This window comes from Collimonas sp. PA-H2, assembly GCF_002564105.1.
GTDB lineage: Bacteria > Pseudomonadota > Gammaproteobacteria > Burkholderiales > Burkholderiaceae_D > Collimonas.
The window spans coordinates 2,463,706-2,518,956 of record NZ_PDBX01000001.1 but is presented as its reverse complement, the minus strand read 5'-3'; the positions used below and the strand labels follow the sequence as shown (position 1 = coordinate 2,518,956).

Genomic DNA, 55,251 nt, shown 5'->3' with positions numbered 1-55,251 from the left:
GACACAATCACGGCCTTACCCGTCTGCCGGCGCCAACCTGCCGCAGACACCCGTATTACCGACCTTAACCCTAGAGAACAACGGAAAACCATAGCCCGCCCTACCCGGACGCGCGAATGCTATCCGTACGGAGCCAAAAGCATGAGCACCTTCATTTTCAATGAATTGAATTTCGACAACCACGAACAAGTGGTCTTCGTTTCCGAAGAAAAATCCGGCCTCAGAGGCATCATCGCAGTCCACAACACCAACCTCGGCCCGGCCATGGGCGGTTGCCGCATGTGGGACTACGCCAGCGAAGCAGTGGCCGTCAACGACGTCCTGCGCCTGTCGCGCGGCATGACATACAAGAACGCGGTCGCCGGCCTGCCTATCGGCGGCGGCAAGAGCGTCATCATCGGCAATCCCAAGACTGCCAAGACACCAGCATTGTTCGAAGCCATGGGCGAAGCCCTGGAACGCCTGGGCGGCCGCTACGTCACGGCGGAAGACGTCGGCACCAGCCCGGCCGACATGGCGCATATCGCCACCAAGACAAAATATGTTGCAGGCCTGGGCGCCAGCGGCGATCCGTCGCCGTTCACCGCGCTGGGCTGCTTCGTCGGCGCGCAGGCGGCCGTCAAGCACTACCTGGGCCGCGATTCGCTGCAGGGCCTGACCGTTGCCGTGCAAGGCCTGGGCAACGTCGGCTACGACTATGCGCGCCGCTTGCATGAAGCCGGCGCCAAGCTGATCGTCACCGACATCGACCAGGCTGCGCTGGAACGCGCGCGCGCCGAATTCGGCGCCGAAGTGGTGGCCACCGACGCCATCTATGATGTGCAGGCCGACATCTACGCGCCGTGCGCACTGGGCGCCACGCTCAACCCGGCTACCCTGGCGCGCCTGAAGGCCAAGATCGTCGCCGGCGCCGCCAACAACCAGCTGGCTACCGCTGAAGTCGGCGAACTGCTGCGCCGCAAGGAAATCCTGTACGTGCCGGACTTCGTGATCAACGCCGGCGGCATCATCAAGGTCTGCTACGAGTACTACGAAAAGCCGGAAGCCGATGTCGAAGCGCATGTGCGCGAAATCGGCGTGACGCTGTCGGAAATCTTCAAGCGCGCCGATTCGGAAGGCTTGCCGACCAGCGTCGTGGCCGACAAGCTGGCTGAAGCACGCTTCAAGAAGTAAAAAAAGCGGGGCGGAAAATGCATAGCATCTTCCGCCCCGTTTTCTATCCCCGATGCGCGCGGTGTATTTTGACGCGTGCCGACGAAAACTGAAAGCCGCTCTCTGTCGTCGCTACTTCCAGTATTGCCTGTTCTCAAAAAGCGTAACGCGCACTCAGCTCGACGCTGCGCGGCGCACCCGGCAAGATGCCGATGTCATTGTTCGACGAAATGTAATACCGCTTGTCGAACAGATTCTTCAGATTCAAGGCCAGGTTCCAGCCCTTTTGCGACGGATGGTAGTACGCCCCCAGGTCGGTGGTGACGAAGCCTGGGATCCGCACCGCATTATCGATGCTGGCATAATTCGCGCCGCGATATGTCACGCCACCGCCCACCTGCACTCCAGGGATCCACTGGTCCAGCGATTTCAAGGTCCACAGGCTGGCGGTATGACGCGGCGCCTGCGCCAGGGTCTTGCCTTGCAGCGCTGTCGGCGCCGCCGCTGAAGCCAGCGGCGAGGTCACGTTGCCGACTGCCTTGGTGACTTTCGCATTCATGTAGGAATAGCCGGCGATGACTTGCCAGCCCGGCGTCACTTCACCGGTAAAGGTCAGCTCCACGCCCTTCGATTGCTGCTCGCCTACCGGGATCAGGTTGCTGGTGTTGACCGGATCGGTGACCTTGATGTCGGTGCGGGTCAGCTGGTAGATCGCCGCGGTAAACGAGGCACGGCCATCCAGCAGATCGGTTTTGCTGCCGATTTCCAGGTTGCGCGTCTTTTCCGGCGCCAGCTGGGCGTTGTTGAGCGCCAGCGGCGCACTTTCGCTGGAAGGCTGGAACGACTTGCTGAACGAGGCGTAATAGCTCTGCCAGTTGTTCGGCTGCCAGACCACGCCGAAGCGCGGCGACACTGCATTGTCGGTGCGCTGCAGGTCGCGGTTGCTCGGCAGCTGGTCGTCGTATTTCTGGCCGAAGCGGTCGAAGCGCAAGCCGACCAGGGTCTTGATGCTAGAAGTCCAGATGGACAGGCTCTGGGCGTAGACCGCCGCCGTGTCCTGGGTCGCCACGCCGCGGCTTTGCGGCGCGGTCTGCACGGTGAACGGCAGGTCTTTCAATACCGGCGCAAACAGCGAGGTAGTGTAGATATACGGCGCGGCGGTCGAATTATTGATCAGCTGGTACTTGTTCTGTTCGCCCACTTCCAGGCCGACCAGCACTTTATGGCTGGTGTCGCCGGCACGCAGTTCGTGCGTCAGTTCGGTCTGGTTGAACCAGCCATGTTCATCGCGCTGGATATTGCCGCGCCCGAGCGTGACCGTCGGCACGGCCAGCAGATCGTTGACCGAATTGATGCGGGTGTGGTTGCGGTCCAGCTTGTACTGGTAGTAGCGCAGAGTGTTGGTGAGCGCCGTATCCTGGTCGATGCGCAGCTTGTACTGCGCGGTGGAAGCGCGCATGTCGGACACCGTGTAGTCGTTGGCGGCGGCGTTGCGCGCGCCGTAGTACAGGGATGGCGAGACATTCGCCGGCGCGCCGCGGAAGCCGGGCACGCCGAAATCGATGGCGCGGTCCTGGTGCTGGTAGTCGAATTGCAGCAGCAGGCTTTGGCTGCCGTCTTTCCACAGCAGGCTGGGCGAGAGGTCGCGGTTTTTCAGGTAACCTTGGTCGCGGTAGCCGCCGGAATCTTCCAGCGCGCCATCCAGCCGCGCCGCCACCGTATCGGAGACCGGCTGGTTGATATTGAAATCGGTGCGGCGCAGGTAATGGCTGCCCATGGTGACGCCGATTTCGCCGGACTGCGTAAAGCTCGGCTTCTTGGTGATGCGGTTGATCAGGCCGCCCGACGAGCCGCGGCCGTACAGCACGGCAGCCGGGCCCTTGATGATTTCGATGCGGTCGATGTTGTACAGGTCGCGGAAATACTGGGCGTCGTCGCGTACGCCGTCGAGAAAGACATCGGTCAGGGCGCTGAAGCCGCGGATCACGAAGGCATCGCGTTGGCCATCGCCGGTGGCGAGGCCGACGCCGGGAATGTTTTTCATGACGTCTTGCAGGCTGCGCGCGCCCTGGTCGCGCATCAGTTCCTGCGGCACGACGTTGATGGTCTGCGGCACGTCGCGCAGCGGCGCGTCGATTTTCAGGCCGGTGCTGGTGTTGGCAGGCGAGTAGCCGTCGCCATGGGCGCGTTCGGCGCTCACCGTGACGTCGGGCAGCTGCTGCTGTGCTAAGGCGAGTTGGGATTTGACGCCGGCGACGACTGCGCAGGCGGAAGCAATGGCGCGCAAGCGCGTGGTGGTTTTCATGGTGTAGCCAGTGGTGAAGTCTGCTTGACTGGCTGGCTTGAGACGGACTCGGCTGGCTAACTGCAGGAATTAATGAGAATCATTATTATCCATCGGCATATGCTTTTGTAGCGAGGAAATCATGCACTTGATTTATTCCTGTTCCGTTTTTACAACAGCTGCACTGCATGCCGCTGCTGGCGGCACAAGCGGCGCACGATTCGATATGTATCGAATTCGACCGCAAGACTCAGAGTGCATGGAAGCTCATGTATCTGTAAACTGTCGTCATAAGCTAAGTACAGCTATCCGACAGGAGCACCAACATGAATCTATTCCTACACCGCGTCGCCTCGCCCATCGGCGTCATCCTGCTGGTCACCGACAGCCAGGACCGCGTGCGCGCGCTCGACTTCGACGACTATGAGCCGCGCATGCGCAGCTTGCTGAGTACCCACTACGGCCATTACACCCTGAGCGACGCCACCGCGCCATCCAGCGCCGAGCCGGCGCTGCAGCGCTATTTCAGCGGGCAGCTGGATGCGCTGAAAGACATCACCGTCGCCACCAACGGCACCGAATTCCAGCAGCGCGTGTGGGCGGCGCTACGCCAGATCCCGCCGGCGCGCATGACCACCTACGGCAAGCTGGCGCTGCAGATGGGCGAGCACAACGGCGCCCGCGCGGTAGGCAGCGCCAACGCCACCAATCCGGTCGCCATCATCGTGCCCTGCCATCGGGTGGTGGGCGCCGACGGCAAGCTGACCGGCTTTGCCGGCGGCCTGGAGCGCAAGGCCTGGCTGCTGGGCCACGAGCGGGCCGAAGTCGGCGATCCGGAGAGCATGCGCCTGCCGGGTTTCTGAGGCCCGGCAACTGGCCCTGGCGCATCTTGTTTCAGTGCGTCTTGTCCAGCACCACCACCGTAATCTCCTTGCTGGAAATATAGTAAGGCATGTGATTGTGATCGGCGAACAGCAGCCGCAGCGTGTGCTTGCCGGCCGGCAGATCCAGCAGGGTCTCGGTTTCGCCGTTGCCGAAATGCTTGTAGTGCTGATGCTGGTACTCGTTCGGCTTGTCGAACGGGATCGGCGCCTTGATGTCAGCCGGCATCGGCATGTCGATCAGGATGTGATGATGGCCGGTGCCGTGGATATCGCCGGCCGCCACCGGCGACACGCCCATGCCGGTAACCGCGAAGGCAACGCGGAACGGCGAACGCACCTGGTCGCCATCCTTGATGTTGACGAAATAAGCCAGTTTTTCACCGACCGGAAACGGCCGCGTGCGCTCCGACGCATTGATGGTGCTGATGATGGAATCGGTATCGACGCGGGTATCGGCAGCTTTTGCGGTCGCCGGAACCGCTGGCGCAGCCGAGGCATGGGCGCAGGCCAGCGCTGCGCCGGTCAGCAGCGAGAGCGCCAGGAAGGAGCGATAGACGGCGGATTTTTTTACCAGGATTTTGTGGGATGTCTTGCGTTGGGCAGTCATTGAGTTATCCATAGGGCCGGTGTGGGAAATGATGCATGGGGTGCTTGGGTGAAAATCGGATGAACAAGCGGCAGCTGCCGCTCACGCTAGCAGGCTGTCCGGGTCGGGCGCCTTGCTCGGCATCAGCCAGCGCGGAAATCCGAGCACGGTCTTGAGCAGGCAACGGCGGTAGCCCATCTGACCGCTGATCAGGCCGGCGAAATCCTGGTTGATGCGCTGGTTCAGCACCAGATGGGAAAACGTCAGTTTCGGAAAGCGGTAGACCAGCTGCGCCATCCAGTTTGCGGCGCGCAGTTCGGGCAGCAGTTCGCGCCGCAGCAATCTGCTATAGGCCATGGAATCGGCGCGCAAGCCATCCGCGGCGATCGCCCGGGCGGCGAGCGTGGCGCTCTTCAGCGCAAAATAAATCCCTTCGCCGAACAAGGCTTCCGCCAGCCCGGCGGCATCGCCCAGCAGCCACACGCGGCCGCGCTGGAACTGCCGGCGGCGATTGGCCAGGGGAATGATATAACCTTGATATTCGATTTTTCGCGGCCGCTGCAGGCTGGCGTATGCCGCGCTAAAGCGATCCAGGTGCTGGCGCAAGGCGGCGCCGCCGAAAGGTGAGTACACACCTATATTGAAATGGTCGCGCTTCGGGAAGATCCAGCCGTAACCGTGCGGCATGCCGTCGAAGTCGAACAGCGCGCGCTGGCCGAAGCGCTCCAGCACACCTTCCTCGGGCCAGACCAAGGCCTCCAGCGCCGGCACATAAGACACCAGGTCCTTGCCGAACAAACGGTTGCGCACCGCGCTGGCGGCGCCGTCGGCAGCCAGCAGCAAGCGGCTGTGCAGCACTCCGCGGCTGGTCGTCACACTGATTCTGTCCGTGGATTCGACAGCATCGACAAACGCCGTTTCGGGGCAGAAACGCACCCCTTTGGCGCAAGCACGATCCAGCAGCATCTTGTCGAATTCGCTGCGCACCACGGTGCAGGCCGCCATCGGCTGCATTTCCTTGAGCACGGCGTCGCGGTTGCCGTAGGTAAGAATGGCGCCCGCTATCGGCTGGTGCATGGCGGCGCCGAGCTCGAAGCCGAGCAAGTCCATGGCTTTGCGCGACAGGCCGCCGCCACAGACTTTGGCGCGCGGGAAGGCTTGCTTGTCGATGATGGTCACTCGCAAACCCTGCTGCGCCAGCAGATAAGCCAAGTGTGAGCCGGCCGGGCCGGCGCCGACGATCAGGACATCGCTGACAGCGCTGTCGTCAATTGCCATGGCGCGCCGCCGATGCCGGTGAAAGGTAGCCCGCGCGACAGCGGCGGCAAGCCAGAAAGCAACTTCGATCCGGATTTCCCCACGACTTCATCAGCAGCACCTCGCAAAGGTCTGGCCGCGGCACATGCATTGCCCGGCGGAACCATGAGCATAGCTGAAAATCGGCGGACAGGTTGGCATCGGCACAGCTCTTGCGTGTGACGATTGACGCTTTTCTTTTGCAGCTTTATTTGCCGCTCAGCTACGTTTCTAAATAGAAATATGCTAGTGTATTCAGCTGTCCAACTGGCAAGCACAAAAGATTCCAGATGGCAATAATTTGAAATGCATTTCGACTGGCACAGGGAGGCCGCAATCATGAAAAACGTGAAAAAACCGGAAGACACAGTCACTTTACAAAAACGCCGCACACTGCTCACCGGCGGCCTGGTAGCGGGATTGGCCGCCGCCGCGCTGGCGCCGTCGGAACTGCTGGCGAAAGAAGCCAAGGCCGTTGGCCTGAAGTTGGACCGCGCCAAATGGGGCAGCCGCAATCACCAGCAGCTGCAAGCCCTGATCGCGCGCAACGGCAACAGCAGCGCCGACTACAATCCCAAGCGCCGTCCTTACGCGGTATTCGACTGGGACAACACCAGCATCATGAACGACACTGAAGAGGCGTTGTTGATGTACCAGATCAACACTCTCTCCTACAAGCTGACGCCGCAGGAAATGGCCGCGATCATCCGCCAGAACGTACCGGCCGGCCCGTTTGCCGCCGACTTCAAGAACGCCGCCGGCCAGAGCGTCGAACTGGAAGCGATCTGCAGCGATATCGACAGCGACTATCAATACCTGTACGACAACTGCGACAAATTCAAGGGCGACAAGAAGCTGGAAGAAATCCGCGAAACCGTGCAGTTCCAGGACTTCCGCGCCAAGCTGTACTACTTGTACGAAGCGGTCAACGAAACCTATGGCGTCAATGTCGGTTATCCATGGGTGATCTACTTCTTCACCAACATGTCGGTGGCGGAAGTGCAGAAGCTGGCGGAAGCATCCAACGACCACAATCTCGGCCTCGGCCTGGTCAAGACCAAGTACACCAGCCCGGCGGCGCAGCCGGGCAAGGCCGGTATCGTCAGCACCACGCATTTCCACGGGATCCGCCTGTGCACCGAGATCGCCACCTTGATGGATGCCTTGCAGCAGAGCGGCATCGACGTCTACGTCAGCTCGGCCTCGCTGGAAGATGTGGTGGCGGTGTTCGCCACCACGCCGAAGTACGGCTACAACGTCAAGCGCGAACACGTGCTGGGCCTGCGCCTGGAGAGCGCCAACGGCGTCTTCGTCAACCAGTACAAGGCCGGCTGGCCGCTCAACTGGGGTCCGGGCAAGACTGAAGTGATCAAGAAGGAACTGGTAGCCAGCAAAGGCTACGGTCCGGTCTTCGTGGCCGGCGACAGCGATGGCGATTACGACATGCTGCGCGATTTCGCCGACACCCAGCTGGGCATGATCGTCAACCGCATGAAGAAGGGCAAGATCGGCGATCTCTCGAAACTGGCCGCCGAACAGATCCCGGCAGCTGCGCCGCGCTTCCTGCTGCAAGGCCGCAACGAGCAGACCGGCAACTGGATGCCGTCGGAAGCCAGCATCAAGTACGGCAAGAGCAGCGAAGCGCTGCTGGGCTGATCCCGCCTCGCCTCAGGTTTCTGACTTGAGGCAGCCGGTTCCAATATCGGAACCGGCTCACGTTCCTCAGATTCAATTCCATTTGAATTCCCCGGCCGCCCAGTGCGGCCGGTGCTCCATGTTTTCCATCACCTTGAAATAGTCAGATAGGCAATAATGAAGAAATTACTGAAAACCGCGCTCCTGCTGAGCTCCATCGCCATGTATTGCATCGTGCCGCGCGCGATCGCCAAGGACGATGACGGCCCACGCAAGATCACCATCGGCCTGATCGCCACCACCACCATCGAAGATACGCAAAAGCGCTGGCAGCCGGTGATCGACGACTTCGCCAAATACACCAAGATGGAAGTGCGCACGGTGGTTTCCACCAACTACAGCGACATCCTGGCCGGCCTGAAAACGAACACCATCCAGGTGGCCTGGCTGAGCAGCAAGAGCGCGCTGGAAGCGGTGGAAGACAACCAGTCGACAGTGTTCGCGCAGATGGTCAAGAAAGACGGTTCGCACGGCTACAACTCAGTGCTGATCACACCGGCTAAAAGCCCGATCAAATCGTTCGAGGATATCCTGAGCAACAAGGGCGTGTACAGCTTCTACGATGGCGACAAGAGTTCGACTTCGGGTTACCTGGTGCCGGCCTATTACGCCTTCGCCAAGAACAAGGTGGAGCCGGAACGGCTGTTCAAGACCATCGTGGTCGGCAATCACAAGAAGAACCTGCAAGCAGTGATCAACGGCCAGGTCGATGTCGCCACCAACAATACCGAAGAGCTGGACCGTCTGCAAAAGGAAACGCCGGAGCAGTTCAGCAAACTGCGCGTAATCTGGTCGTCGCCGCTGATCCCTAACGATCCGCTGCTGTACCGCAAGGACTTGCCGGCCGCCAGCAAAGCCCGCATTGAAGAGTTTTTCGTCACCTACGGCAAGCCGAAGAATCCGGCCAGCCAGCCTGACGTGCTGCAGAAAATCCTCGACCTGTCGGGCTTCCAGCATTCCACCGATGCCCAGCTGAAGCCGATCGCCGACCTCACCATGTTCGGCCTGCTGCGCAACAATATGTACGACACCAAACTGAGCACCGCGCAAAAGCAAAAAGCCTTTGAAGACATCACCGCCCGCTTCGGCAAGCTGAGCATGGCGCTGGAGATGGCGCGCTTGCGTTAATCAATCCACCTCTGCAACACCTGCGCGAGCCGCTGTCTCAGGCTCGCGCCTTCTGATCTTGCACACGCTCCTGCAGCTGCTGCGGGAAATACAGGCTGAAGCGGATCACCCCGGCGGCCGTACAAGTCACCTCGGCGCTGCCGCCGTGCACCAGCATGATGGCGCGTACAATCGCCAACCCCAGGCCGTTCGATTCCGTGAACTCGCTGCGCGACTTGTCGCCGCGGTAGAAGCGATCAAACAAGCGGTCCAGCTGTTCTTGCGGGATCGGATCTCCCCGGTTTTCCACTTCAATGCAGATGCCTTGCGCCTGCGGCTTGCCGCTTAGACGTATGGTGCTGCCCGGCAGCGCATAGCGTACCGCATTCACTACCAGGTTGCTGACGGCGCGGCGCCACATCACCGGGCTGGCATCCAGCTCGCCGCTGGCCTCGACCACCAGCTTGATATCGCGTTCTTCCGCCACGCCTTCGAAATACTCGGCGATCTTGTGCAGCTCATCGGCCAGCGCCAGCGGCGTTTTCTCGACGGCGAGGCCGGCGTGGTCGGCATGCGCCAGGAACAGAATGTTTTCCACGATGCGGCTCAAGCGCTGCAGTTCTTCCAGGTTGGATTCCAGCACCTGCTGGTATTCGCCGGCGTTGCGCACTTTGTTCAGCGTCACCTGGGTCTGCCCCATCAGGGCGCCGATCGGCGTGCGGATCTCGTGCGCGAGGTCGGCGGAAAACTGCGACAGGTGCTCATAGCCGTCGGACAGCCGGTCCAGCATGGCGTTGAAGGAGGCGGCCAGCAGCCGCAACTCTTGCGGCGCATCCTCTTCGCGCAAGCGTATCGAAATATTGGTGGGACTGACTTCGGCGGCGCGCTCGGCCATCGAGTTCAAGGGACGGAAGCCCCGTTTCAGCACCAGGAAGCCAAGCAGCGCCGCCAGCAGCACCGATACCGCGGCCGCGCCGATCACCTGCCAGTAGTATGCGGAAAGAATATGCGATTCCTGCGTCATCACGTGGGCGCCGACAATCACTACCTTAGTACCGTCGCTGCCTACCTCGGCCTCGGTCGAGATCCAGCGCACGCGTACGCCGTCGGCGCGCTCACCCGCCTGCAGTGCTGCCAGCGTCAGCGGCTGATTAAGGCCGACCGGCTTCATCGCCGGCGGCGTCATGTTATCGGGATTGACGCGCACGAACGGCGCCTGGCCCGGATAGCCGAACATCAGCACATCCTGTTCGCTGCCCAGCATGGTTTCAAACAGCGCCGGCCGGTCTTCCATCTGCTTGACGTTGTAGAGATCGTGCAGCAGCGTGCGGAAATGTTCCACCCTGCCGATCAGTGAATAGTCGGCGCGGGTTTCCAGCGCCTGCCGCGTCGACGAATACAGATACATGCCGAGGCTGGTGACGATGGCGCAGGCGACCAGCGCAAACAGGAAAGTGACGCGCGCGGTCAGCGAAAGGTGGCGCCAGGGCGTCATGGATTTTCCGAGAACATGTAGCCGATGCTGCGCACCGTATGGATCAGCTTGCGTTCGAAAGGATTGTCGATCTTGGCGCGCAGGCGCTTGATGGCGACGTCGACCACATTGGTGTCGCTGTCGAAATTCATGTCCCACACCTCGGAAGCGATGACGGTGCGCGACAAGGCTTCATCCTGGCGCTTGACCAGCAGGTGCAGCAGCAGGAATTCCTTGTTGGTGAGAACGATGTCTATGCCCTGGCGCGTGACTTTGCGGCGCAGCAGGTCGAGCTGCAGGTCGGCCACCTGGAAGAAATCCAGCTCATGCGCTTCGCGCACCACGCCGCGCCGCAGCAGGGTGCGGATGCGCAGCAGCAGTTCGGTAAACGAAAACGGCTTGACCAGGTAATCGTCGGCGCCCAGTTCCAGCCCGTGTATACGGTCGTTCACGTGGTCGCGCGCGGTCAGGAAGATGACCGGCAGATCACGGCGGGCGCGGATCGCAGCCATGATCTTCCAGCCGTCGGTGCCAGGCAGCATGACGTCCAGCACCACCAGGTCATAGGAATTCTCCAGCGCCATGTGCAAGCCATCGCTGCCGTTGCGCACCAGGTCGACCGCATAGCCTGATTCGCGCAGGCCTTTCTTGAGGTAGGCGCCGGTCTTCGGGTCGTCTTCGATGACGAGGATAGCCATGCTGAGTCCTTGATTTAGATGGCCCCATTCTATCAATTCGCTTGTCGAGAAGAATGACAATATTGTCATTCACATGTCACCGATAAGACACTCCGGCGCGCCTAGACTGGGCTTCCCAGCAACCACCGAGACTGATCCCATGACAACTGCACAATTCTTGCGCCGGCTTGTTCCTGCCTTGGCCGCATCGACTTTGCTCGCCTATGGCAGCGTCGCCATCGCCCAGACCGCCGCCACGGCGCCCCCGGTCCGGGTGCGCGCCACGATTGAAAAAGTGAACGCTGACAATCTTGAAGTCAGCACCAAAGCCGGCAAGAAGCTGACCTTGAAACTGGCGCCGGACCTGATGCTGTTCTCGGTCAGCCATGCCGCGATTACCGACATCAAGTCCGACAGCTTCATCGGCAGCGCCGCCGTGCCGCTGCCTGACGGCAGCCTGAAGGCGCTGGAAGTGCACGTCTTCCCGGCCGGCATGAAGGTCGGCGAAGGCCATTACGCCTGGGACCTGGGCAAGAAAAGCAGCATGACCAACGGCACCGTGGGCGATGTGGTGGTGACCAGCGGCCGCACCATCACGGTCAAGTATCCGGATGGCGAAAAGAAAATCGTGGTGCCGGCCGACGTCCCTATCGTCAGCCTCAACAAGGGTGACCGCAGCCTGCTGGTGCCTGGCGCGCATGGCGTGTTCTTTGTCAGCAAGGCAGCCGATGGCAGCGATGTCGTCGGCCGCGCCACGGTTGGCGTCAACGGCGTAGTGCCGCCGATGTAATGCGGTTTTGTAATGCGATTTTGCGGGCGGCGCGGCTGCCCGCATCTCTTCTTGACAAGGCATGCCCATGACTACCGCTGACAAACCGCGTCGCATCATTCATCCGCTGCTGGTGCGGGTGGCGCACTGGATCAACGCCTTCGCCATCGTCTGCATGGTGATGAGCGGCTGGGCGATCTATAACGCCTCGCCGCTGTTCGGCTTCGATTTCCCGCGCTGGGCCACCCTTGGCGGCTGGCTGGGCGGAGCGATTGCCTGGCACCTGGCGGCGATGTGGCTGCTGGTGGTGAATGGCTTGGTCTATCTTGGCTACGGCCTGCTGGCCGGCCATTTCCGCCGCCACTTCCTGCCGCTGCGGGCGCGCGACCTGCTGCGCGACGTGAAAGATGCGCTGACCTTCAAGCTGGCGCATCAGCCGGGCGTCTACAACGCTGTGCAACGCCTGATGTACATCGCCGTGCTGCTGCTCGGCGTGCTGGTGGTGGCGTCCGGCTTGTCGATCTGGAAGCCGGTGCAGCTGGATAGCTTGGCCGATCTGTTCGGCGGCTACGATATTGCGCGGCGCGTGCACTTTGCGGCGATGGCCGGCATCGTGGCATTTGTGGCGGTGCATCTGGCGCTGGTGCTGATCGTGCCGAGCACGCTGCTACCGATGTTGAGCGGACGGGCGCCGCGCCACTCCGGCAAGAATCTGCCGGAACGGGAGCAGCAAGCATGAGCGGAAAGAAAGATAAATTACCGAAAAACAGTGAACTGCAGCCCGAACTGGTACAGCTGCAGCGCCGCCTGTTCCTGCGCTCCGGCCTGTCGCTGGGCGCGCTGTCACTGCTGTCCGGCTGCAACCTGCAGGATGGCGACCAGGTCGACAAGGTATTGTGGGCAATGTCGCGCTGGAACGACCGCGTGCAGAGCATGCTGTTCCGCCCGAATCACCTGGCGCCGACCTATCCGGCCAGCATGATCACCAAGCCCTTCCCGTTCAACGCTTTCTATGACGCCGACTCGGCGCCGGAAATCGATGGCGACACATATAAACTGGAAGTCTCCGGCCTGGTGCGCGACAAGCGCAGTTGGAACCTGGCGCAGCTGCGGGCGTTGCCGCAGGCGTCGCAGATCACGCGCCATATCTGCATCGAAGGCTGGAGCGCCATCGGCCAGTGGAGCGGTGTGCCGTTCCGTACCTTTCTCGCCCACATCGGCGCGGATACGACTGCAAAATATGTCGGATTCAAATGCGCCGACCGCTATTACTCCAGCATCGACATGGCAACCGCCTTGCATCCGCAGACCATACTGGCGCTGGACTTTGGCCAGGAGCCGCTACCGACCGAATACGGCTATCCGCTGAAACTGCGGGTGCCGACCAAGCTCGGCTTCAAGAATCCCAAGCACATCGCGGCGATCTTCGTCACCAATGAAAATCCCGGCGGCTATTGGGAAGACCAGGGATATAACTGGTTTAGCGGGTCTTAAGATCGATAAACATCTGTTTGAAACCGCATTTCCTTCCCTCAGCGAAAGAGATGCAGCCGACGCGGCTGCGCACAAGGCGCGCTTCGGCTGGCCAGTCCGCTGGCGGGAGCTCTGAAGCCGCTGGCGGGTGACAGCGTAACAGGCCTGCATGCATTTGCTGCCGCCGCCGGCGAAAACTTGTCATTGGCGCCGGCCTTGACTTCATCCGCATGGGCGTTTTTAGCCGCCAGCAAGACCACAACCAGCAACGCCAGCAGCACGCCGATGGACAGCAGGGTATTGGTAATGACGTAGGTATTGCGGGACCGGGCTGGTCGGATATAGCGTTTTTTCATGATCGACTTTCTGGTCAAATTGATATGGCGCACTTCTCAGCCATATGAGAATGGTCAAACCAGCAGTATCCTTGAACGAAATGAAGAAAACATGAGTCATTCATGAACGTTTCCTGAAGACGCGGGCTCTTCAGCTTTTCTTCACGTTAAGGTGCTTAAATACCAAGCTATGAAAATATTGCTGATTGAAGATGACCTGGACCTGGGCAACGGCGTGCGCATCGCCCTCTCCGACCAGGGCATGGACGTGGTCTGGGTGCGCCAGCTGGCGGATGCGGTGCGCGCCCTGGAATCCGACACCTGCGACCTGGTGCTGCTGGATCTCGGCCTGCCGGACGGCGACGGCCTGAGCCTGCTGACGCGCCTGCGGCGCGAAAAGAACGCCCTGCCGGTGATTATCCTGAGCGCCCGCGACGCCATCAACGACCGCTTGCTGGGCCTCGACACCGGCGCCGACGATTACCTGGTCAAGCCATTTGTGCTGGTCGAGCTGCTATCGCGGGTGCGCGCCCTGGCCCGGCGCAGCTACGGCTTCGACGGCGAAACCCTGGATTTGCGCGGCCTGTCGCTGCATGCGCCGACCCGCCGCGTCACCGTGCAGGAGCGGCCGGTGGAACTGACCGCCAGCGAATACGCCTTGCTCAGCACCCTGCTGATCCGCGCCGACCGCGTGGTGACGCGCCGCATCCTGGAGGAACTGGCGCTGCCCGGCGGCCAGGGCAACGCCAGCAATACCCTGGACGTGCACATGGCTAATCTGCGCCGCAAGATAGGCGACGGCTATATCCGCACCGTGCGCGGCGTCGGCTTTGTGATAGACCTGCAGGCGCCGGCCCGCAGCATCCGCAAATGATGCTGCACTGGTGGAGCTGGCTGCTGCGGCCGACCCTGGTGCGGCGCCTGCTGCTGGCCCAGATGCTGCTGCTGACAGTGCTGTGGAGCCTGTTCATCGGCTACGCCATATTCGAGACCAGCCGGGCGCCCGGCCCGATCAACCTGGACCGCACCTACGAGGCCATCTTCGGCGTCGCCGAAAACCTGGCGGATAATCCGGAGCGCCAGTTCAAGGTGTTGCACATGATCGACCTGGCGGTGCGCGAAGGCTACGGCATCGGCGGCGATACGCCGAAACTGTCGCCCAGCATCCGGGTGCGGCAAGGAGAGCGGCTGATCTACCAGTCCGAGGACATCCCGGGCGGGATTCATAACAGCCGCCTCGACGATGCGGAAACCATCTACGCCAACGGCGTGCGCTGGCGCGCCCGTACTTTGCAGTCGCCGCACTCGGATACGCGCGTCACCATCATCGTGCCGGCAGACGCCATAGACATGCTGGTCGACATGAATTCGCGCGGCTATTATTCTCTGCCCTTGCTGATCAGCCTGCCGTTCCTGCTGCTGCCGGCGTGGCTGTCGATCCGCGTGGCGCTGCGGCCCTGGAGCCGGATTGCGCGCGAGGTGGCCGCCCGCGGCCCGCACAACCTGGCGCCTTTGGGCTTCAAGCCCAAGCATCTGGAGCTGAGTTCGATGGTCGACCGCATCAACGGCCTGCTGTTGCGCATCAGCGAAAGCGTGGCGCGCGAACGCAACTTCATCGCCGACGCCGCCCATGAGCTGCGCACGCCGCTGGCCGCCATGCGCGTCAACGCGGAAGCGCTGCAAAGCCAGGCCGGCGACAGCCAGCAACAGCAGCTCCTGGCCGGTATACTGAGCAGCAGCAACCGCGCCACCCGCCTGGTCAGCCAGTTGCTGCTGCTGGTGCGCAGCGACGCTACCGCCAGCGTCGCGCTGGACCGGCTGGCGATGGATACGCTGGTGCAGGACCGGCTAGCGATCCTGTCGGCGCTGGCCATGGTGCGGCACATCGAACTGGAACTAGCGTCGGAAGGCGAGTTCTTCATCCTGGGACATCGTGAAAGCCTGGTGTCGCTGATCGACAATCTGGTCGACAACGCCATCAAATACAGTCCGCCGGGCGGCATCGTGACGGTCGGCTTGCACCGTGACCGGGACGAGGTAGTATTCAGCGTGGCGGATCAGGGGCCAGGAATCGCACCGGCTCTGCGCGAGCGCGTATTCGACCGCTTTTTCCGCAATCCCGACCAGACCCAGAGCGGCAGCGGGCTGGGGTTGGCGATCGCCAGGTCCGTGGTGCTCCAGCACGGCGGCCAGATCCAGCTGCATGCGGCCGGCGACGAACAAGGCTTGCTGGTGGAGGTCAGATTTCCGCTGGCCTAGCTGACCATAGAATCATGCAATCCAAACCCGGGGTTGAGCAAATTACCGCGAGAGCTTTATTCGCCGCGCTCGCTGCAGCACGGGCAGCCATGGTGTCCGCTCATCAGATGCGGCGGCGAGGCTTCTTCATCCTGCGCCACGCTGCGCATGAATTCGGCCAGCTGCTTTTCCATGCTGGCCAGCAGTTCGGCGCTGGCCTGCGGCTGGACCAGCTTGTCATCGCTACCGGCGGCAAGCCAATGGCGGGCGGTGTGCTTGGTCGTCATTTCTGTTCTTCCGGCTGGCCGTAATACTTCTCGCAAATCTTGATGCGTTCGCGCCCCTGGTCCTTGCGCCAGCGGTTGCTGTCGCGTAGCGAGTAGACGCAGCCGCAATATTCCTGCTGGTAGAAATTCTCGCGCTTGGAGATTTCGATCATGCGCGCCGAGCCTCCCTGCTTGCGCCAGTTGTAATCCCAGTAAGTGATGCCGGGATAATGCGCCGCCGCGCGGGCGCCGCAATCGTTGATCTGCTCCATGTTCTTCCAGCGTGAAATTCCCAGCGAACTGCTGATCACCGGAAAGCCGTGCTCATGCGCGTACAGCGCGCTGCGTTCAAAGCGCATGTCGAAACACATGGTGCAGCGCTTGCCGCGTTCCGGCTCGTTTTCCATGCCTTGGGCGCGGGCAAACCAGTTGTCCAGATCGTAGTCGGCATCGACGAAGGGGACGCCGTGCTGTTCGGCGAAACGGATGTTTTCATTCTTGCGCAGTTCGTATTCGCGCTGCGGATGGATGTTCGGATTGTAGAAATAGATGGAAAAATCGATTTCGCTGGCCAGCAAGGCTTCCATCACCTCGCCCGAGCAAGGCGCGCAGCAAGAATGCAATAGCAGTTTATTGTGGCCGCCCGGCAGGACGAGCTTCTGGCGTTGGGTCATGAGGGAGTACCTGAAGAAGTGCGCCGGCTGGAGGTAACACTCGGACCGCGGCGCTAATCGTTCAGTCTCTTGCTTACGGCCAGCTGCGTCAAGCGACAAACTCTCAAGTTTGCATGAGCGGAATTCATTCAGCCCTAGTGACTAGCCACCTGTCAGTACTGGCAGGTAGCGCTACAAATGACATGCTGCGGTCATAAATGCGGCATATATTCGGGCGGCAAATAGTGCAACAAAGAAACTTTCTTATCTTTCCCTTCCTGAATGGAGTCTCCATGAAACTGAATCGTCAGCTGTTCCTCACCTTTATCGGCAGCGTGGCATGCGCCGCGCCTTTGATGCTGGCCAGCCAAAGCGCACTGGCCTGGGGTGATGAAGGACATATGGTGGTCGGCCTGATTGCCAACAACTACCTGACCGACAACGTCCGCTCGCAGGTCGACGCCATCCTGGCCAACGACAGCAGCGGCCTGACCGCCGGCGACATCGCCTCGGAAGCGACTTGGGCCGACAAGTACCGCAATTCACATCGCGAAACCGCCGCCTGGCATTTTGTCGATACCGAGATCAGCGACGGCGACATCGACGCCGCCTGCTTCGGCCATCCGAGCCTGCCCGCCAATACCCCGGCATCGGGCGGCGTGGCGCAGGATTGCGTGGTCGACAAGGTCGATCAGTTCGCGCTCGAATTGCGTGATCCGAACACCGATCCTGCCGAACGCTTGCTGGCGCTGCAGTTCCTGCTGCACTTCGTCGGCGACATGCACCAGCCGCTGCACTCCAGCGACTCCCACGACCGCGGCGGCAACGACGAAACGGTGTCCGCCACCGGCATCGCCGCCGGCAAGCTGCACGCTTACTGGGATACGGCATTCGTGAACAAGCTGGGCACCGACCAGAACAAGGTGGCGTCGGCATTGATCGCCAAGATCAGCAAGGCCCAGATCGCGCAATGGCAGCAGCAGACGCCGCGCGACTGGTCGCTGGAAGCCTTCGACCTGGCCCGCACCGACGCATACGGCAAGCTGCCGACGCCTGGATCCACCGGCAAGTACAAGCTGCCGGCCAGCTATGTCAGCAACGCCACCAGCGTGGTTGCCTTGCAGCTGAGCCGTGCCGGCGTGCGTCTGGCGAAAATTCTGAATGACGCCTTGGATGGCAATGCCGTTTCCGGCGCATCGATATTCGTCTCGCCATTTGGCGAGAAAAAATAAGCGGTTGTGGTTCAACCCTGAGCGCCTGGTCTTGCCGGCGCTCAGGATTCAGGGCTTACTCGGCTAGATCAATCCGCGCTTCGCCAGCATCGGCTCGACCTTCGGATCGCGGCCGCGGAAGGCGCGGAACGCCAGCGCCGGATCCTGTTTGTTGCCGGAGCTGTAGATATGCTTTTGCAAGCGCTCGGCAATCGCCGGCTGGAACGGATCGCCCGCTTCGGTGAAAGCATCGTAGGCGTCGGCATCCAGCACTTCGGCCCACATGTAGACGTAGTAGCCCGCGGCGTAGTCGGAACCGGCGAACAGATGCTGGAAATGGCTCAGGTAGTGGCGCTGGCCGATGTCCTGCGGGATGCCCAGCAGTTCGCATTGCTGCGCTTCAAAAGCCGCCATGTCGACCGCGCTGCCGTTCGGCAGCGAATGCAGCGCCATGTCGATCAGCGCCGGGCCGGCATACATGATGGTGGCCCAGGCCTGGTCGAACTGGCGCGCGCGCTTGAGCTTTTCCAGCAGCGCTGACGGGATCGCCGCGCCAGTCTGATAGTGCCGCGCATGCTGCTTGAGCACCACTTCCTCTTCTGCCCAGTTCTCGAAGATCTGCGACGGCAGCTCGACGTAATCCTGCAATACCTGGGTGCCGGCCAGGCGTTCGTACTTCACCTGCGACAGCAGGCCGTGCAAGCCGTGGCCGAATTCGTGGAACAGGGTGCGCACGTCGTCGAAACTCAGCAACGCGCTCTCGCCCTTGGCGGCCTTGGCGAAATTGTTATTGTTGATGACGATCGGCAGGGTGCCGCCGTCATGGCCGGACTGGTTGCGGAAGACATGCATCCAGGCGCCGCTGCGCTTGCTGGCGCGGGCGAAGTTGTCGCCGATGAAGAGTCCGATCAGGACATCTTCGCGATTGCGCACTTGCCACAGGCGGGCGTCCGCATGATGCAGGGCGACGCCGTGCTGCTCGACAAAGCTGATTCCGAACAGACGATGAGCGCAGTCGAACATGGCGCCTATCATGTTGTCCAGCGCGAAGTAGGGTTTCAGTTCGGCGTCGTCCAGGTCGTAGCGCGCCTGGCGCACTTTCTCGGCCAGGTAGCGCCAGTCCCAGGCCGCGATCGGCGTCGGCTGGCCCAGGTTGCGCGCCATCTCGGTCAGGGCGATACGGTCCTGTTCCGCCTTGGCCTTGGCCGGTTCCCAGACCTTGCCCAGCAGGGCGGATACCGCTTCCGGCTTGCCGGCCATGCGGTCGATCAGCTGGTAATCGGCATAGGTGGCGTAGCCGTGCAGTTGCGCCTGCTCCTGGCGCAAGGCCATGATCTCGGCGGCGACCGGGCGATTGTCATGGCTGCCGGCGTGGGCGCCGCGGGCGACGCGGCCGCGCCAGACCGCTTCGCGCAAATCGCGGCGGTCGGAGAAAGTGAGGAAGGGTTCGGCCAGCGAGGGCGACAGGGTCATTACATGGCTGCCTTCCGGCAGGCCGCGCTGCTGCGCCGCCGCCTGCGCCGAAGCGCGCAGGAACGGCGGCAGTCCGGCCAGCGCCGCTTCGTCTTCCAGCGCCAGCACAAAGCCGGATTCATCGGCCAGGACGTTTTGCGTAAACTGCGTGCTCAGCGCCGCCAGCCTTTCCGTCACTGCGCTGTAGCGAGCGCGCGATTGCGGCGGCAGGTTGGCGCCGGCGCGCACAAAGTCCAGGTGCACCCGTTCCAGCAAACGCAGCTGCACCGGATCCAGGTCCAGGCGGGCGCGTTCGGCGTACAAGGCGTCGATACGGGCAAACAGGCCGGCATGCAGGTAAATGGCATTCTTGTGCGCGGCCAGCCTGGGCGCCAGTTCGATCTCGGCTGCCTGCAAGGCGGGCGAGGTTTCGCTCGCGGTCAGGTTCTCGAACAGCAGGCTGATGCGGCTGTTGAGCCGGCCCGACTGATCGAAAGCGGCCAGCGTGTTGGCAAAATTAGGAGCCGCCGTTTGTGCGGCGATGGCATCGATCTCGGCCAGGTGGGCCGGCAATGCAATTTCAAACGCGGGGACGAAATGTTCGGCCTTGACCTGATCGAAAGGCGGCAAGCCGTAAGGGGTATTCCAGTCTTGCAACAGCGGATTGGCGGCGTGAATGTCTGACATGGCGAATAGCATCCTGGCTAATGGTGAGGAAGCTATTGTATGCCGGACGGTTTTTTTCGGCGCAGGGATATTTTCGATGCTGCGCCATCCAGCCCTCTCAGCCGGCGCCGGACGCGATCCAGTTCTCGATTTTCACGCCCGGATAGACGGCGAAATCCCGTTCGTTATTGGTCACCAGCACCACATCCAGCGATACCGCATGCGCTGCGATCAGTTTGTCGAGATGGTCTTTCCTGCGCTCGCGCGTCGCCTCCCGGATCGGGCCGTAGGCGCTGGCCGCGGCGCAGTCGAAGGGCGCTACCGGAATGTCCTCTGCCAGCGCCGCCAGGTGTTGCCGTTCGCGGACGGGATTCGCCGACGCCGCGACGCCATATTCCAGTTCGGCGAAAGTAATCGCCGACATCACGACATCGCCCACAAAACACGCGGCAAAGCGCTCAGCCACTTGCCGCGGCTGGTTTTTCATCAGGTAGATACACATATTGGTGTCGAGCATGTAGCGCGCCATCAGAGGACCTCGCGCTCTTCCTGTTCTTGCTCGCCGCGGCCGGCTGCCATGAAATCGGCGCCGAAACTGGAAAACTTCTTGAGCACGCCGGCCAGGGGACGGCCTGCCGGACGGATCCGCAATTCGTCGCCGACCCGCTCGATCTGAAACTCGATATCGGTGCGCGCATAGGCCAGCTCGGCCGGAATCCGGATCGCCTGGGAATTGCCGTTCTTGAAGACCTTGGTGGTGTGCATGTCAAACGGTGCTTGAGGAAAGTACGGTAAGTACATATTAGACGCCTCCCGAGGAAATGTAAATACACGTGTGTACATAATATTTCATGCACATCCAAATATTCATTGGAAATGTGTATTTACACAATAAGCGTCTTCTTGTTTTGAATTATACTGTACGTATATACAGTTAATTTTGTGCAGAGGGAATCTTATGCAGGTGGTCGGAAGATCGGAACTTGACGCCATTACTGAAGGATTGAAAGCGACCATCGCCCGCATCGTGCTCGTTCATCGCAGCGCCGGGGCGGACTTGACCTGGTCGCTGATGCACCGGATTGAAAGCGAAGCGATGCGCGCCATGGAACAGTCCGGCAACTTCGACCTGAGCCACCTCAACACGCTGCGCGCCTACCCCACGGCTTATCCGCGCACCGACGACCTGGTCAATTTCGGCAACGCGACCACGCTGCCGATCGCGCTCTCCCTGATCTACCGGGAATTCAGAAGGTCGCACTAGCGGGTTACGCAATGAGCGCACCCGCCCGTCATCTTACAAGCCAAGCTCGCTCAGGCCCGGATGGTCGTCCGGACGGCGCCCCAGGGGCCAGTGGTACTTGCGCTCCGATTCCTTGATCGGCAGGTCGTTGATGCTGGCATAGCGCCGGTGCATCAGGCCGTGTTCATCGAACTCCCAATTCTCGTTGCCGTAAGAGCGGAACCAGTTGCCGGCGGCATCGTGGCATTCATAGGCAAAGCGCACCGCAATCCGGTTGCCGTCGAACGCCCAGAGTTCCTTGATCAGGCGGTAATCCAGCTCGCGCTCCCACTTGCGGGCCAGGAATTGCACGATCTGCTCGCGCCCCTGGGGAAATTCGGAACGGTTGCGCCAGATGGTGTCGACGGTATACGCCAGCGACACACGCTGCGGATCGCGGCTGTTCCAGCCGTCTTCCGCCATCCTCACTTTCTGGATCGCGGTTTCACGGGTGAATGGAGGAAATGGCGGACGGGCTTCGCTGGCTTGACTCATGGCAGTACTCCTGGAACGGTGGAAAAAAGGCTGTTGCCACACTTTACAAAATTCCACTGAATTAAAGAATAATCATAGAATACAATTCATTCTTCCTTTAAATGGAATTCAAGCATGGACCGGTTTCATCTGATGAGCGTATTCGTGGCGGTAGCGGAGGAACAGAGCTTCGCCGCCGCGGCGCGCCGCCTGCAGATGTCGCCGCCGGCCGTCACCCGCGCCGTATCGGCGCTGGAAGAACGGCTCGGGGTCAAGCTGCTGAACCGCACCACGCGCTACGTGCGCAGCACCGATGCCGGCCTGCGTTACCTGGAAGACGCGCGCCGCATCATGGCTGAAGCCGACGAAGCCGATGAGGCTGCGGCCGGCGTCAATGCCGAGCCGCGCGGCCAGCTGACGGTGACAGCGCCGGTGCTGTTCGGACGCATGTTCGTGATGCCGACTATGGTCGACTACCTGCAGCGCTTTCCGGCGATGGCGGTGTCGGCCTTGTTCGTCGACCGCGTGGTCAACCTGCTGGAAGAAGGCATAGACGTCGGCATCCGCATCGGCGAACTGGCCGACTCGAGCATGAAAGCAATCCAGGTCGGACAGGTCAGCCGGGTAGTATGCGCGGCGCCGGCCTATCTGGCGGCGCATGGCGCGCCGGCCACGCCTGAGGAATTGGCCGGGCATGCGGTGATCGCTTCGACCGGCGTCGCCGCCGACAGCGAATGGCGCTTCATGAGCAAGCACAAAAGCGCCGGCGGCAAGCTCAGCAGCGTGAAAATCCAGCCGCGCATGACGGTCAGCAGCAACGACGCCGCCATCGAAGCGGCCTTGCGCGGCTTCGGCGTGACGCGCCTGCTGTCCTACCAGATCGCACCCTATCTCGATTCCGGCCAGCTGCAGATCGTGCTGGCCGAGCACCAGCCGGCCTGCGTGCCTATCCACGTGCTGCACCGCGAAGGGCGGCTGGCCTCGGCCAAGGTCAGGCGCTTCGTCGATCTGCTGGTGGAGAGCCTGCGCGCCAACAAGGCGCTGCGCTGAGGGCAGAAATCATTGCAGCGCAGCAGCCGATGCCGATAAGGGCTACAGTGTCGGCTTGCAATTTTTAAGGCTGTTCAAACATGTCACAAGCCCAATCCACCAAACTCAGCGCCAGCCTGGTGATCATGATGTCGGTCGCCACCGGTGTCGCGGTGGCCAGCAACTATTACGCGCAGCCGCTGCTGCACACCATCGCCGCCCGTTTCGGCATTTCCAACGGCAGCGCCGGCCTGATCGTCACCGTGGCCCAGCTCGGCTATGCGCTCGGCCTGATGCTGCTGGTGCCGCTGGCCGATATGCTGGAACGCAAGAAACTGATCGTCATCATGAGCCTGCTGTCGGCCTGCGGCCTGCTGATCACGGCCACCGCGCAAAGCCTGGTGTTCGTCCTCATCGGCACCGCCCTGACCGGCTTGTTCTCGGTAGTGTCGCAGGTGCTGGTGCCGTTTGCCGCGACCCTGGCGGCGCCGCATGAACGCGGCAAGGTGGTAGGCCATGTAATGACCGGCCTGCTGCTGGGCATCCTGCTGGCGCGCACCGTGGCCGGCTATCTGTCGGCCTGGGGCGGCTGGCAAACCGTGTACTGGTTCGGCGCCGCTCTGATGACCGTCACCGCGATCGTGCTGGCGCGCGCGCTGCCGCGCCATCATCCGACCCAGAGCCTGAGCTATCCGCGCCTGCTGGCGTCGATCCTGACCTTGTTCGTGGCAGAGCCGGTGCTGCGCATACGCGCCTTGCTGGGAGCGATCATCTTCGCCGTCTTCAGCGTGCTGTGGACCTCGATTTCCTTCCTGCTGGCGGCCGAACCTTTCCACTATTCCGACGGCACCATCGGCTTGTTCGGCCTGGTCGGCGCCGCCGGCGCCATGGCCGCCTCGCATGCCGGACGACTGGCCGACCGCGGCCATGCCGGCCGTTCCACCACCATCGGACTGGCGCTGCTGCTGCTGTCCTGGCTGCCGCTGGTGTTCGCCAAGAGCTCGCTGATCGGACTGCTGTTCGGCATCCTGCTGCTGGACCTGATGGTGCAGGCGATCCACGTCACCAACCTGAGCGTGATCAATCATCTGCATCCCGATTCCCGCAACCGCCTGACCGCCGGCTACATGACCTGCTACTTCATCGGCGGCGCCTGCGGTTCGCTGCTGTCGACCGCGATGTACGGCCACTCCGGCTGGTTGGGCGTATCGATGACGGGCGCGGGATTAAGCGCAGCCGGCCTGGCCGTCTGGTGGCTGGCCGAACGCAATGACAAGCAAGCTGCCTGAACCTTGACGAACCGTCTCTTAGGGACGGTTCAGTTCAGGATACAAGGTCATCAGCTGCATCGCCACGCCGTTGGTCCAGCCGAAGCCATCCTGCAAGGCGTATTCGCCGCCGCCGGCTTCGGCAGCGCTGCCGGCCACATCGTATTTCTCCACCAGCTTGCCGCTGCCGGCGTAGACCTGCTGCACCTTGCTCATCCAGCGCGTGGCGATGTCGCGCGCCAGGGTGTGCAAGCCGTAACGGTTCAAGCCGTCCACCGCGATCCATTGCAGCGGCGCCCAGCCGTTGGGCGCATCCCATTGCTGGCCGCTGCCGAGCGGCGTCGTGACGATGCCATACGGTTTCAGCAATTCCTTGCCAGCCCACTGTGCTACGCGCGTTGCCTGCGCGGGTTCGGCGATGCCGGTGAACAAAGGGTAGAAAGTAGCGGCGCCAGGGCGCGCGGTCGATTGCCGCTTGCGCCATTGGTAGTCGACATAATGCCCGCCGGCCTCATCCCACATGTACTTTTGCACGGCCACGAGACGGCGTTCCGCGCGCTGGCTGAAATCGCTGCTGCAGGCAAGGTCGCGCACCCGCTCGCAGCCGAGACGGATCGCATTTTCCAGGCCGTACAGCAAACTGTTCAGGTCGACCGGCAGGATGGCGGTGGTCTCGATAGTGGCCAGCGTCTTGCCGTCGGCGAACCAGCGGCTGCTGAAATCCCAGCCGCTTTCAGCGCCGGCGCGCACATCGCGGTAAATCTCGGCAGCCTGGCGGCGGCTGTTGCGGGCAAGTTCGACGTCCTCGGTATACGATTCGTCGCGCGGCACGGCGCGGTCGTCGTAGTAGCGGTTCAGCACACTGCCGTCGGCCAGCGCCACTACTCGCCGGTATGCCGTGCCGGGCTTGAGGCCACGTTCGCCATCCATCCAGAAACCGTACTCGCGCCGCAGCTGCGGCAGGTAACGCGCATAGGCGGCGGCTTCGTCCTGGGTCGACAGCAGGCCGACCATCTTGAAATAGAACGGCGGCTGCGAACGGCTCAGGTAATAGCTGCGGTTGCCGTTCGGGACATGGCCGTAGCGGCCGATCAGACTGGCGAAATTATCCACCATCGCGCGTATCAGCTGCGGTTTGCCGTTTTGCAGCAGCCCCAGCATGGTGAAATAGGAATCCCAGTAATACACCTCGCGGAAGCGCCCGCCCGGAACCACATAGGGTTGCGGCAAAGGCAGCAGCGAAGAGGCCGCCTTTGGCTTCCCAGGCTGCTGGGTCAGGTGCGGCCATAGGCCGGCTATATGCTGCTGCAGCGATTGGGAGCGGTCGCTGACGTAGGCATCCGGATTGTCTTCAGGCAGATCGAAATGCTGCCGGATAAAATCGGCCAGCGTGAAACCGGGGCTATCCTTGATTCGTTTGTATTCCGCCTCGATGGCGGCAGGCCGGCTTTTCGGCAAGGCGTCGACAAAGGTTTTTCCATCCTTGAAGAGCTGGCCCATCTGCACCGCGGCGAACAGCTGCGGATACAACTCGGAGGGCGGGGCCGGATATGCAGCGATATTGCTGACGGCCTCGGCTGCCGCCGGCGCGCTGCCAAGAACGAAGCTGGCCGCAACTGCCATCGCGATCCAGCGAGAACGGTAACTACGCGGTAAGGCAAAAGAGCAAGTCATGTCGCGTTTCCATTATCTCTAGTCAAGACAAAGACAATGGTAACTTAGTCAGGCAAGCCGTCCTGCTTATGACGCCTCTTCAACCAGGATTTCCGACAACAACTTCTTGATTTCAGGGACGCAAGAGCCGCAATTGCCGCCGGCCTTCAGGCAGTCGGTGACCTGCGCCACGGTCGTCAGACCCTGCTTGCGCACCGCATCGCAGATGGTGTTGCGGCCGACCGAAAAACAGGAACACACGGTCGGCCCGGTATCGGCGCCCTTGGCGATAGGCTGGCCGATCAGCAAACCGACGCGGTCGGCGTCTTCCAGCTGCTCCTTGAGGAACAGGCTGGCCAGCCAGGTGCGCGAAGGCAGGTCCGGGCGCGGCGACAGGAACACGCAAGCATCGATACGATCGTCCACCACATGCACGGCGCGATAGATGCCGGCGCTGCCATCCTGGTATTCCAGCCAGTCGGCGTCGGCGGCATCGACTCCCAGCAGCCTGGCGGCCCAGGCGCCATGATCGGCGATCGGACTGCGCCCGGCCAGCTCGTAACGATGAAAGCTACGCCCCTGGATCCGCGTCCAATGCGTGACATCATCCAGCGCCGGCTGCGCGCGGCTCAGCACGAAGCCATACCAGGCCACTGCGAATTCCTCGACCCGCACCGGCGTGTGCTTGAATTCCGGCTCGCCGGAAACCGGATCGACCACTGGATTGACCAACGCCCCGACCCGCGCATCCGAAGCTGACTGCCGGTTCCAATGAATAGGCACGAACAGGCTGCCGCGGGCAATGCCGCCGCCGTGCTGCACCTTGGCCACCATCTCGCCCCACTGGCTGCTCACACGCGCCAGCATGCCTTCACGCACGCCGTACAGCAGGGCATCCTGCGGATGCATGTCGACGAACGATTCCGGCACGTGGTCGGCCAGCCTGGGCGACTTGCCGGTGCGCGTCATGGTGTGCCACTGGTCGCGCACGCGGCCGGTGTTGAGGCTGAGCGGATAGTCGCTGCTGGTGGCGTGTTGCGGCGCGCGGGGTGGGGTGGCGATGAAGCGCGCCTTGCCGTCGGCATGGGCGAAGCGCCCGTCGGCAAACAAGCGCGCCGTGCCTTGTCTTTCTCCAGCGGCGTTAGCCGGCAGCGGCCATTGGACCGGCTGCATGGCGTCGAACTGCGCCTGGTCCATACCGCGCAAGCCGCTCAGGTTGAACACGCGATGTGGGCCATCGCCGCTGCCGCCGTTATCGCCATTACCGCCGTTACGATAGGCGCTAAGGCCGGCGTGCTCATCGAATACCTGATGCGCCGAACTGAAATCGAAACCGTCATAACCCATGCGCTGCGCCACCTGGCAAATGATGCGCCAGTCGGCCCGCCCTTCACCGGGCGCCGGCAGGAAGGCGCGCTGGCGCGAGATGCGGCGTTCCGAGCTGGTCACCGTGCCATCCTTTTCACCCCAGCCGAGGGCCGGCAGCAAGACATGGGCAAAGGCATTGGTGTCGGTCTTTTCGATGATGTCGGAGATCACCACCAGTTCGCATTTTTTCAGTGCGCGCTGGACCTGGTCGGCGTCCGGCAGGCTGACCACCGGATTGGTGGCCATGATCCAGACCGCCTTGACGCGTCCGGCTTCGATCGCCTGGAACAAGTCCACCGCTTTCAGGCCGGGCCGCTCGGCCATCCGCGGCGACTGCCAGAAGGTCTGCACAGTCGCGCGATGTTGCGGGTTGTCCAGCTCCATGTGCGCCGCCAGCATATTTGCCAGGCCGCCAACCTCGCGCCCGCCCATGGCGTTGGGCTGGCCGGTGATCGAGAACGGTCCCATGCCGGGCTTGCCTATGCGCCCCGTCAGCAGATGGCAGTTGATGATGCTGTTGACCTTGTCGGTGCCGGAGGAGGATTGATTGACCCCTTGCGAGAAGGCGCTGACGACTTTTTCATTATCGGCAAACCATTGATAGAAGGTCAGCAGGTCTTGCGGATCGAGCTTGCAGATCTTCGCCACCGCAGCCAGGTCGGCACAATCGGCCTCAGCCACTTCCAAGGCGGCAGCCATGCCGTTGGTGTGCTCCGCAACGAAGCCTTTATCTAGCGCGCCGTTACGCGCCAGGAAACTGAGCAAGCCGTTGAACAGCCAGACATCGCTGCCGGCCTTCAGCGGCAGATGCAGGTCGGCCAGTTCGCAGGTGGCGGTACGGCGCGGATCGATCACCACCAGCTTCATCTGCGGCCGCGTTTCCCTGATCTTGGCGATGCGCTGGAACAGGATAGGATGACACCAGGCGGTGTTGGATCCGACCAGCACCACCAGGTCGGCCAGTTCCAGGTCTTCATAGCACACCGGCACCAGGTCGGCGCCGAAAGCGCGCTTGTGGCCGGCCACCGCGGACGACATGCACAGCCGCGAATTGGTATCGATATTGGCGCTGCCGATATAGCCCTTCATCAGCTTGTTGGCGACGTAGTAGTCTTCCGTCAGCAACTGGCCCGAGACATACAGCGCCACCGAATCCGGACCATGCTGTTCGATGATCTGCCGGAAGCCATGCGCCACCTTGTCCAGCGCGGCATCCCAGGATACCCGTTGCATGGATTGCTGGTCATCGCTGCGCATTTGCGGATATAGCAAGCGCCCGTCCAGCGCCACCGTCTCTCCCAGCGCCGAGCCTTTGACGCATAGCCGCCCCAGGTTAGAGGCATGCGTTTCATCGCCGGCGATGTCGACCTGGCCATCGCCATTGACCGTAGCACGTACCCCGCAACCGACGCCGCAATACGGACAAGTAGTCAACGTACCGGCTAACTTGGCGGCCGGTTGCAACGGAAAACTCTGGGACATATTCATGCCGGCTCCGCTTCAGGCCGCCTGAGCGCACAGCGCCTGGCCGAACAACAGCTGGCTGCGCAGGGCAGAAATATCGGTCTTGTTCTGGATCATCTCGAAGTACCAGGGGCCGTCCTTGACGTCGCCATACAGCACCGCGCCGACGATATGCGGGCCGCTGATCACCAGCCGCTTGTAGATGCCGCGGCGCGGATCGCGCAGCACCAGATCTTCGCTGCCCTCGCTGCCGATGAAGTCGCCGGCGGAATACAGGTCGACGCCGGTGACCTTGAGCTTGGTGGCGGTGGCCTGCTGCACGTAACGCCTGTGGCCGGCGCCGGCCAGATGGGCGCCGCACACGCGCGCCTGATCCCAGATCGGCGCCACCAGGCCGAAAGTCGCCATGCGGTGCTGCACGCACTCACCCACGGCATAGATGCGCGGATCGTAAGTCTGCAGAGTATCGTCAACCACGATCGCGCGATCGCAATGCAAGCCGGCCTGCTGCGCCAGTTCGATATTCGGGCGGACGCCGGCGGTCATCACCACCAGGTCGGCCGGGATTTCGCTGCCGTCCTTGAAGCGTACGGCCCGCACTGTCTTTGCCTGCTGGTCGCCAAGGATCTCAGCTGTCTGAGCGTTCAATAAAAAACGCAATCCTTTCTGCTCCAGCGCCTTCTTCAGCAAGACGGCGGCGGACTTGTCCAGCTGCCTTTCCATCAGGCTGTCCATGACATGCACCACGGTCACGTCCATGCCCTGCCGCAGCAAGCCGTTGGCTGCTTCCAGCCCGAGCAGGCCGCCGCCGATCACCACCGCATGGCGATGATTGCGCGCCGCCGCCAGCATGGTCTCGACATCCTGGATATCGCGGAAGGCGATCACGCCCGGCAACTGATGGCCTGGCACCGGAATGATGAAAGGCTTGGAACCGGTCGCCAGCAGCAGACGGTCGTAGCGCAGCTCGACGCCGGCGCGCGAACGCACGATGCGGCGCTGGCGGTCTATGCCCGTCACCGGATCGCCGGCATGCAGGGTGATGCCGTTCTCGGCATACCATTCGCGCGGATTGAGCATGATGTCGTCCATGCTCTTGTCGCCCGCCAGCAGCGGCGACAGCAGGATGCGGTTGTAATTGCCGTGCGGCTCGGCGCCGAACACCGTGATGTCGTACAGCTCCGGCGCCAGCTTGAGCAGTTCCTCGACCGTGCGCATGCCGGCCATGCCGTTGCCGATCACCACCAGCGACGGCTTGCTGGCCGATGGCGCGGTGGTTGTAGCGGCAGTTGTCTCATTCATGCTCATGCGCCGACCCAGACCTTGCCGTCGGCGATGCGCGCCGGATAGGCCGGCACCGAATTCTCCGGCGCTTCCAGGCACTCGCCGGTCTGCAGGTCGAAGTGCTGTTTGTAGATCGGCGAAGCGACCACGATGCGCTCTCCCAGGCTGCCGACCAGTCCGCGCGACAGCACGGCCGCCTGCGCATTCGGATCGTAATTGCCGATGGCGAAGACGCGCTGCTCGCCATCGATGACGTGGAACACCGCGACCTGTTCGCCATTGATCAGCGCGCAGACGCCGGTGTTCGGCACGATCTGTTCGAGTGCGCAAACTTCGATCCAGTGCTGGCCTAGCTGGTCATTGTGCATGTCAGTTCCTTTAAACAGTTTCAAGCACGATCGGGATATTGATACGCTTGCGTTCTTCCACCGTGGCCGGACGGATCTGGCCGCGCTCCGGCACGAACACCACGTTGTCGTCGGCCTCGCCGCTGTTGACGAAATGCTGGAAGCGCTTGCGGGTTTCCTGGTCGGTGACGGCTTTCTTCCATTCGCACTCGTAAGTGTCGACCACATGCTGCATGTCGGCTTCCAGTTCGGCGGCGATGTTCAGCTTGTCTTCCACCACAACCTGTTTCAGATAGTCCAGGCCGCCTTCGAGGTTGTCGCGCCAGACGCTGGTGCGCTGCAGGCGGTCGGCGGTGCGGATGTAGAACATCAGGAAGCGGTCGATCATCTTGACCAGCGTCTCTCTGTCGAGATCAGCCGCCAGCAGTTCCGCATGGCGCGGCTTCATGCCGCCGTTGCCGCAGACGTACAGGTTCCAGCCTTTTTCGGTGGCGATGATGCCGACGTCCTTGCCCTGCGCTTCGGCGCATTCGCGGGTGCAGCCGGAGACGCCGAACTTGATCTTGTGCGGCGCGCGCAAACCTTTGTAGCGGTTTTCCAATGCAATCGCCAGGCCGACACTGTCGTCCAGGCCGTAGCGGCACCAAGTCGAGCCGACGCAGGATTTGACGGTGCGCAAGGATTTGCCGTAGGCGTGGCCCGATTCGAATCCGGCGGCGATCAACTCTTCCCAGATCAGCGGCAGCTGCTCGACCCTGGCACCGAACAGGTCGACCCGCTGGCCGCCGGTGATCTTGGTGTACAAGCCGTATTTCTTGGCGACCTGGCCGACCGCGATCAAGCCGTCCGGCGTGACTTCACCGCCGGCCATGCGCGGCACCACCGAATAAGTGCCGTCCTTCTGGATATTGCCAAGGAAGTAGTCGTTGGAATCCTGCAGGCTGGCGTGCTCCTTCTTCAGCACGAAGTCGTTCCAGCAGGACGCCAGGATGCTGGCCGCGACCGGCTTGCAGACATCGCAACCGAGGCCCTTGCCGTGCTGTTCCAGCAAGGCCGGAAAAGTCTTGATCTGGCCGACCTTCACCAAGTGAAACAGCTCCTGGCGCGAATAGGGAAAGTGTTCGCAGACATGGTTGTTGACCGCCAGGCCCTGCTTTTTCATCTCGGCCTTCATGATCTGCGTCACCAGCGGCACGCAGCCGCCGCAGGACGTGCCGGCCTTGGTGCAGCTTTTCAGAGCGCCTATGCTGGTGGCGCCGGCGCCGACCGCGGCGCACAGCGCGCCTTTGGAGACATCGTTGCAGGAACAGATCTGCGCCGATTCCGGCAAGGCGTCGACGCCCAGTCCCAGCTTCACCTGGCCATCGGCCTGCGGCAGGATCAGGAACTCCGGCGACGCCGGCAACTCGATACGGTTGAGCATCATCTGCAGCAAGGTGCCATATTCACTGGCGTCGCCCACCATCACCCCGCCCAGCAGATACTTGCCGCATTCGGACACGACGATTTTCTTGTAGATCTGCTTGCGTTCGTCGGTAAACTGATAAGAACGGCTGCCGGCTTCCTTGCCATGCGGATCACCGATGCTGGCGACATCCACACCCATCAGCTTGAGTTTGGTGCTCATGTCGGCGCCGGTGAACTCCGGCACAGCGGGACCAGCGCCCGTGCCGGCGCCGGCAGAGAGTTCCGCCGCTATCTGCTTGGCGGCAATGCGCGCCATGTCGTAGCCGGGCGCCACCAGGCCGAATATACGGCCGTTCCACAGCGCGCACTCGCCGATCGCGTAAATGTCTGGATCGGAGCTGCGGCAGCTGTTGTCGATGACAATGCCGCCGCGCTCGCCCACTTTCAGGCCGCTGTCGCGCGCCAGCTCGTCGCGCGGCCGGATGCCGGCCGAGAACACGATCATGTCGGTATCCAGGTGACTGCCGTCGTCGAAATTCATGCGATGCGTGCCGTTCTTGCCGTCGACGATCTCCAGCGTGTTCTTTTGCGTATGCGCGGTGACGCCCAGTTCTTCGATTTTCTGGCGCAGGATGCGGCCGCCGCTTTCATCCACCTGCACCGCCATCAGGCGCGCGGCGAACTCCACCACATGCGTTTCCAGCTGCATGTCGCGCAAAGCCTTGGCGCATTCCAGCCCGAGCAGGCCGCCGCCGATCACCACTCCGCTCCTGGAGCGCTTGCCGCATTCCTGCATCGCTTCCAGGTCTTCGATGGTGCGGTAAACGAAGCAATCCTTGCGCTGGTTGCCGGCCAGGGTCGGCACGAAGGGATAGGAGCCGGTAGCGATCACCAGCTTGTCGTAAGACAGCGTTTCGCTGACGCCGTCGAGATTGAAGGTAACGGTCTTGGCGGCGCAGTCGATCAGCTGCGCCTTGGCGTTCAGCTTGAGGCGGATCGCCGTGCGTTCGAAAAAACCCGGCTCGACCAGGGACAAGTCCTGCGCCGATTTGCCGGCGAAGAATTCCGACAGATGAACGCGGTCGTAGGCCGGACGCGGCTCTTCGCACAGTACCGTGACTTCGATGCCAGGCAGATTGCCTTCCGCCAGGCATTCGAGGAATTTGTGGCCCACCATGCCGTGGCCGATGACGACGATTTTCATGTGTTTATCCTTTACGCGGCTGCACTGCGGCTGGCTAATGCACTCTCATGCAATTCCTGTTCCTGTGCTTTGTGGCTGGCGCTGAAGCGCACCGCAATCGCGCACAGGGCGGACAACGCCACCAGCACACCCAGCACGCTCAAGGTCTGCTGGGTATCGCCCAAGCCCTTCATCAGGAAACCGGCGGCAACCGCGCCGACATTGCCGCCGGCGCCGATGATGCCGGCCACGCCGCCGAGCGCCTTGCGGTCGATGAACGGCACCAGTGCATAAGTGGCGCCGCAAGCCATGTGAGTGAAGAGGCCGAAGCTGAGCATGGCGATCACCGCCAGCAGCGCCGTGCCGGCGTGGGCGAACCAGAGCAAACCCAGGCCCTCGCCTAGCATCAGGACAAACAGCAGGGTGGCGCGGCTGTTGAGGCTGCCGCCTGATTTGCGGTTGGCCATCTTGTCCGACAGCCAGCCGCCCAGCGCCCGCGCAAACAAAGCCAGCAAGCCGAAGCTGGCGGCCGCCATGCCGGCGCTTTTCAGCGACAGGCCGAAATGATCGACGTAATAGATAGCCGCAATGTTATGGATGAAAATCTCGACGCCGAAACAGGCGCCGTAAGTCACGAACAGCAGCCACACCCTGTAGTTGGCGCTAGCGGCGCGGAAGCTAGCCCAGCCGCCCTTCTTGCCGCCCTCCGGCGCGATGCCGCGGGCACGCATCTCGGCATAGTTGCCCTCGGGACAATCCTGGGTGTAGCGCCAGTAGAGCGCGGCCATGATCAGCATGAACACGCCCGGCACCAGCAAGGCCAGGCGCCAGCCCATGGCGTTGCTCACGCCCAGCATCAGCATGGCGGCCACCAGCAAGGGCATCAGGCCCTGGGCCGCACCGCCGCCGCTGTTGCCCCAGCCGGCCGAGGCGGCATTGGCGGTGCCGACCACGTTGGGGGCGAACATGACCGAGGTGTGATACTGGGTGATGACGAAGCTGGCGCCCACCGCTCCTATGCACAGGCGGAAGAACAGGAAGCTCTCGTAGCTTTGCACCATGGCGACGCCGAACACCGGCAGAGCGCCGATCAGCAGCAAGCCGGTATAAGTCTTGCGCGGGCCGTAGCGGTCGCACAGCGGCCCGACCAGCAGCCGCACCAGTATCGTCACCGCCACCGCGGCGATATTGATGTTGGCGATCTGCGCCATGCTCAGTCCGAGCTGGCCCTTGATCAGCGGCATCAGCGGCGCGCAGGCGAACCAGGCGAAGAAACAGACGAAGAAGGCCATCCAGGTCAGATGGAAGGCGCGCATCTGCGGCGTGCGCAGACTGAAGAGCTGGATGCTGGTCGCTTTGCTGGTCATGTTGGTCACCGTGTTTGCCTTGAAAAACAAAAAGGCGTCCTCCCGGCCCAGCCGCGATTGCGGTCAAGCCAGGAGGACGCCTTTGTCCGGCAGATCCACCGTTGGACCTGCGTAAGAATTTTTCGGATCGCCGTTGATCCTGCCAAGTGATGAGCAAAGCCCGTGCCACCCACTTCTACCCACGGTTTCAAGGGATTTACGGGGAAAGCTTGCCAGTCCGGCAAACAAAAAACGCTCCGAGAAGGTGCGGCGCGCCTGCAATTGGTGCAGCGCACACTTTTCTAGTGCGGCTTGCCTAGAATTTACGGAAACTATTCCCCTATACTTGGCGACGCTTTCCATCCCGTTCCATCTCCAAATGCGAGGTAACGCTGATGTTCAAGGAATACGCCGATTACGATGCCAGCGGCCTGGCCGCCTTGGTTGCGAGCCGCGAGGTTGCCGCCGGCGAACTGCTGGAAGCGGCGCTGGCGCGCGCCGCCGCGGTCAATCCGGCCATCAACGCTATCTGCATCCCGATGGAAGAGATCGGCCGCCAGCGCGCCGGCCAGGATCTGAGCGGACCGTTCGCCGGCGTGCCGTTCCTGATCAAGGACATCGTCCAGGACTATGCCGGCGTACCCACCACCGGCGGCTGCCGCGCCCTGCGCCAGTACGTGCCGCAGCAACATGCCAGCATCGTCCAGCGCTTCCTCGATGCCGGCCTGGTCATCTTCGGCAAGACCGCCACCCCTGAATTCGCGCTGAAAGGCGTCACCGAGCCGCTGCTGTGGGGCGCCACCCGCAATCCCTGGGATCTGCAGCGCACGCCCGGCGGTTCGTCCGGCGGTGCTGCGGCGGCGGTAGCGGCCGGCATCGTGCCGGCGGCCGGGGCGGCGGATGGCGGCGGTTCGATCCGGATCCCGGCATCCTACTGCGGCCTGTTCGGACTGCGGCCCTCGCGCGGCCGGGTGCCGGCCGGCCCCAGCCATGCGGAATTCTGGGACGGCGCCTCCAGCGACCATGTGCTGACGCGCAGCGTACGCGACTCGGCGCGCCTGCTGGATGCGATCAGCGGCGCCGATGCAGGCGCCGCCTTTGCCATCACTGCGCCGGAACGTCCTTATGCCGATGAAATAGCGCGGCCGCCGGCCAAGCTGCGGATCGGCTATTGCACGCAGTCGCCGCTGGGCACTCCCGTGGATCAGGAATGCGTGAATGCCGTCATGCAGGCCGCCAAGCTGCTGGCAGATCTGGGACACGAGGTGGAACCGGCCCAGCCGGAGGTCGACGGCCATGCGCTGGCGCGCAGTTTCATCACCATGTATTTCGGCCAGACCGCCGCCGGCATCGCCCATATCAAGCAGATCACCGGCGCCGGCAACAGCGGCTTTGAACTGGAGTCGCGCATACTGGCGCTGATCGGCCGCACCATCAGCGCCGGCGATTATGTGCGCGAACGTGAGCGCTGGAATGATTACGCGCGAGCGCTGGGACGCTTCCATCAGCACTACGATCTGTACCTGACGCCGACCACCGCGCAGCCGCCCTGCCGTATCGGCGAACAGGATACGCCGCCTTTGCAACGAGCCGCGGCCAAGCTGGTGCTGGCGCTGGGCGCAGGCAGCCTGCTGATCAAAAGCGGCATGGTCGAGGGTCTGGTCCAGACCAGCCTGCAAGCGGTGCCCTTCACCCAGCTCTCCAACCTGACCGGCACGCCCAGCATGTCGTTGCCCTTGCACTGGGCCGCCACAGCGGGCTCGCCAGAGCCGCTGCCGTATGGCGTGCAATTCGTCGCCCGCTTTGGCGATGAAGCCACCTTGCTGCGGCTGGCCGGGCAACTGGAGCAGGCGCAACCCTGGCAGCAGCGGCACCCTGCCGGAATTTAAATTGCCTGCCAGCCCTCGATTCCGGTAAAGATCGCCGCGCCTATCAGCAGCAGCCCGATCAGGCGGCCGGCAATGGCGCCGCCGCGCGGATAAGCGTCGAACCAGCCGCTGGCTTTGCTGGAAAGCAGCGCCAGGCCGCCGTACACCGCGGCCTGGGTCAGCCAAGTGATGACGCCCAGCACCAGCGCCTGGCTCCAGATCGGACCGGCGCCGATTTTCAGGAACTGCGGAAAGATCGCCAGCATGAAGACGTAGGCTTTCGGATTCAGCAAGCTGGTCATCATGGCCTGGAAGAAGGTCATGGCGGGCGCCTTGGCGCCCAGCTGCTGTGTGGGGGAAGCGATGCGGAAAGCGTTCTCGCTGCGCAGCAGCGACCAGCCTATCCAGGCGATATAGCAGGCGCCAGCCAGCAGCACCAGGTTGAACAGCGTCGGCCACAGTTTCAGGATGACGGCGATGCCCAGCATCGCCATGACGACGTGACAGACGCCGCCGGCGATGATCCCGGCCACCGCCGCCAGGCCGGAACGGCGGCCGCCCACCAGCGCGCTCGCCATCACGAAGGCCATGTCCAGCCCGGGCAGGACGATGACGCCGAATACGATCATGAAATATAGCCAGAGATTGACGGATTGGTTCATTGGAAAGCTCCTGGAAATTGACTGGGCGTTTATAGAATTTGTTGCTGGAATCGAAGATAAATTGAATTTAGGACAGAATTGGCCCTATATATAAATTATCCTGTGCAATATGTACCACCCGACCACAAGAGTGCTGGCAGTGCTGGAACTGCTGCAAACCCATGGCCGCATGAGCGGGGCCGAAATGGCTGCGCGCCTGGAAATCGACGGCCGCACCCTGCGCCGCTATATCGTGGCGCTGGAAGAAATGGGGATTCCGATCACTACCGAGCGCGGCCGCCACGGCGGCTATGCGCTGATGGCCGGCTTCAAGCTGCCGCCGATGATGTTTACCGACGACGAAGCGCTGGCCTTGTCGATCGGTTTGCTGGCGGCGCGCAGTCTGGGGCTGGCCGAGGCGGCGCCGGCGGTGGCCAGCGCCCAGGCCAAGCTGGAGCGGATCATGCCGGCCAACCTGAAACGGCGCGTCAGCGCCGTCGACGAAACAGTCAAACTCGATCTGTCGCAAGCGACCTCGCCCGACAATAATGCCGCGCTGATTACCCTTAGCGCCGCCGCGCAAAACCGCCAGCGGGTGCATCTGCGCTACCGCAGCGCTCAGGGCGACGACAGTGAACGCGACTTCGATGCTTACGGGCTGGCGTATCGCAGCGGCCGCTGGTATGTGGTAGGCATGTGCCATCTGCGCAAGGATGTGCGCTCATTCCGGCTGGACCGGGTGAGACAGGTGCAGTTGCTGGCGCAGCAGTTTACGCGGCCGCCGGCCTTCGACGCGCTGGCTCATCTGTCATTTTCGGTGGCCACCATTCCGCGCGCGTTTGCCATCGAAGTGCTGCTCAAGACCGACCTGATATCGGCGCGCGAACATCTGTTCGACGCCATCGGCATCTTTGAACAGACCGAGGAAGGCGTGTTGCTGCATAACCAGTCCGACGATCTCGACTGGTTTGCACGGCAGCTGGCGCACCTGCCGTTTGCGTTTGAAATCCATCAGCCGCCGGCGCTGCGCGACGCCGTCAGACTCTGTGCGCAGAGATTATTATCGCTGGTAAAAAAATAAAACGGGCTCACGCCGACGCCTGCCAGTACTGACAGTAGTCCTGCGCGGCGCGGCGCGGTAGACTGATCGTTATAGTGATTCATCGCTTTACGTTTATCCACAGAACAACAAGGATGAGGAAAAAACATCGTTTGAAACCTTAAAACACCGCTGTTACACGAGTTTGGGGACATCTACGTGATATCCTGAGCGTTCTAAAACACACCGCATTTGTTGTCAATGAATACACCTGTTGCTGCTGCTACTCCCAACCCTGTTCAAACCGCCCGCGTCCTGCTCAAGGAACTCCAGGAAAAATACGCAATATTCCGCGATTACCTGCCGTTAGCGATCGGCATCGACAAGCAACTCATCGCCCTGTCGCCTGAAATCAACCGCAAGACCTTGCGCATCGCTCTCGGCATGCACACCAACTCGCTGCGCTATCTCAAGGGCATGGAGAAGGCGACGCACCGCTTTGATCTGGAAGGCAACAGCACGGACGAGGTAACCGAGGTACATCGCACCCACGCTACCGAAACCCTGCGCGAGCGTTTCAAGAAAAATGCTGAGCAGCGCAAGCTGCAGCGCGCCGCCGAAGCGGCCCAGCAGGCTGCCGAAAAAGCAGCGGCGCAGCATGCGGAAAAGCTCAACCAGCTGACTGCAAAATTCTCCCGCAACCGTTGATATAGCGGCAGCCGGGGCTGGCTTGCATAAGTCGGCCCGGTCGGCGCGACATGGTCAGCGATGTGCCTGACCTGGGCGGCCACCTCACACGATGTTATCGGTAACAAGCTGATGCAATGACGCGCGCTATTCCTCTCGTCTTTGCGCTGCCAGAAAAAAACGCATAACTATTTATGCGTCAGGTGCCAAATCCAGTTGCCGTCCGCATCCGCTTTTTCTTCGCCTGAAGTACAACGCCGGGATAAAGCCGCTCTGCCCAGCGAGGCCTTGTAGGCAATCTTGTTGTGCTTATTGATGAGCCTTTGCGCCGCACGCTGGGTGTAGCCGTCGCCAAAGGCAACAATGGCGTTCAGCATTTCCCTGAGTTCGTCCTCTTCGCTCATCTGGTTGGCTATCTGGCGCCAGACGTCGGCCTGGTTCCAGCGCATGAAGCGCACATAGGAAGTTTGCCAGCGGCCGAAAACAGTCGGCAAGGCCGACCACTTGGCGCGCCTGTTCACTACCCACAGGACCGCCCGCAGGAACAGCCGGTTGTCGCGGCCGCTGGCGCCCGGATCGTTATCTCCTCCCAGCAGCAGGGGCTGCAGTCTTTGCCAATGCTCGTCTCGAAGATCCATATCGTGCATATCGTACATATTGCGCTCTGATGGTGGCTATCAAAATTAACCACTCCATTCTTGATCATTTCTGGCAAAAAATGCATAAGGGATTGCTGAATTGCCCAGGCACAGCCGCCCGTCCCGCAGCTGTTTCCGATGCGCGGACAAATGCTTGCAGGACTACCCTGCTATTTGATCAGCTTGAGTATTTCGCGGAATTTGGGATGTTCGCTGTTGCGCATCCATTCGAACATGAGCATTTCGCTGGTGACTATATCGGCGCCGGCGGCACGCGCACGCTCGATGGCCGCAGCCTTGTCGCCGGCTTGGCGCGAACCGATGGCGTCGCTCACCAGCTTGACCCGGCGCTGCCGGTGCAACAGGCCAAGCACCGTCTGCAAGACGCAGACGTGGGCTTCGCAGCCCAGCACCACCAGCTCGTCGCGGCCGTTCTCTGTTGCTGCAATGAATTGCGGCTGGGTACAGGCGTCGAAACTGGATTTTTCTATGGTCTGGTCCAGCAGTCCCTCAATGGCAGCGACTGTGCGTCCCAGCCGCAAAGGTTGCTGCGCCGTGCCGATCACCGGTATCGACAGCAAGCGGGCAGCCTGCGCCAGCAGCACGGCGCTCCGCAGGACCTGCTGGCCATCGCCGATGACCGGCATCAGCTTTTCCTGCAGATCGACGATCAGCAGCGTGGAGCGAGAGGCGTCACTGAGATAAGACATAGGCGGACTGACAGGTGGATTCATGTACAACTTGTTTTATACCACGCCGCGCGCCATTGCGATCCGCCTCAGCCCCTGCGCCGTTTCAGACCCGTTCCAGCACCAGCGCGATTCCCTGGCCGACGCCTATGCACATGGTGCACAGCGCGTAGCGTCCTCCCGTGCGCTGCAGCTGGCTGACCGCCGTGGTCGCCAGTCGCGCGCCGGAAGCGCCGAGAGGATGGCCGAGCGCAATCGCGCCGCCGTTCGGATTAACGCGCGGATCGTCGTCGCGCAAACCGAGCTGGCGCAGCACGGCCAGTCCCTGCGCCGCAAACGCTTCATTCAATTCGATCACATCGAACTGATCCAGCTTCAAGCCGGTCAGCGCCAGCACTTTCAGCGTGGCGGGGACCGGGCCGATGCCCATGATGCGCGGCGCTACCCCGGCGGTCGCCATGGCGACTACCCTGGCCTTGGGCGTCAGGCCGTAGCGGGCGGCATTGGCTTCGTCGGCCAGCAGCAAAGCGCAGGCGCCGTCGTTGAGGCCAGAGGCGTTGCCGGCGGTGACGCTGCCTTCGGGCCTGACCACCGGTTTCAACCTGGCCAGCGCTTCCAGGCTGGTGGCGCGCGGATGCTCGTCCTTGCTGACGACAATCGCCTCGCCTTTTTTCTGCGGAATCGTCACCGCCGTGATTTCGTCCTCGAAAAAACCGGCGTCTTGGGCAGCAACGGTTTTCATCTGGCTGGCGAGCGCCATGCGGTCCTGGTCGGCGCGGCTGATGTTGAATTCGGCGGCGACGTTTTCCGCCGTCTCCGGCATGGTGTCGACGCCGTATTGCTGCTTCATCAGCGCATTGACGAAGCGCCAGCCGAGCGTGGTGTCTTCCAGCCTGGCGCCGCGCGCAAACGCCGTATCGGCCTTGCCCATGACGAAGGGCGCGCGGCTCATGCTTTCGACGCCGCCGGCGATCAGCAAGCCGGCCTCGCCGCTCTTGATGGCGCGCGCCGCCGTGCCGAGCGCATCCAGGCCGGAGCCGCACAGACGGTTCAAGGTCGCTCCCGGCACTTCCTGCGGCAGGCCGGCCAGCAAGGCCGACATGCGCGCCACGTTGCGATTGTCTTCGCCGGCCTGGTTGGCGCAACCGTAGATGACGTCGGCCAGCGCCTGCCAGTCGACCTGCGGATTGCGCGCCATCAGCGCGCGGATGGGGATGGCGCCCAGATCGTCGGCGCGTACGCTGGACAGCGCGCCGCCATAGCGGCCGAAGGGTGTGCGCTGGGCATCGCAGATAAAGGCTTGGGACATGGGTTCTCCTGGATCAGTGGGTTGCGCGCAGGCGCTTCAGCAAGCGTCGATGAGTGGCACCGCGGTAAGTTTCTGCAATGCCTCGAACGACAGGCCTTCGACCATCGCCGTCACCCTGGCGCCGTCTGCGGTCAGGTCGATTACTGCCAGGTCGGTATAGATGCGGCTGACGCAGCCTAAGCCGGTGAGCGGATAGGTGCAGGCCGGCACCAGCTTGCTTTCTCCCGCTTTAGTGAGATGCTCCATCATCACATAGGTTTTCTTGGCGCCTATGGCCAGGTCCATGGCGCCGCCAACGGCCGGAATCGCATCCGCCGCGCCGGTGTGCCAGTTGGCCAGGTCGCCGCCGGCCGATACCTGGAACGCGCCCAGCACGCAAACATCCAGATGGCCGCCGCGCATCATGGCGAAGCTGTCGGCATGGTGGAAATAACAGCCACCCGGCAGCAAGGTCACGGCCTGCTTGCCGGCGTTGATCAGGTCGTAGTCTTCCTCGCCTTCAGCCGGCGCCGGGCCCATGCCGATCACGCCGTTTTCGCTATGCAATATGACTTCCCGGTCGCTTGGCAACTGGTTCGCCACCAGCGTCGGCAAGCCGATGCCAAGGTTCACCACGGCGCCGTCAGGTATGTCTTGCGCCACCCGCGCCGCCATCTGTTCTCTGCTCCATTTATTCATGTTATTCCCTCTTACGCTTGCTTGAAGCCGGCCGGGCCGGTGGCGCTGCGCGGCACTTGCACCACGCGCTGTACATACAGCCCCGGCGTGACCACGCTCTCGGGGTCGAGGCTGCCCAGTTCGACGATTTCGTGCACCGAAGCGATCGTGGTGCTGGCGGCGCTGGCCATGACGGGACCGAAATTGCGCGCAGTCTTGCGGTAGGTCAGGTTGCCCCAGCGGTCGCCGCATTCAGCCTTGATCAGGGCGAAATCGGCGTGGATGGGATGTTCCAGTACATACATCCGGCCATTGATTTCACGCGTTTCCTTGCCCTTGGCCAGTTCCGTGCCGTAGCCGGTAGGCGTAAAGAAGGCACCGATGCCGGCGCCGGCGGCGCGGATACGTTCCGCCAGGTTGCCTTGCGGGACCAGCTCCAGTTCCAGCTCGCCGGCACGATACAAGCCGTCGAACACCTGCGAATCGGCCTGGCGCGGGAAGGAGCAGATGATCTTGCGCACCCGCCTGGCCTTGAGCAGCGCGGCCAGGCCGGTTTCGCCGTTGCCGGCATTATTGTTGACGATCACCAGATCGCGCGCGCCTTGCGCAATCAGGGCAGCTATCAGTTCCGCCGGCTGGCCGGCGCCGCCGAAACCGCCGATCATTACCGTGGCGCCGTCATGAACATTAGCGAGCGCCAGCTCTACCGAAGGGAAAATTTTGTTAATCATGGCTCTTTACGAACATTTCAGTTGAAAATCACAATAAAGTTCTTATAATGAACAAATATTCGCATAAAGAACTTATTTCAAAAGAATAGACAGCTGACAGGCCAATGTCAATCGTGTTTTTCCTTGCGCCTGCATTGAATGAAAGTACCGCCATGTCAAATACGCCAGACAGTTCCGATCCCAAACCCGGCGACAGCTATGTGCAGTCGTTCGCGCGCGGACTCGCGGTCTTGCGCAGCTTCGGCGCCCACGCCCCGGCGCAGACGCTGACCGAAGTCGCCGCCGCCGCCGAGCTGACCCGCGCCGGCGCGCGCCGCATCCTGCTGACCTTGCTGCACCTGGGCTATGTCGAAATGGATGGGCGCCTGTTCCGCCTGACGCCCAGGGTGCTGGAGCTAGGTTTCGCCTATCTGTCGTCGCTGCCGGTCTGGACCCAGGCGCAGCCGGTGATGGAAGAGCTGGTGCACAGCTTGCGGCAATCGTGCTCCGCCGCCGTGCTGGACGGCGACGAGATCGTGTATGTGCTGAGGGTGCCGGCGCACAAGATCATGTCAATCAACCTGGGCGTAGGCAGCCGCCTGCCGGCTTACTCGACTTCGCTGGGGCGCGTGCTGCTGGCTGGACTGCCCGACGAAGTCATCAGGGAACGGCTGGCCACGGCCGCACTACCTGCGCACACCGTGCACACAGTGACAGTTCCGCAGCGCCTGCATGAAATCATCCGGCAAGTGCGACTGCAGGGCTGGTGCCTGGTCAACGAAGAACTGGAGCCGGGGCTGGTATCGCTGGCCGCCCCCATTTTCGACCGCAACGGCCGCGTGGTGGCCGCGATCAACATCAGCGGCCAGGTCAACAATCCAACGCCGGCGCATCTGCTGGAACATTGCCTGCCGATGCTGCTGGCCGCTGCCGCCAAAATCAACCTGCTGGTGCGGGCGCAAAAATAGCGCAACTGGGCGGTCGACGAGCATACGCGGGCTAAGCCATGTGCTCGATGTCTGCGGGCATTTCCACCCAGGTGTGCATGCGTTCTTCGTACACCGAGACCGTGGGTGCGGGAAAGGCTGGATCTGCGAACGCACCGACGGGAATCATGATGCTGTCTGCAAGACCCTCGCTGGTGTAATACACCGTGGTACCGCATGTGGGGCAAAAGTGGAACGTGCTCCTGCTTCCGGCATCGCCGACCCGAACGAAGGTGTTCGAAGTTCCGGTAATGGCCACCGAGCTTGCGGGAAATCGCGCCTGCGCAGCGAACACGCTGCCCGTTCTGCGTTGGCAGGCCAGACAGTGGCAGACGGAGACGCGAACAGGGTCGGCCGACGTGATAGCCGTGAGCTGGCCGCAAGAGCAACTGGCAGTTCGGGTCGTCATTTTGAGGTGTGTATTTCGCGCGGTCAAACTGGGTTACCGCAGCGCCTGCGAATTGCCGCCTCCAGCTTGCTGCGTTCGTAGGTCGCCAATATCATCCTGTGTGCGCTCCTTAGATCAAGCATTATATACATCCAATTTCTATGCTTCAATGGAGTAGTGGCGCGCGGCGCGGGTCTGCTTGGGCAGCTCGCCGAAACGCTGCCGATAGTACGCCGAGAAGCGGCCCAGATGGGCAAAGCCGAAGGCAAACGCGGTGTCGGTGATATTGGCCTCCGCTTGCGCCAGCAGGCGCTGGCGCGCCGCATCCAGGCGGGTGTTGCGCAGCAGGTCCATGGGAGCGACGCCGTGATGCTGATGGCACAGGGCGTTCAGCCCGCGCACGCTGACTCCGGCGGCGCGCGCCAGGTCGGCCAGCGTCAGCGGCGCGCACAAGCGTTCCTGGATGTATTGTTCCAGCGCCTCCAGGCGATTGAATTTACCGGAACCGCATGCCGCCACACCGGAGCTCTCTGCCGCACGCTCAAGCATTGCCGCGGCCGGGGTTGCCGCTTGCTGCGACCAGAGGAACTGCGCGGCGCCGCGTTCGAAATGATCGATCCATAAGGCATGGCTGCCGCTAGTTTCGGACAGCTCCAGCACCCCTAGCAGGGATTGCATCAGGAGCTCCCAGTGAGCTGCCAGCCGCGGCTGCAGCAACAGTAACGACGGCATCGCCGCGCCGCGATCGCGGCAGGCGCCGATTTCCGCAAACAAGGCCAGCGGCACCTTCAATATCAGTTGTTCCGAGCCGGCCTGCCACCACAGCCGCACATTCCGCTTTGGCGCGATGATCGCGGTGCGCCCCTGGGGAATCCGTACTTTTTGCCCGTCGGCCTCGATTTCCGCGATGCCGCTCAGCGTCATGTGGACCAACACGAAATCCTCGAACAGCTTCGGCCTGACCACCACCTCGGCGCCATATTTCAGCATGAACACCTGCAGTTGCCTGACGGTGGCCTTAAACAGGACGGTATCGACGGCGTCGCCTTTCCAGTACAGGTCATGGGCGGACAGCTCGCGCGCGACCTGGGCGTGGCAATCGACCTTCTCGCTGGACTGGAATACGCGGCGCCGGTATAAGGGCGCCAGGCTCGCTGACTGGCTATGCATAGCAACCTCGCATCGATATGCCTACATTGGCACGCTTATGCATAGTAAGCCTAGCCGTGGAAAACGTACAATATCGTTTCTGCATCGAAGTATGCGCGGGAGGTATGGTGGAACTTCGTCATCTCAGGTATTTCAACGCCGTCGCCAGCGAACTGAATTTCAGCCGCGCGGCCGAGTTGTTGCATATTGCGCAACCGCCGCTGAGCCGGCAGATCCGTCAGCTGGAGGAGATTCTCGGGGTCGAGCTGCTCAACCGCGATTCGCGTCCGATCGCGCTGACCAAGGCCGGAAAATTCTTTTACGAGCAGACGGTGCAAGTGCTGTCGCGCATGGACGAAATCCAGGAAGCCACCCAGCGCATCGCCAGCGGCCGGCAGGACTGGTTCAGCATCGGTTTCGTGCCGTCCACCCTGTACGGGGTGCTGCCGGAGCTGATCAAACGCTTTCGCCAGGAAAATGCCGGCGTCGAAGTCGGTTTCTCGGAGCTGATCACCATGGAGCAGGCCGAAGCGCTGAAGTCGGGACGCATCGATGTCGGCTTCGGCCGCTTGCTTATCGACGATCCCGACATTGTCTGCCAGACCATTATCGAAGAACCGCTGGTTGCGGTTTTCCCGGTCGGTCATCCGCTGCTGAAAAAATCCAAGGTCACGCTGGTCCAGCTGGCCGCGGAAGACTTCATCCTGTATCCGGCCAAGCCGCGCCCCAGCTATGCCGACCAGGTATTGAAGATCTTCGCCGACAAAGGCTTGAAACCGGCCATCGTCAAGGAAACCAATGAAATGCAAACCGCCATCGGCCTGGTGGCGGCCGGCGTCGGCGTGGCGCTGGTGCCGCAATCGGTGCAGGGCTTGCACCGCATCGATGTAGTCTACCGTCCGCTCTCGAACAAGGGTGTGTTTTCACCGGTGATCATGAATTTCCGCGCCAATGACCATTCGCTGGCCTTGCAGAATTTCCGTGCATTGGTGGCAAGCGTCGTGCCGCCGCTGACAGCAGTCACGGCGCGCTGAATCCAGCGCTCAACTCAAGCCAGGAACTGCAACAGCAGCTTGTTGAAGTCCGCGCTGGCTTCGATGTTCGACAGATGCGAGGCATCCAGCTCCGCATATTGCACACCCTTGATGGCGTCTTGCATGAAACGGGCATCGGCTGTGCTTGTCACCGGGTCGTGCAAGCCGGCGATCAGCAAGGTTGGCGCTTTGATCGCGGCAAGCTCGCTGCGCAGGTCGGCATCGGCCAGCGCCAGGCAGCAGGCGGCATAAGCCGTCGGACTGCAGGCGCGCAAGGCAGTGACATATTGCCGCATCTGATCCGGCGCGCGCTCGATGAAAGCGGGTGTAAACCAGCGGCCGGCGGCGCCGTCGGCGACTGCATCCATGCCGCTGCCCTGCACCAGCTGTGCGCGGGCGCGCCAGCCGTCGGCAGCGCCTATGCGGGCAGCGCTGTCGGCGACCACCAGTTTTTCCAGCCGGTGGCCGGCATTGAGCGCCAGCCACAATCCAGTCAGGCCGCCCATCGATATGCCGCAGAAATGAAATTTTTCTATATTCAATGCATCGAGCAGATGCAGGACATCCTGCCCCAGCGTTTGCAGCGTACAGGATGCGGGAGACGCCAGCGAACGGCCATGGCCGCGGGTGTCGTAACGCAGGACGCGGTAGTGCTGCCGCAAGACCTCCGCCTGGCCGTCCCACATCGCCATCGTAGTGCCCAGCGAATTCGACAGCACCAGCACTGGCGCCTCCACCGGGCCATCCAGAGAATAGAAAAACTCTTCCCCAGCCAGTTTCAATATCGGCATCAATCGCCTTCTTTCAAACGGTAAAAGAATAGCCGCCTGTCGCAGGCGGCTGCAACCATCGCCAGCTTCCCCGCGTCCTCATGCACTGGCGCGCGGCCGTGCAATATCGGCGTGCGGCAACGCCTGCTGCTCCGCATGCAAAGTGAAATTGAAATCAATCGAAGCAAACGGCACATTCACCTGATGCGCATCCAGCGTCGCCGGATCGGTGGCGCGCACCAGTTTCGGCACCAGGCCTTCGCGGGTGGCGAAGGCGAAGTCGTCCCACAGGTAGGGATCGCCGTCGATGTTGATTTGCGTGGTCAGCTTGCGGTGGCCCGTGGCGGACACAAAGAAATGAATATGCGCCGGCCGCGTTCCGTGGCGTCCCAGTTGCTTGAGGATCTGGTCGGTGGCGCCGTTCGGCGGCACGCTATAGCCGATCGGCAGCACGCTGCGGAAACGATAGCGGCCCTGGGCGTCGGTGCGGATGCTGCGGCGCAGATTGAAGTCCTGCTGGCTCTTGTCAAAATAGGAGTAATGGCCCAGGTGATTCGCATGCCACACCTCCACCAGCGCGCCGGCCAGCGGCTTGCCGTCGTCCGCCAGCACCTGGCCTTGCATGAACAGCACTTCGCCTGGTTCGCCGTCATGGTCGAGCCTGGCCTCGCCCAGCGTCTCCGGCGCACCGGCCACATACAAGGGGCCTTCGATGGTGCGCGGCGTGCCGCCGACGATGCCGGCTTTTGCTTCCGCTTCATCCATGCGCAAATCGAGAAAATGCTCGAAGCCGAGGCCGGCGGCGATCAGGCCGTATTCGCCGGAACGGCCGGCTTCGGTCAGGTAATTGACCGCGGCCCAGAATTCTTCCGGCTGCACGTCCAGATCCTCTATCGCATAAAACAGATCCTGCACGATGCGATTCACGATCACCTTGGTGCGGGGGTTGCCGGCAGCAGTTTCCGTGCCTTGGATTTTTTTCAATACGGCGTCTATGGTGTTCTTGTCCATGGGGTCTCCTCGATGGTTGGGCTTAGTCTATTAGATTAGCGGTCGTCCGCGCGGATCGCCGACGGATGGCGGCACAGCGCTTCCACTTCTACCTGCATGTATGGAAACAAGGGCAAGGATGTCAGCAGATCATGCAGCTCAGTCGAATTGTCGACATCGAAGATGCTGATGTTTGCATACTGGCCGACCACGCGCCACAAATGCCGCCACTTGCCTGAACGCTGCAGTTCCTGCGCCAGTTCGCGCTCCGTTTTTTTCAGTTCGTCGGCTGTCGATTTGGGCATGGCCGGCGGCAGCTGGACAGTCATCCTGACCTTGAATAGCATATCTTCTCCTGTGATCACATCATTGCATTGCAAATACCGCGGCGGCCTTCTTGTCGCGCCGTAAAAAATCCAGACGCTCTTCGTCGAGCGCGATGCCCAGGCCCGGCGCCGCCGGCAATTGCAGGCAGAAATCCTGGTAGACCAGCGGCGCCTGCAGGATTTCTTCGGTTAGCAGCAGTGGGCCGAACAGCTCGGTGCCCCATGCCAGCTGCGGAAATCCGGCGAACAGCTGGGCCGATGCCATGGTGCCGATGGCGCCTTCCAGCATGGTGCCGCCATACAGGCCGATATGCGCCGCTGCGGCGATCGCCGCCACCTGCTGAGCGCCGGTGAGGCCGCCTGACTGGGTGATCTTGACCGCGAAGACGTCGACCGCATGCAGCCGCGCCAGCGCCATCGCGTCCAGCGGGCCATGCAAGGCTTCGTCCGCCATCAAGGGCATGCTGCACTTTGCCCGCAGCTGGCGCAGGCCTGCGTGATTCCTGGCCGCTATCGGCTGCTCCACCAGGTCGACCCCGGCATCCTGCAGCAGCGCCATGCCCAATAGCGCATCGGTCTCGCTCCACGCCTGGTTGACATCGACGCGGACGCTGGCGCGCTCGCCGAGCGCACGCTTGATGGCTGCCACATGGGCGGCATCTTCGCGCACCGGGCGCAAGCCGATCTTCAGCTTGAAAATATTGTGGCGGCGCAGATCCAGCATCTTTTCGGCTTCCGCGATATCCCTTGCGGTATCGCCGCTGGCGAGGGTCCATGCCACCGGCAGGGAATCGCGGACGCGGCCGCCGAACAACGCGCTGAGCGGCACGCCCAGCCGCTGCGCCTGGGCATCGCAGAGCGCCGTTTCAAGCGCGCATTTGGCGAAACGGTTGCCCTGCACGTTTTTCGCCACCAGCGCCATCAGCAAGGCGACCTGGCTGGCGTCGCGGCCGAGCAGCAGGGGTGCGATATAGGTATCGATATTGATCTTGATACTTTCCGGGCTCTCGCCGCCATAAGCCAGGCCGCCGATAGTGGTGGCCTCGCCCCAGCCGACGATGCCGTCGCTGCTGGCCAGCCGCAGCAGCACCAGGGTCTGGCGGTGCATGGTGGCGACCGACAGGCGGTGCGGCCTGATGGTCGGCACGTCGAGCAGCATGACTTCTATATTTTCAATCACGGCATTCATCTTCGGCATCTCAAGTTGTTTGCCATATCTTATGGAGCTGGCGCAGGCGTTGTCCAAGACCGTTTTTGGCAGGCGCCATACCTTTCCGGTATATCGCCCAAAAGCCGGCAATGTCGCAACGACAAGCAGTTGCCAGGCTTTGCAAGAAACGGATAGTGGGAATCCGTAATCTTGCAAGCAACGGATATTTTCCGGCCCGGCACTTGCCTACCATGGAGAGAGAGACAAGCACCATTGGTGTCGTGAAAATACGGAAGGAACCTCTGATGAATGAAACAACTGCACAATCCGGCTACGTCCCGCTGGTCCGGTTTCCGGTCAACGACGGCTCGCGCACCCCTTACAAGGTATTCAGTTCGCAAGAAGTCTACGACCTGGAACAGGAACGGATTTTCCGCGGTCCGGTCTGGAGCTTCCTCGCGCTGGAAGCGGAGATTCCCAACAACGGCGACTTCAAGAGCACTTTCGTCGGCGACACCCCGGTGGTGGTCACCCGCACCGAGGACGGCGCGCTGGCGGCGTGGGTCAACAAGTGCGCGCACCGCGGCGCCATGGTGTGCCGCACGCCGCGCGGCAACGCCAGCTCGCACAGCTGCGCTTATCACCAGTGGAGTTTCGACAGCCGCGGCAACCTGCTGGGAGTGCCGTTCCGCCGCGGCCAAAAAGGCATGAGCGGCATGCCCAAGGATTTCGATCCGAAATGCCATGGCTTACGCCAGCTGCGCGTGGACAGCTACCGCGGCTTGGTGTTCGCCACCTTCAGCGCAACCGTGGAGCCGCTGGCGGACTATATCGGCGCCGAAATGCGGCCCTGGCTGGACCGCATTTTCCACAAACCCATCGTCTACCTGGGCTGCACCCGCCAGTATTCGAAATCCAACTGGAAGCTGTATCTGGAAAATGTGAAGGATCCTTATCACGCCAGCCTGCTGCATCTGTTCCACACCACTTTCAATATTTTCCGGGTCGGCATGAAGGCGCGTTCGCTGGCGGACAAGCGGCATGGCTTGCACAGCATTATCACCGCCACCAAGAGTGAAGTCGAAACTGCCGACGCCTACAAGCAACAGGCGATCCGCTCTTTCGATGAGGGCTTCACGCTGGAAGACGATTCCGTTCTTGGGCAGATCAAGGAATACGAGGAAATGACTACCAATCATATCCAGCCGATCTTTCCGCAGCTGGTGGTGCAGCAGATCCACAACACGCTGGTAGCGCGCCAGCTGCTACCGAAAGGACCGAAAAATTTCGAACTGATCTTCCACTTCTTCGGCTATGCCGACGATACCCCGGAACTGCGCGCCTTGCGCATCAAACAGGCCAACCTGGTGGGTCCGGCCGGCTACATTTCGATGGAAGACACCGAGGCCACCGAGCTGGTGCAGCGCGGCACGGTGCGCGATCCGGACGACTGCTCCGTGATGGAAATGGCGAAGGACAATCCCGAGCAGGAAGACACGCTGATCACCGAAGGCCTGATCCGCCGGTTCTGGCTCGGCTATCAAAAACTGATGGGTTTTGCAGAGGCTTAAGGGATGACCAATATGACCGATATGACATTGTGGTTCGAGCTGCACCAGCTGCAGGAAGCGTATGTGCATGCGCTCGACAACGACCGCCTGGAAGAGTGGCCGGAATTCTTCACCGAAGACTGCCTCTACGAAATCATCCCGCGCGAAAATGCCGATGCCGGCCTGCCGGTCGGCATCATCTATTGCGACAGCAAACGCATGTTGCGTGATCGCGTCCTGTCTTTGCGCCATGCCAACATCTACGAAGCGCATAGCTACCGCCACATGACTTCCGGCTTGATGATCAAAGCCATCGATGCCGATACCGCCGAGACCGAATCCAGCTACCTGGTGATACAAACCCTGCAGGACGGCGAATCGACCGTGTACCAGGCCGGCCGCTATATCGACCGCGTGGTCAGGACCGCGGCCGGCTGGCGCTACGCCAAAAAGCGCGTGGTATACGACACGCTACGCGTAGCGACCTTGCTGGCAACCCCGATCTGAGGCAGCCATGAGCGACTGGCACGATATCGGCACGGCCGACGATTTCAATGAAGGCGAGGCGTTGGCGGTGATCGCCGGCGGCCAGCCGGTGGCGGTATTCCGGCTCGGCGAAGATTTATTTGCGCTGAGGGATTTATGCACGCACGGCAACGCGCGACTGTCCGATGGCTACATCGAGGACGGCTGCATCGAATGTCCGCTGCACCAGGGCCTGTTCGACATCAGGAGCGGCGCCCCGCGCTGCCTGCCGGTGACCGAAGCGGTGCGCAGCTTTCCGGTGCGGATCGTGACGGGACGGGTGGAAGTTGAAGTGAGCGACACAAAGACACTTCCGCACGAAGCAGCCATTCAGCATAGGGATATGGTGGTCGAGAGGCTCGAACGGGCGGCCGCGGACGTAGCGATCATCCGGCTGCGCAACAGCAGCGGCGCGCCGCTGGACTATATCGCCGGCCAGTACCTCGATATATTGCTGGCCGACGGCCAGCGCCGCAGCTACTCGATGGCGACGCCGGCCGGCGCCGATGTGCTGGAACTGCATGTGCGGCATCTGCCGGGAGGCTTGTTCAGCGACCGTGTATTCGCTGGCCTGCAAGTCGGCGAGCGCTTGCAGATCGAAGGTCCGTGCGGCAGCTTCTTCCTCCGCGACGGCAGCCAGCCGGTGATTCTGCTGGCCAGCGGCACCGGCTTTGCGCCGATCAAGGCGCTGCTGGAAGACGCGATCCGCAGCGGCAGCACGCGCAGCATGTGCCTGTACTGGGGCGGCCGCAAACAGTCCGATCTGTATCTGGATGCCTTGTGCCGCAACTGGGCCGAAACCCTGCCCTGGTTCCGCTACATACCGGTATTGTCGGAGCCAGAGGCCGGCGGCGGCTGGCCTGGCCGCAGCGGCTTCGTCCATCTGGCGGTAATGCAGGACTATCCCGACCTGTCGCGGCACCAGGTGTATGCCTGTGGCGCGCCGGTGGTGGTGGAGGCAGCGCGGCGCGATTTTGCCGCCGGCTGCGGCTTGCCCGCTGCGCAGTTTTTTGCCGATGCCTTCCTGTCGAAAGCGGACAGCGTCAGCGCCGGACACGCCGGCAACCGGTAAAATCAGTAAGCCACGGTAAAACGCTGGCGCAGATGCTTGGGCTGCTCGATTTCATCCAGCATGGCGATGGCATAGTCTTCCATCGAAATGTGGCTCTTGCCCTGCCCGTCCGCCATCAGCTGGTTCTGGCCGACGCGGAATTTGCCGGTGCGTTCGCCCGGCGCGAACATGGCCGGCGGCGACATGAAGGTCCATTCAACCTCGGTTTCCGCCCGCAGGTCGTCCAGGAATTTCTTGCCTGGCACCGCTTCCACCTTGTACTGGGCAGGGAAGTCCGGACTGTCCAGCAAGATCACGCCGGGCGCCGTTTCCAGGCTGGCGGCGCCGCCTACCACCAGCAGGCGCTTGACGCCGCCGCTCTTGACGCCTTGCAGCAGGGTTGCCGCGTCCAGCGAACTGAACTTGGCCGAGCTGACCACGACATCATGGCCGCGGATCAGTTCCGCCAGCTGCGCTGGCTGGGCAGCGTCGCCCTGGCGCAGCGCGACGCCGGCCGGTGCTTTGCTCTGGTCGGCGGAGCGGGCGATGCCGGTCACGCTGTGGCCGCGGCGCAGCGCTTCGGCGGCGATACGTGAGCCGGCGTTGCCGGTAGCGCCAATGATGGCAATCTTCATAATGATTTCCTTTATTTAAGTTGTGACCGCAAAGTCGTGACTGTGCTGTGCGGCCGTGGTAGTTATTTAAAGTAACCAGTATAATTATTTGAAACTTATACGCAAGAAGGCACTTTGATGAACGATAGGAACATGCTGGTAACCACCCTCACCTCCGCTCCGGCGCGCGGCCGCGGCCGGCCAAGCGCACGCGAAGACCTGCCCTGCCCGATCCGCGACGTGCTGGACCGTATCGGCGATGCCTGGAGTGTGCTGGTGCTCACTACGCTGGAACCGGGCCCGGAACGGTTCAATCAATTGCGGCGCCAGGTGGAAGGAATTTCGCAGCGGATGCTGACGGTGACTTTGCGCCATCTGGAACGCGACGGCCTGGTGTCGCGCACGGTGATTCCGAGCACGCCGCCGCAGGTGGAATACGCGCTGACCGACATGGGGCGCTCGCTATGCCTGCCGCTCAAGGTGCTGGCAGATTGGGCCGGCAGCCATCAGCCGGTGATACGGGGCGCGCGCCGGCAATACGATAGCGCCGGCGCCGCCAGTTCAGCTAACGGCTGATCGCGGCTGCAGCCAAGCGGCGGCTGGAAGACCAGCCGGCCAGGTCCACTTTTTCACGAATCGCCGCACAGGCTTGCAGGATCTGCCTGATTTCCACTTCGGTCAGACCGGAGTTGAGCGTCAGCCTGACCAGCGAGCGGTTTTTAGGCGTCGCCGGAGCGCAAAACACCGCGCCGAAAATCCCCTCCGCCTCCAGCGCCTTGCGCAAGATCTGCGTCTTCGGCTCGGTTCCGGCTTCCAGCGCAATAATCTGCTCGCTGCCGTCGCTGACGTTGTAACCTAATGCGCTCAAGCCGTCACGCACCACGCGCGCATTGCGATGCAAAGCCAGGCGGCGGTCATCCGCATGGCGGATGAAATCCAGCGCGGCGTCGAACCAGGCCAGTTCATGCCCCAGCATGCAGGAACTGAAAATCGCCGGCCGCGACGTCGACAAGAAATAGCCTTTGAATTTGCTGGAGCAGGTAATGAATCCGGCGCGCCCGCCAAACGCCTTGGCCAGCGAGGCGGTACGAAAGTGGACCCGTTCAGACAAACCCATCTGCATGACCAGGCCGGCTCCTTCAGGCCCGTGGGTGCCAAGCGAATGCGACTCATCTACCACCAGGATGCTGCCGCTGTCTTCGGCAATAGCCAGCACTTCCTCCAACGGACAGACGCTGCCCGAGGTGCTGTAGACGGCGTCGACCACGATCACGCCGGCGCCGTGCTTGAGCACCTGCCGCCGCAGATGTTCGATATCGTTGTGCAAGAACGGCACCGGCCGCGCCTGCGCGGCATGCACCCCTTCCCATAAGGAAGCGTGCGCCTGCATGTCCAGGTAGACCGCAACGCCGGGCGCGGCAATGGTTTGCAGCAGGCCGACATTAGCGCTCCAGCCGGACTGCGTGATCAAGCCGTCTTCCGCTCCCATGAACGCCGCCAGCTTCTTTTCCAGGCGCGGCTGGGCGCTGCCCTCGCGCATGAATACCGTCGACATCAGCAGGTCCGCTTCGCCGCGCATGAGGCAGGCGACCTGTGCCTTGATCAGCTGCGCTTCCGCCGCGATGCATAAATAATCGTTGCTGGATAAGTAAATCGCGTTCGGCCCGGACGGACTCCAGTGCAGTATGTGTTCGCCGCCCCACAATTTTTCCACGCGATCTATGTAATACTCATCCAGCCGGGTCGATACGAAGGCTGGCAAGCGCTGCTCTGCAGCCAAAACTAAAGGTTCGTGGTAGCTTTCTGTTAATGGCATGATTTTCTCCCTATACTTTCAGATGAAATACCAAACAGAGCCGCCATGTCCCTGTCTGGAACGCGGAATCAGGTTATGCAATTGGACTTAGAACATCGGCAACTTACCGTCGCCTTGCAACAGCGTCATACAAAATCCAATCAGCCACATATCTGATACATCATGATTGAAAACATTAGCAGCTGGAAAAGCAAGCGCTGGCGCGCCTGGGAACGTGCTGCAAGCCGCTGGTGGCTGAGCATCAACACCCAGTTCAACGATATGGCCAATCGCGTGGCGATCCTGGCCTGGGTTGCCGTGATCGGCATGCCGCTGTATTACGTGATCTGGTCGTACTGGTT

55 protein-coding genes (1 of these 55 only partly in view) are annotated in these 55,251 nt (G+C 62.0%); 23 read left to right on the top strand and 32 right to left on the bottom strand.

What is annotated here, in order from left to right; genetic code table 11:
- Positions 1–141 precede the first annotated feature (141 nt).
- A complete protein-coding gene (locus tag BCF11_RS11515; RefSeq protein WP_098494867.1) occupies positions 142–1,173 on the top strand; it encodes a Glu/Leu/Phe/Val dehydrogenase in 1,032 nt (343 codons plus the stop codon).
- 133 nt (positions 1,174–1,306) lie between these two features.
- Here the strand turns inward: BCF11_RS11515 and BCF11_RS11510 are convergent, their stop codons facing one another.
- Positions 1,307–3,457: a TonB-dependent siderophore receptor gene (locus BCF11_RS11510; protein WP_098494866.1), complete on the bottom strand. Its 2,151-nt coding sequence runs from the start codon at positions 3,455–3,457 to the stop codon at positions 1,307–1,309.
- A gap of 305 nt (positions 3,458–3,762) precedes the next feature.
- Between BCF11_RS11510 and BCF11_RS11505 the strand changes: the two genes are divergently transcribed.
- Positions 3,763–4,299, top strand: coding sequence for a methylated-DNA--[protein]-cysteine S-methyltransferase (locus BCF11_RS11505; RefSeq protein ID WP_098494865.1), 537 nt, complete (start codon positions 3,763–3,765; stop codon positions 4,297–4,299).
- A gap of 31 nt (positions 4,300–4,330) precedes the next feature.
- Here the strand turns inward: BCF11_RS11505 and BCF11_RS11500 are convergent, their stop codons facing one another.
- A complete protein-coding gene (locus tag BCF11_RS11500; protein ID WP_158229180.1) occupies positions 4,331–4,927 on the bottom strand; it encodes a DUF4399 domain-containing protein in 597 nt (198 codons plus the stop codon).
- A gap of 81 nt (positions 4,928–5,008) precedes the next feature.
- Positions 5,009–6,184 carry a geranylgeranyl reductase family protein gene (locus tag BCF11_RS11495; RefSeq protein ID WP_098494863.1) on the bottom strand — a complete coding sequence of 392 codons (1,176 nt, stop codon included), beginning with the start codon at positions 6,182–6,184 and terminating at the stop codon, positions 5,009–5,011.
- A gap of 357 nt (positions 6,185–6,541) precedes the next feature.
- Between BCF11_RS11495 and BCF11_RS11490 the strand changes: the two genes are divergently transcribed.
- A complete protein-coding gene (locus BCF11_RS11490) occupies positions 6,542–7,858 on the top strand; it encodes an HAD family hydrolase (RefSeq protein ID WP_098497453.1) in 1,317 nt (438 codons plus the stop codon).
- A gap of 156 nt (positions 7,859–8,014) precedes the next feature.
- A complete protein-coding gene (phnD, locus tag BCF11_RS11485; RefSeq protein WP_098494862.1) occupies positions 8,015–9,025 on the top strand; it encodes a phosphate/phosphite/phosphonate ABC transporter substrate-binding protein in 1,011 nt (336 codons plus the stop codon).
- Positions 9,026–9,062: 37 nt separating this feature from the next.
- Here the strand turns inward: phnD and BCF11_RS11480 are convergent, their stop codons facing one another.
- Positions 9,063–10,499 carry a heavy metal sensor histidine kinase gene (locus tag BCF11_RS11480; RefSeq protein ID WP_098494861.1) on the bottom strand — a complete coding sequence of 479 codons (1,437 nt, stop codon included), beginning with the start codon at positions 10,497–10,499 and terminating at the stop codon, positions 9,063–9,065.
- Entirely contained in the window at positions 10,496–11,176 is a 681-nt protein-coding gene (locus BCF11_RS11475) for a heavy metal response regulator transcription factor (RefSeq protein ID WP_098494860.1), read from the bottom strand. Before BCF11_RS11475 ends, BCF11_RS11480 begins: the two co-directional genes overlap by 4 nt.
- Before the next feature lie 139 nt (positions 11,177–11,315).
- On the opposite strand from BCF11_RS11475, the gene BCF11_RS11470 reads away from it, so the two are divergent.
- The 3 genes from BCF11_RS11470 to BCF11_RS11460 all read left to right on the top strand — a co-directional run bounded on the left by BCF11_RS11470 (position 11,316) and on the right by BCF11_RS11460 (position 13,418).
- Entirely contained in the window at positions 11,316–11,945 is a 630-nt protein-coding gene (locus tag BCF11_RS11470) for a hypothetical protein (RefSeq protein ID WP_098494859.1), read from the top strand.
- A 67-nt stretch (positions 11,946–12,012) separates the two neighbouring features.
- Complete coding sequence (locus BCF11_RS11465; RefSeq protein ID WP_098494858.1) at positions 12,013–12,663, top strand: cytochrome b/b6 domain-containing protein; 651 nt, start codon at positions 12,013–12,015, stop codon at positions 12,661–12,663.
- Complete coding sequence (locus BCF11_RS11460) at positions 12,660–13,418, top strand: molybdopterin-dependent oxidoreductase (protein ID WP_098494857.1); 759 nt, start codon at positions 12,660–12,662, stop codon at positions 13,416–13,418. The genes BCF11_RS11465 and BCF11_RS11460 overlap by 4 nt, the downstream gene beginning before the upstream one ends.
- 38 nt (positions 13,419–13,456) lie before the next feature.
- Here the strand turns inward: BCF11_RS11460 and BCF11_RS11455 are convergent, their stop codons facing one another.
- Positions 13,457–13,753: a hypothetical protein gene (locus BCF11_RS11455; protein WP_143751309.1), complete on the bottom strand. Its 297-nt coding sequence runs from the start codon at positions 13,751–13,753 to the stop codon at positions 13,457–13,459.
- Positions 13,754–13,922: 169 nt separating this feature from the next.
- On the opposite strand from BCF11_RS11455, the gene BCF11_RS11450 reads away from it, so the two are divergent.
- Positions 13,923–14,606, top strand: coding sequence for a response regulator (locus tag BCF11_RS11450; RefSeq protein WP_098494855.1), 684 nt, complete (start codon positions 13,923–13,925; stop codon positions 14,604–14,606).
- Positions 14,603–15,991 (top strand): HAMP domain-containing sensor histidine kinase, encoded by a 1,389-nt coding sequence (locus BCF11_RS11445; protein ID WP_098494854.1) that lies wholly within the window; start codon positions 14,603–14,605, stop codon positions 15,989–15,991. Before BCF11_RS11450 ends, BCF11_RS11445 begins: the two co-directional genes overlap by 4 nt.
- Positions 15,992–16,047: 56 nt before the next feature.
- Here BCF11_RS11445 and BCF11_RS11440 read toward each other — a convergent pair whose 3' ends face one another.
- On the bottom strand, positions 16,048–16,257 hold the full coding sequence (locus tag BCF11_RS11440; RefSeq protein WP_098494853.1) for a hypothetical protein: 210 nt from the start codon (positions 16,255–16,257) through the stop codon (positions 16,048–16,050).
- Positions 16,254–16,910 carry an epoxyqueuosine reductase QueH gene (locus BCF11_RS11435; RefSeq protein WP_098494852.1) on the bottom strand — a complete coding sequence of 219 codons (657 nt, stop codon included), beginning with the start codon at positions 16,908–16,910 and terminating at the stop codon, positions 16,254–16,256. The genes BCF11_RS11440 and BCF11_RS11435 overlap by 4 nt, the downstream gene beginning before the upstream one ends.
- Before the next feature lie 272 nt (positions 16,911–17,182).
- On the opposite strand from BCF11_RS11435, the gene BCF11_RS11430 reads away from it, so the two are divergent.
- A complete protein-coding gene (locus tag BCF11_RS11430) occupies positions 17,183–18,121 on the top strand; it encodes a S1/P1 nuclease (RefSeq protein ID WP_158229179.1) in 939 nt (312 codons plus the stop codon).
- Between the two features lie 63 nt (positions 18,122–18,184).
- On the opposite strand, the gene BCF11_RS11425 is transcribed toward BCF11_RS11430, so the two are convergent.
- The 3 genes from BCF11_RS11425 to BCF11_RS11415 form a co-directional block, all read right to left on the bottom strand.
- Positions 18,185–20,239 carry a M3 family metallopeptidase gene (locus BCF11_RS11425; RefSeq protein WP_233212448.1) on the bottom strand — a complete coding sequence of 685 codons (2,055 nt, stop codon included), beginning with the start codon at positions 20,237–20,239 and terminating at the stop codon, positions 18,185–18,187.
- Between the two features lie 97 nt (positions 20,240–20,336).
- The gene (locus BCF11_RS11420) at positions 20,337–20,747 is read right to left on the bottom strand and encodes a type II toxin-antitoxin system VapC family toxin (protein WP_098494849.1); all 411 of its coding nucleotides are present in this window, start codon (positions 20,745–20,747) and stop codon (positions 20,337–20,339) included.
- The gene (locus BCF11_RS11415; RefSeq protein ID WP_098494848.1) at positions 20,747–20,983 is read right to left on the bottom strand and encodes an antitoxin; all 237 of its coding nucleotides are present in this window, start codon (positions 20,981–20,983) and stop codon (positions 20,747–20,749) included. Before BCF11_RS11415 ends, BCF11_RS11420 begins: the two co-directional genes overlap by 1 nt.
- A 199-nt stretch (positions 20,984–21,182) precedes the next feature.
- Between BCF11_RS11415 and BCF11_RS11410 the strand changes: the two genes are divergently transcribed.
- Positions 21,183–21,482, top strand: coding sequence for a hypothetical protein (locus BCF11_RS11410; RefSeq protein WP_143751308.1), 300 nt, complete (start codon positions 21,183–21,185; stop codon positions 21,480–21,482).
- Between the two features lie 33 nt (positions 21,483–21,515).
- On the opposite strand, the gene BCF11_RS11405 is transcribed toward BCF11_RS11410, so the two are convergent.
- Positions 21,516–21,995, bottom strand: a complete 480-nt coding sequence (locus BCF11_RS11405; protein WP_098494846.1) for a nuclear transport factor 2 family protein — start codon at positions 21,993–21,995, stop codon at positions 21,516–21,518.
- 114 nt (positions 21,996–22,109) lie between these two features.
- Here BCF11_RS11405 and BCF11_RS11400 point away from each other — a divergent pair, with 114 nt between their 5' ends.
- Positions 22,110–23,024, top strand: coding sequence for a LysR family transcriptional regulator (locus BCF11_RS11400; RefSeq protein ID WP_098494845.1), 915 nt, complete (start codon positions 22,110–22,112; stop codon positions 23,022–23,024).
- An 80-nt stretch (positions 23,025–23,104) separates the two neighbouring features.
- Positions 23,105–24,292: an MFS transporter gene (locus tag BCF11_RS11395; RefSeq protein WP_098494844.1), complete on the top strand. Its 1,188-nt coding sequence runs from the start codon at positions 23,105–23,107 to the stop codon at positions 24,290–24,292.
- Between the two features lie 18 nt (positions 24,293–24,310).
- On the opposite strand, the gene treF is transcribed toward BCF11_RS11395, so the two are convergent.
- From treF to BCF11_RS11365, 6 genes are all read right to left on the bottom strand, one after another.
- The gene (gene treF, locus BCF11_RS11390; RefSeq protein WP_233212447.1) at positions 24,311–25,894 is read right to left on the bottom strand and encodes an alpha,alpha-trehalase TreF; all 1,584 of its coding nucleotides are present in this window, start codon (positions 25,892–25,894) and stop codon (positions 24,311–24,313) included.
- Positions 25,895–26,011: 117 nt separating this feature from the next.
- Positions 26,012–28,780: a nitrate reductase gene (locus BCF11_RS11385; RefSeq protein WP_098494842.1), complete on the bottom strand. Its 2,769-nt coding sequence runs from the start codon at positions 28,778–28,780 to the stop codon at positions 26,012–26,014.
- A 12-nt stretch (positions 28,781–28,792) separates the two neighbouring features.
- On the bottom strand, positions 28,793–30,058 hold the full coding sequence (locus BCF11_RS11380; RefSeq protein WP_369827750.1) for an NAD(P)/FAD-dependent oxidoreductase: 1,266 nt from the start codon (positions 30,056–30,058) through the stop codon (positions 28,793–28,795).
- 2 nt (positions 30,059–30,060) lie between these two features.
- Positions 30,061–30,408, bottom strand: coding sequence for a nitrite reductase small subunit NirD (nirD, locus tag BCF11_RS11375; protein WP_098494840.1), 348 nt, complete (start codon positions 30,406–30,408; stop codon positions 30,061–30,063).
- 10 nt (positions 30,409–30,418) lie between these two features.
- Positions 30,419–32,998 (bottom strand): nitrite reductase large subunit NirB, encoded by a 2,580-nt coding sequence (gene nirB, locus BCF11_RS11370; RefSeq protein ID WP_098494839.1) that lies wholly within the window; start codon positions 32,996–32,998, stop codon positions 30,419–30,421.
- 11 nt (positions 32,999–33,009) lie between these two features.
- Positions 33,010–34,344 (bottom strand): MFS transporter, encoded by a 1,335-nt coding sequence (locus tag BCF11_RS11365; protein WP_098497452.1) that lies wholly within the window; start codon positions 34,342–34,344, stop codon positions 33,010–33,012.
- Between the two features lie 374 nt (positions 34,345–34,718).
- Between BCF11_RS11365 and BCF11_RS11360 the strand changes: the two genes are divergently transcribed.
- Positions 34,719–36,212, top strand: a complete 1,494-nt coding sequence (locus BCF11_RS11360; RefSeq protein ID WP_098494838.1) for an amidase — start codon at positions 34,719–34,721, stop codon at positions 36,210–36,212.
- On the opposite strand, the gene BCF11_RS11355 is transcribed toward BCF11_RS11360, so the two are convergent.
- Positions 36,209–36,853, bottom strand: a complete 645-nt coding sequence (locus BCF11_RS11355; protein WP_098494837.1) for a LysE family translocator — start codon at positions 36,851–36,853, stop codon at positions 36,209–36,211. The two genes, BCF11_RS11360 and BCF11_RS11355, sit on opposite strands and share 4 nt — an antisense overlap.
- A gap of 109 nt (positions 36,854–36,962) precedes the next feature.
- On the opposite strand from BCF11_RS11355, the gene BCF11_RS11350 reads away from it, so the two are divergent.
- Both BCF11_RS11350 and BCF11_RS11345 read left to right on the top strand, forming a co-directional pair.
- A complete protein-coding gene (locus tag BCF11_RS11350) occupies positions 36,963–37,913 on the top strand; it encodes a YafY family protein (RefSeq protein WP_098494836.1) in 951 nt (316 codons plus the stop codon).
- A 219-nt stretch (positions 37,914–38,132) separates the two neighbouring features.
- Entirely contained in the window at positions 38,133–38,579 is a 447-nt protein-coding gene (locus tag BCF11_RS11345; protein WP_233212446.1) for a ProQ/FINO family protein, read from the top strand.
- A 167-nt stretch (positions 38,580–38,746) separates the two neighbouring features.
- On the opposite strand, the gene BCF11_RS11340 is transcribed toward BCF11_RS11345, so the two are convergent.
- The 5 genes from BCF11_RS11340 to BCF11_RS11320 form a co-directional block, all read right to left on the bottom strand.
- A complete protein-coding gene (locus BCF11_RS11340; RefSeq protein WP_158229178.1) occupies positions 38,747–39,196 on the bottom strand; it encodes a transposase in 450 nt (149 codons plus the stop codon).
- 170 nt (positions 39,197–39,366) lie between these two features.
- On the bottom strand, positions 39,367–39,906 hold the full coding sequence (locus tag BCF11_RS11335) for an isochorismatase family protein (protein WP_098494833.1): 540 nt from the start codon (positions 39,904–39,906) through the stop codon (positions 39,367–39,369).
- 85 nt (positions 39,907–39,991) lie between these two features.
- Complete coding sequence (gene pcaF / locus BCF11_RS11330) at positions 39,992–41,194, bottom strand: 3-oxoadipyl-CoA thiolase (RefSeq protein WP_098494832.1); 1,203 nt, start codon at positions 41,192–41,194, stop codon at positions 39,992–39,994.
- A 36-nt stretch (positions 41,195–41,230) separates the two neighbouring features.
- Complete coding sequence (locus tag BCF11_RS11325) at positions 41,231–41,872, bottom strand: 3-oxoacid CoA-transferase subunit B (RefSeq protein ID WP_098494831.1); 642 nt, start codon at positions 41,870–41,872, stop codon at positions 41,231–41,233.
- Positions 41,873–41,883: 11 nt separating this feature from the next.
- Positions 41,884–42,582, bottom strand: a complete 699-nt coding sequence (locus BCF11_RS11320; RefSeq protein WP_098494830.1) for a 3-oxoacid CoA-transferase subunit A — start codon at positions 42,580–42,582, stop codon at positions 41,884–41,886.
- A gap of 152 nt (positions 42,583–42,734) precedes the next feature.
- Between BCF11_RS11320 and BCF11_RS11315 the strand changes: the two genes are divergently transcribed.
- Positions 42,735–43,529: an IclR family transcriptional regulator C-terminal domain-containing protein gene (locus BCF11_RS11315; protein WP_098497451.1), complete on the top strand. Its 795-nt coding sequence runs from the start codon at positions 42,735–42,737 to the stop codon at positions 43,527–43,529.
- A 31-nt stretch (positions 43,530–43,560) separates the two neighbouring features.
- Here the strand turns inward: BCF11_RS11315 and BCF11_RS11310 are convergent, their stop codons facing one another.
- Positions 43,561–43,956 carry a GFA family protein gene (locus BCF11_RS11310; RefSeq protein ID WP_098497450.1) on the bottom strand — a complete coding sequence of 132 codons (396 nt, stop codon included), beginning with the start codon at positions 43,954–43,956 and terminating at the stop codon, positions 43,561–43,563.
- A gap of 138 nt (positions 43,957–44,094) precedes the next feature.
- A complete protein-coding gene (locus BCF11_RS11305) occupies positions 44,095–45,105 on the bottom strand; it encodes an AraC family transcriptional regulator (protein ID WP_098494829.1) in 1,011 nt (336 codons plus the stop codon).
- A 107-nt stretch (positions 45,106–45,212) separates the two neighbouring features.
- Between BCF11_RS11305 and BCF11_RS11300 the strand changes: the two genes are divergently transcribed.
- The gene (locus tag BCF11_RS11300) at positions 45,213–46,118 is read left to right on the top strand and encodes a LysR family transcriptional regulator (RefSeq protein WP_098497449.1); all 906 of its coding nucleotides are present in this window, start codon (positions 45,213–45,215) and stop codon (positions 46,116–46,118) included.
- Positions 46,119–46,132: 14 nt separating this feature from the next.
- Here the strand turns inward: BCF11_RS11300 and pcaD are convergent, their stop codons facing one another.
- From pcaD to BCF11_RS11280, 4 genes are all read right to left on the bottom strand, one after another.
- Entirely contained in the window at positions 46,133–46,909 is a 777-nt protein-coding gene (pcaD, locus tag BCF11_RS11295; RefSeq protein WP_098494828.1) for a 3-oxoadipate enol-lactonase, read from the bottom strand.
- Positions 46,910–46,987: 78 nt separating this feature from the next.
- On the bottom strand, positions 46,988–47,899 hold the full coding sequence (gene catA / locus BCF11_RS11290; RefSeq protein WP_098494827.1) for a catechol 1,2-dioxygenase: 912 nt from the start codon (positions 47,897–47,899) through the stop codon (positions 46,988–46,990).
- A 35-nt stretch (positions 47,900–47,934) separates the two neighbouring features.
- Positions 47,935–48,225, bottom strand: coding sequence for a muconolactone Delta-isomerase (gene catC, locus BCF11_RS11285; RefSeq protein ID WP_098494826.1), 291 nt, complete (start codon positions 48,223–48,225; stop codon positions 47,935–47,937).
- A 19-nt stretch (positions 48,226–48,244) separates the two neighbouring features.
- Positions 48,245–49,402: a muconate/chloromuconate family cycloisomerase gene (locus BCF11_RS11280; RefSeq protein WP_304441861.1), complete on the bottom strand. Its 1,158-nt coding sequence runs from the start codon at positions 49,400–49,402 to the stop codon at positions 48,245–48,247.
- Positions 49,403–49,659: 257 nt separating this feature from the next.
- On the opposite strand from BCF11_RS11280, the gene andAc reads away from it, so the two are divergent.
- The 3 genes from andAc to andAb are packed head-to-tail and all read left to right on the top strand — an operon-like array spanning position 49,660 to position 52,501.
- Positions 49,660–50,925 (top strand): anthranilate 1,2-dioxygenase large subunit AndAc, encoded by a 1,266-nt coding sequence (gene andAc, locus BCF11_RS11275; RefSeq protein WP_098494825.1) that lies wholly within the window; start codon positions 49,660–49,662, stop codon positions 50,923–50,925.
- 3 nt (positions 50,926–50,928) lie between these two features.
- A complete protein-coding gene (gene andAd, locus BCF11_RS11270) occupies positions 50,929–51,411 on the top strand; it encodes an anthranilate 1,2-dioxygenase small subunit AndAd (protein ID WP_098494824.1) in 483 nt (160 codons plus the stop codon).
- 7 nt (positions 51,412–51,418) lie between these two features.
- Complete coding sequence (gene andAb / locus BCF11_RS11265) at positions 51,419–52,501, top strand: anthranilate 1,2-dioxygenase ferredoxin subunit AndAb (RefSeq protein ID WP_098494823.1); 1,083 nt, start codon at positions 51,419–51,421, stop codon at positions 52,499–52,501.
- Between the two features lie 2 nt (positions 52,502–52,503).
- On the opposite strand, the gene BCF11_RS11260 is transcribed toward andAb, so the two are convergent.
- The gene (locus tag BCF11_RS11260) at positions 52,504–53,115 is read right to left on the bottom strand and encodes an NAD(P)-dependent oxidoreductase (protein ID WP_098494822.1); all 612 of its coding nucleotides are present in this window, start codon (positions 53,113–53,115) and stop codon (positions 52,504–52,506) included.
- A gap of 132 nt (positions 53,116–53,247) precedes the next feature.
- Here BCF11_RS11260 and BCF11_RS11255 point away from each other — a divergent pair, with 132 nt between their 5' ends.
- A complete protein-coding gene (locus tag BCF11_RS11255) occupies positions 53,248–53,670 on the top strand; it encodes a helix-turn-helix domain-containing protein (protein WP_098497447.1) in 423 nt (140 codons plus the stop codon).
- On the opposite strand, the gene cqsA is transcribed toward BCF11_RS11255, so the two are convergent.
- Positions 53,660–54,910 (bottom strand): alpha-hydroxyketone-type quorum-sensing autoinducer synthase, encoded by a 1,251-nt coding sequence (cqsA, locus tag BCF11_RS11250; protein WP_098494821.1) that lies wholly within the window; start codon positions 54,908–54,910, stop codon positions 53,660–53,662. The two genes, BCF11_RS11255 and cqsA, sit on opposite strands and share 11 nt — an antisense overlap.
- 162 nt (positions 54,911–55,072) lie before the next feature.
- Here cqsA and BCF11_RS11245 point away from each other — a divergent pair, with 162 nt between their 5' ends.
- Positions 55,073–55,251: the 5' portion of a sensor histidine kinase KdpD gene (locus tag BCF11_RS11245; RefSeq protein WP_098494820.1), read on the top strand. It continues 1,141 nt past the right edge of the window; only the first 179 of its 1,320 coding nucleotides appear in the window; it begins with the start codon at positions 55,073–55,075; its stop codon lies beyond the right edge, outside the window.

What these genes read in the sequence shown, in the direction of transcription:
- BCF11_RS11515 (WP_098494867.1), top strand. Translation starts at nt 142, where the DNA reads ATGAGCACCTTCATTTTCAATGAATTGAATTTCGACAACCACGAACAA.
- BCF11_RS11510 (WP_098494866.1), bottom strand. Translation starts at nt 3,457, where the DNA reads ATGAAAACCACCACGCGCTTGCGCGCCATTGCTTCCGCCTGCGCAGTC.
- BCF11_RS11505 (WP_098494865.1), top strand. Translation starts at nt 3,763, where the DNA reads ATGAATCTATTCCTACACCGCGTCGCCTCGCCCATCGGCGTCATCCTG.
- BCF11_RS11500 (WP_158229180.1), bottom strand. Translation starts at nt 4,927, where the DNA reads ATGACTGCCCAACGCAAGACATCCCACAAAATCCTGGTAAAAAAATCC.
- BCF11_RS11495 (WP_098494863.1), bottom strand. Translation starts at nt 6,184, where the DNA reads ATGGCAATTGACGACAGCGCTGTCAGCGATGTCCTGATCGTCGGCGCC.
- BCF11_RS11490 (WP_098497453.1), top strand. Translation starts at nt 6,542, where the DNA reads ATGAAAAACGTGAAAAAACCGGAAGACACAGTCACTTTACAAAAACGC.
- phnD (WP_098494862.1), top strand. Translation starts at nt 8,015, where the DNA reads ATGAAGAAATTACTGAAAACCGCGCTCCTGCTGAGCTCCATCGCCATG.
- BCF11_RS11480 (WP_098494861.1), bottom strand. Translation starts at nt 10,499, where the DNA reads ATGACGCCCTGGCGCCACCTTTCGCTGACCGCGCGCGTCACTTTCCTG.
- BCF11_RS11475 (WP_098494860.1), bottom strand. Translation starts at nt 11,176, where the DNA reads ATGGCTATCCTCGTCATCGAAGACGACCCGAAGACCGGCGCCTACCTC.
- BCF11_RS11470 (WP_098494859.1), top strand. Translation starts at nt 11,316, where the DNA reads ATGACAACTGCACAATTCTTGCGCCGGCTTGTTCCTGCCTTGGCCGCA.
- BCF11_RS11465 (WP_098494858.1), top strand. Translation starts at nt 12,013, where the DNA reads ATGACTACCGCTGACAAACCGCGTCGCATCATTCATCCGCTGCTGGTG.
- BCF11_RS11460 (WP_098494857.1), top strand. Translation starts at nt 12,660, where the DNA reads ATGAGCGGAAAGAAAGATAAATTACCGAAAAACAGTGAACTGCAGCCC.
- BCF11_RS11455 (WP_143751309.1), bottom strand. Translation starts at nt 13,753, where the DNA reads ATGAAAAAACGCTATATCCGACCAGCCCGGTCCCGCAATACCTACGTC.
- BCF11_RS11450 (WP_098494855.1), top strand. Translation starts at nt 13,923, where the DNA reads ATGAAAATATTGCTGATTGAAGATGACCTGGACCTGGGCAACGGCGTG.
- BCF11_RS11445 (WP_098494854.1), top strand. Translation starts at nt 14,603, where the DNA reads ATGATGCTGCACTGGTGGAGCTGGCTGCTGCGGCCGACCCTGGTGCGG.
- BCF11_RS11440 (WP_098494853.1), bottom strand. Translation starts at nt 16,257, where the DNA reads ATGACGACCAAGCACACCGCCCGCCATTGGCTTGCCGCCGGTAGCGAT.
- BCF11_RS11435 (WP_098494852.1), bottom strand. Translation starts at nt 16,910, where the DNA reads ATGACCCAACGCCAGAAGCTCGTCCTGCCGGGCGGCCACAATAAACTG.
- BCF11_RS11430 (WP_158229179.1), top strand. Translation starts at nt 17,183, where the DNA reads ATGAAACTGAATCGTCAGCTGTTCCTCACCTTTATCGGCAGCGTGGCA.
- BCF11_RS11425 (WP_233212448.1), bottom strand. Translation starts at nt 20,239, where the DNA reads ATGTCAGACATTCACGCCGCCAATCCGCTGTTGCAAGACTGGAATACC.
- BCF11_RS11420 (WP_098494849.1), bottom strand. Translation starts at nt 20,747, where the DNA reads ATGGCGCGCTACATGCTCGACACCAATATGTGTATCTACCTGATGAAA.
- BCF11_RS11415 (WP_098494848.1), bottom strand. Translation starts at nt 20,983, where the DNA reads ATGCACACCACCAAGGTCTTCAAGAACGGCAATTCCCAGGCGATCCGG.
- BCF11_RS11405 (WP_098494846.1), bottom strand. Translation starts at nt 21,995, where the DNA reads ATGAGTCAAGCCAGCGAAGCCCGTCCGCCATTTCCTCCATTCACCCGT.
- BCF11_RS11400 (WP_098494845.1), top strand. Translation starts at nt 22,110, where the DNA reads ATGGACCGGTTTCATCTGATGAGCGTATTCGTGGCGGTAGCGGAGGAA.
- BCF11_RS11395 (WP_098494844.1), top strand. Translation starts at nt 23,105, where the DNA reads ATGTCACAAGCCCAATCCACCAAACTCAGCGCCAGCCTGGTGATCATG.
- treF (WP_233212447.1), bottom strand. Translation starts at nt 25,894, where the DNA reads ATGGCAGTTGCGGCCAGCTTCGTTCTTGGCAGCGCGCCGGCGGCAGCC.
- BCF11_RS11385 (WP_098494842.1), bottom strand. Translation starts at nt 28,780, where the DNA reads ATGAATATGTCCCAGAGTTTTCCGTTGCAACCGGCCGCCAAGTTAGCC.
- BCF11_RS11380 (WP_369827750.1), bottom strand. Translation starts at nt 30,058, where the DNA reads ATGAATGAGACAACTGCCGCTACAACCACCGCGCCATCGGCCAGCAAG.
- nirD (WP_098494840.1), bottom strand. Translation starts at nt 30,408, where the DNA reads ATGCACAATGACCAGCTAGGCCAGCACTGGATCGAAGTTTGCGCACTC.
- nirB (WP_098494839.1), bottom strand. Translation starts at nt 32,998, where the DNA reads ATGAAAATCGTCGTCATCGGCCACGGCATGGTGGGCCACAAATTCCTC.
- BCF11_RS11365 (WP_098497452.1), bottom strand. Translation starts at nt 34,344, where the DNA reads ATGACCAGCAAAGCGACCAGCATCCAGCTCTTCAGTCTGCGCACGCCG.
- BCF11_RS11360 (WP_098494838.1), top strand. Translation starts at nt 34,719, where the DNA reads ATGTTCAAGGAATACGCCGATTACGATGCCAGCGGCCTGGCCGCCTTG.
- BCF11_RS11355 (WP_098494837.1), bottom strand. Translation starts at nt 36,853, where the DNA reads ATGAACCAATCCGTCAATCTCTGGCTATATTTCATGATCGTATTCGGC.
- BCF11_RS11350 (WP_098494836.1), top strand. Translation starts at nt 36,963, where the DNA reads ATGTACCACCCGACCACAAGAGTGCTGGCAGTGCTGGAACTGCTGCAA.
- BCF11_RS11345 (WP_233212446.1), top strand. Translation starts at nt 38,133, where the DNA reads ATGAATACACCTGTTGCTGCTGCTACTCCCAACCCTGTTCAAACCGCC.
- BCF11_RS11340 (WP_158229178.1), bottom strand. Translation starts at nt 39,196, where the DNA reads ATGGATCTTCGAGACGAGCATTGGCAAAGACTGCAGCCCCTGCTGCTG.
- BCF11_RS11335 (WP_098494833.1), bottom strand. Translation starts at nt 39,906, where the DNA reads ATGTCTTATCTCAGTGACGCCTCTCGCTCCACGCTGCTGATCGTCGAT.
- pcaF (WP_098494832.1), bottom strand. Translation starts at nt 41,194, where the DNA reads ATGTCCCAAGCCTTTATCTGCGATGCCCAGCGCACACCCTTCGGCCGC.
- BCF11_RS11325 (WP_098494831.1), bottom strand. Translation starts at nt 41,872, where the DNA reads ATGAATAAATGGAGCAGAGAACAGATGGCGGCGCGGGTGGCGCAAGAC.
- BCF11_RS11320 (WP_098494830.1), bottom strand. Translation starts at nt 42,582, where the DNA reads ATGATTAACAAAATTTTCCCTTCGGTAGAGCTGGCGCTCGCTAATGTT.
- BCF11_RS11315 (WP_098497451.1), top strand. Translation starts at nt 42,735, where the DNA reads ATGTCAAATACGCCAGACAGTTCCGATCCCAAACCCGGCGACAGCTAT.
- BCF11_RS11310 (WP_098497450.1), bottom strand. Translation starts at nt 43,956, where the DNA reads ATGACGACCCGAACTGCCAGTTGCTCTTGCGGCCAGCTCACGGCTATC.
- BCF11_RS11305 (WP_098494829.1), bottom strand. Translation starts at nt 45,105, where the DNA reads ATGCATAGCCAGTCAGCGAGCCTGGCGCCCTTATACCGGCGCCGCGTA.
- pcaD (WP_098494828.1), bottom strand. Translation starts at nt 46,909, where the DNA reads ATGCCGATATTGAAACTGGCTGGGGAAGAGTTTTTCTATTCTCTGGAT.
- catA (WP_098494827.1), bottom strand. Translation starts at nt 47,899, where the DNA reads ATGGACAAGAACACCATAGACGCCGTATTGAAAAAAATCCAAGGCACG.
- catC (WP_098494826.1), bottom strand. Translation starts at nt 48,225, where the DNA reads ATGCTATTCAAGGTCAGGATGACTGTCCAGCTGCCGCCGGCCATGCCC.
- BCF11_RS11280 (WP_304441861.1), bottom strand. Translation starts at nt 49,402, where the DNA reads ATGCCGAAGATGAATGCCGTGATTGAAAATATAGAAGTCATGCTGCTC.
- andAc (WP_098494825.1), top strand. Translation starts at nt 49,660, where the DNA reads ATGAATGAAACAACTGCACAATCCGGCTACGTCCCGCTGGTCCGGTTT.
- andAd (WP_098494824.1), top strand. Translation starts at nt 50,929, where the DNA reads ATGACCAATATGACCGATATGACATTGTGGTTCGAGCTGCACCAGCTG.
- andAb (WP_098494823.1), top strand. Translation starts at nt 51,419, where the DNA reads ATGAGCGACTGGCACGATATCGGCACGGCCGACGATTTCAATGAAGGC.
- BCF11_RS11260 (WP_098494822.1), bottom strand. Translation starts at nt 53,115, where the DNA reads ATGAAGATTGCCATCATTGGCGCTACCGGCAACGCCGGCTCACGTATC.
- BCF11_RS11255 (WP_098497447.1), top strand. Translation starts at nt 53,248, where the DNA reads ATGCTGGTAACCACCCTCACCTCCGCTCCGGCGCGCGGCCGCGGCCGG.
- cqsA (WP_098494821.1), bottom strand. Translation starts at nt 54,910, where the DNA reads ATGCCATTAACAGAAAGCTACCACGAACCTTTAGTTTTGGCTGCAGAG.